This is a genomic window from Pseudomonas sp. DE0010 (assembly GCF_007680745.1).
Taxonomy (GTDB): domain Bacteria; phylum Pseudomonadota; class Gammaproteobacteria; order Pseudomonadales; family Pseudomonadaceae; genus Aquipseudomonas; species Aquipseudomonas parafulva_B.
Genome location: NZ_VEJQ01000008.1, coordinates 1 through 50,237, shown reverse-complemented (window position 1 = coordinate 50,237; position 50,237 = coordinate 1). Strand labels below are relative to the sequence as shown.

Genomic DNA, 50,237 nt, shown 5'->3' with positions numbered 1-50,237 from the left:
ATCTTGCCGCAATGGATATAGAAGAACGCGCCGGCCGGCAGGACATAGGTCTGGCCGGTGGCCGCAGGCAGGCCTTCGTCATCGGCCACATATTGCCCGTGCACGGTGAATTCCGCCGCCGCGCGACTGCCGTCGGCATTCTGCATCACCACGATGTCGGCTAGGCGCTCGCGGTAGCAGCGGTTCATCTTGTCCATGAAGGCGGCGAACCTGGCCTTGCCCATCTGCCGCTCACCCTGATTGATGTCGTGAATCACATCTTCGCTGAGCAGGGCCAGAAACCCTGGCATGTCGCCTGCGTTGAACGCGGCGTAGTAAGCGTTTACCAATTCGGTAGCGGTCATGGAACATTACCTGTCGTGTAGGGAAAAGGCGTGTCGTTGGCCTGGATGATAGGGTTTCCCCTCAAGCCCGGCTTAGCCGAGCGCGTCATCCACATCGACAAAACGACCGCCAAGCATGCAAATACGCCTACTGCACGGCGCCGCCATCGCGCCTTATATCGATGACCTCGCTCGTCTGCGCCTGACCGTGTTCCGCGAGTTCCCCTACCTCTACGATGGCTCGCCCGAGTACGAAGCCGACTACCTGGCCACCTATGCCCGTTCCGGACGCAGCCTGGTGGTGCTGGCCATGGATGAGGACAAGGTAGTGGGCGCCTCGACGGGCCTGCCCCTGGTCGACGTTGCGCCCGAGTTCCAGGAGCCGTTCGTGGCCCAGGGCCGCGACCCGGCCAGCGTCTACTATTTCGGCGAGTCCGTGGTTCTGCCGCCATACCGAGGGCAGGGGCTTGGGGTACGCTTTTTCATCGAACGCGAATCCTATGCCCACAAATTGGCCGAGTTCGATTACTGCGCGTTTTGCGCCGTGGAGCGGCCCGGTGTACATCCGCGCCGCCCGGCCGACTACAAGCCCTTGCATGGGTTCTGGCGCAACCGCGGTTTCCTCCATGACCCGTCCCTGCGTACCCGGTATGCCTGGCGCGACCTGGACGAGCAGGAAAGCTCGGACAAGCTGATGTCGTTCTGGCTCAAGGAACTGCCCCTTTGATCCGTGTCGCGGCCTGCCAATACGCCATTGAGCTGCACGAAACCTGGGAGGCTTATGCCGACCACCTGCAGGGTTTGTGTGCAGAGGCGGTGGAGGCGGGCGCGCGCCTGCTGCTACTGCCCGAGTATGCAGGGCTGGTGCTCAGCGGGCAGCTGACACCCGAGCAGCGAGGGGACCTGACGGCCTCCATTGCAGGCATCCAGCCTTTGATTGAGCCGTGGAAGGCCCTGTGTGCAGGCCTGGCCAAGCGTTGGGGCATCTACCTGCAACCAGGCACGCTGCCGGTACTGGACAGCGACGGCGCCTACCGCAACCGCGCCTGGCTGTTTGGCCCCCAAGGCGCGCTAGGGCATCAGGACAAGCTGATGATGACCCGCTTCGAGCGGGAACAGTGGGGCATTGCCGCAGGCCAAGGGTTGACCGTGTTCGACACCGATCTGGGCCGTCTTGGCATCCTGGTCTGTTACGACAATGAGTTCCCGCTCTTGGCACGCCGGTTGGCAGAGCGTGGGGCCGACCTGATTCTGGCGCCGAGCTGCACCGACACCGAAGGCGGCTATCACCGTGTACGGATCGGGGCTCAGGCACGCGCCTTGGAGAACCAGCTGGCCGTGTTGCAGAGCCCGACCGTAGGGCTGGCACCCTGGTCGCCGGCATTGGACGAGAACCTAGGCCGGGCAGGGCTGTTCGTGCCGCCTGATCGTGGCATGCCGGGGGATGGGGTAATGGCACTGAGCGAATCGCTCGACCCGCAGTGCAGCCGTTGGCTGGTGTGCGATCTGGACCTGGAGGCCGTGCGCCGGGTCAGGCAGCAGGGGCAGGTATTCACCCGCAGGGACTGGCCCGAACAATTCGAACGTCTTTAAACGCAACGGCGGCGGGCCCTGGCATCAAGGTCCGCCGCCGCAGATTGGGCTGCGCATGGCTGCGCACGCGAGCGGCCCGTGAAAGCGCCGCCCGCTGTTGCCATGGGTTACTTCACTTCGACGGCCAGGCTCTGGGCAATCTTGTTCTGCCACAAGGCGGGGCCTGTGATGTGCACCGACTCACCGTTGCTGTCCACGGCCACGGTCACGGGCATGTCCTTGACCTCGAACTCGTAGATGGCTTCCATGCCCAGTTCGGCAAAGGCCAGGACCTTGGACTTGCGGATGGCTTGCGCAACCAGATAGGCGGCGCCACCTACAGCCATCAGGTAGACGGCCTTGTTGTCCTTGATCGCTTCGATGGCGGTCGGGCCGCGCTCGGACTTGCCGATCATGCCCAGCAGACCGGTCTGCTCCAAGATCTGGCGGGTGAACTTGTCCATGCGCGTGGCGGTGGTGGGGCCAGCAGGGCCGACCACTTCGTCGCCTACCGGGTCGACCGGGCCGACGTAGTAGATGAAGCGGCCCTTGAGATCCACCGGCAGTGCTTCGCCGCGGTTGAGCATTTCGACCATGCGCTTGTGGGCTGCGTCCCGGCCGGTCAGCATCTTGCCGTTGAGCAGGATGGTTTCACCCGGTTTCCAGCTGGCCACTTCTTCGGGCGTGATGCTGTCGAGGTTGACACGTCGGGCGCTTGGCCCCGCTTCCCAGACGATCTCGGGGTAGGCGTCCAGCGAAGGCGCTTCGAGCTCCGCCGGGCCCGTGCCGTCGAGCACGAAGTGGGCGTGGCGAGTGGCCGCGCAGTTGGGGATCATGCACACCGGCAGCGAGGCGGCGTGGGTCGGGTAGTCCATGATCTTGACGTCGAGCACGGTGGTCAGGCCACCGAGGCCCTGGGCGCCGATGCCCAGTTGATTGACCTTCTCGAACAGCTCCAGGCGGATTTCTTCCAGGCGGTTCTGCGGGCCGCGTGCCTTGAGCTCATGGATGTCGATGGACTCCATGAGCACTTCCTTGGCCATGACCGCGGCTTTTTCGGCAGTGCCGCCGATACCGATGCCCAGCATGCCAGGCGGGCACCAGCCAGCGCCCATGGTCGGAACGGTCTTGAGTACCCAGTCGACGATGGAGTCGGACGGGTTGAGCATGGCCATCTTGGACTTGTTTTCCGAACCGCCGCCCTTGGCTGCAACATCCACCTCGACCTTGTCGCCGGGGACGATGGAGTAGTGGATAACGGCCGGGGTGTTGTCCTTGGTGTTCTTGCGGGCACCGGCCGGGTCGGCCAGGATCGATGCGCGCAGCACGTTTTCAGGCAGGTTGTAGGCGCGGCGCACACCTTCGTTGATCATGTCGTCGACGCTCAGGGTGGCGCCGTCCCAGCGCACATCCATACCCACGCGCACGAATACGGTAACGATGCCGGTGTCCTGGCAGATAGGCCGGTGACCGGTGGCACACATGCGCGAGTTGATCAGGATCTGGGCGATGGAGTCGCGCGCAGCCGGCGACTCTTCGCGCAGGTAGGCCTCGTGCATGGCCTGGATGAAATCGACGGGGTGGTAGTACGAGATGAATTGCAGGGCGTCGGCAACGCTCTGAATCAGGTCGTCTTGCTTGATCACGGTCATGCAGCGCGCTCCTCTTAAAGACGGGAACATTCAGTGAGACGTTCGACGGAGCCGACCAGCCTGTCGAAACGCCTTGCAAAGGCGCGCCGACAGCCTGCCGACGCAAAAAAGGCGCGGCAGTATAGCGCGCCTGCCCCTGTGAAACACCTGCGAGTGGTCAGGACCATGGTCTGGCCGGTGGCCGGCATCCTTTTTGCTGCTAGGCACAGGACAGGGCATTAGAATCGACGGGCGCGCGGTCGCGTCCATCGGCACAAGGGGTTTGAACAGGTGAGTGAACATGCCCGAAATTAGGGTGGGCACGCGTTGTTGGACGGTGCCGACCGGTGCCAACTTGCTCGATGCCCTGAACGAGGCAGGGCTCGGGGTGCCCTACAGCTGCCGCGCAGGGAGCTGCCATGCCTGCCTGGTACGGTGTGAGGACGGGTTGCCCCTCGACGCCCTGCCAGAAGCCCTGGCGCTGGACAGGCATGCCGTGGGCTGGCGCCTGGCTTGCCAGTGCCGCGTGGTCGAAGACCTGCGCGTGGAGGTGTTCGATCCGTTGCGCGACGGTGTAGGTGGCACTGTCAGCGAACTGGACTGGTTCGGTGATGTGCTGCGGTTGCGCCTGCGGACCGAGCGCAGCGTCCGCTACCAGCCGGGCCAGCACGCGGTGCTCTGGTTGGGTGGGGTGGCGCGGCCCTATTCGCTGGCCAGCTTGCCGGGTGAAGATGATTACCTGGAGTTTCATATCGATTGCCAGCACCCCGGTGCATTCTGTGACCGGGCGCGGGCGCTGGAAGTGGGCGATGTGTTGCGCGTTGGCGAGGTGAGGGGCGGGGCATTGCATTACGACCTTGACTGGCAGGACAGACCGTTATGGCTACTGGCTGCCGGTACCGGGCTTGCACCGCTGTGGGGCATCGTGCGCGAAGCCTTGCGCCAAGGCCATCAGGGGGAGATCAGGTTGCTGCACGTGGCCCGCGACCGCGCAGGGCACTACTTGGCAGCGCCGTTGCAGCAGTTGCCAGGTGTAAACGTGGAATTGGTGATGGTCGCACAGCTGGAGGAGGCACTGGCTGCGCTGCGGCCTTCATCGAGACAGACTTTGGCCTTGCTGTGCGGCGCGCCCGCCAGCGTCGAACGGTTTGCCCGACGGTTGTTCACCGCTGGGGTGCCGAGGGGGCAGGTGTTTGCAGACAGCTTTGTCGAGCACGCCTGAGCCGACGTATCCGTGGTGCCTGCACAGGGCCGCTTGCGCACGGAGAACGCGCGCGAAGCGACCCTGGCTCGTCAGCCGATCAGCCGACCAGCGGATCACCGACATGCAGGATCTTCATGCCGTTGGTCCCGCCGATGGTGTGGTAGCTGTCGCCCTTGGTGAGGATCACCCAGTCACCTTGCTCGACCAGCCCACGCTTGAGCAGCTCGTCCACGGCGGCCTGGCTGACCTTGTCGGCCGGCAGCGATGCCGGGTCGAAATCGATCGGGTAAACACCGCGGAACATCGAGGCACGGGCCTGGGTGGCGCGGTGCGGAGACAGGGCGAAGATTGGTACATGCGAGCGCAGGCGCGACATGATCAGCGGGGTATAACCGCTCTCGGTCAGGGCGATGATCGCCTTCACACCCGGGAAGTGGTTGGCCGTATACATGGCTGCCAGGGCGATGCTTTCGTCGCAGCGCTCGAACGTAGTGTGCAGGCGGTGGCTGGAGCGCTGGCTGGTCGGGTGCTTCTCGGCACCCAGGCAGATGCGCGCCATGGCCTGGACCGCTTCGATCGGGTATGACCCGGCGGCGCTTTCGGCCGACAGCATCACGGCATCGGTGTTGTCGAGCACGGCGTTGGCCACGTCGGACACTTCGGCACGGGTCGGCATCGGGTTCTGGATCATCGACTCCATCATCTGGGTCGCGACGATCACTGCCTTGTTGTTGCGGCGGGCGTGCTGGATGATCTTCTTCTGGATGGCGATCAGCTCGGCGTCGCCGATTTCCACGCCCAGGTCACCACGGGCAACCATGACGGCGTCGGAGGCTGCGATGAGCTTGTCGAGGGTTTCGTCGTCGGCAACCGCTTCGGCGCGTTCGATCTTGGCCACCAGCCAGGCGCTGCCACCGGACTCGTCACGCAGTTTGCGGGCGTATTCCATGTCGCTGGCGTCACGCGGGAAGGACACGGCCAGGTAGTCCAGGTCCATCTCGGCAGCCAGCTTGATGTCGGCCTTGTCCTTCTCGGTCAGGGCCGGTGCAGTCAGACCGCCACCTTTGCGGTTGATGCCCTTGTGGTCCGACAGCGGGCCACCGATGATCACCACGCAGTGCAGGGCGTCGGCGGTGGCGGTTTCGACGCGCATGACCACGCGGCCATCGTCGAGCAGCAGTTCGTCGCCAACGCCACAGTCCTTGACCAGGTCGGGGTAGTCGATACCGACGATGTCCTGGTTGCCTTCTGTCAGCGGATGAGCGGTCGAGAAGGTGAAGGTGTCACCGACTTTCAGTTCGATGCGCTTGTTGGCGAACTTGGCGATGCGGATCTTCGGACCCTGCAGGTCGCCGAGCAAGGCCACGTGACGGCCATTCTTGGCAGCGATTTCACGGATCAGGCGGGCGCGTGCCTTGTGCTCGTCCGGAGTGCCATGAGAGAAGTTCAGGCGAGCCACGTCCAGGCCGGCGAGGATCAACTGTTCGATCACTTCCGGCGAATTGCTGGCGGGGCCAAGGGTGGCGACGATTTTGGTACGGCGGATGGTCATGCACAGACTCCTATAGTGAAGCGCAGCGAGAGGCTACTCCTGAATCGGGCTGTAGTCATCGTTAGGTTGCACTACCTGGCTTTGGAAAACTGTGCAGGTGACAGGGGCACGGGTTTGTTGGCTGGTATGTGTCGGTCGACAAACGCGGTAAGTGCCGATCGTTGAAGAATCCGATGGGTCGGCCGATATGCTGTTCAGCAAAGGAGAGTCCCATGCGCATGCTGATCGTTTTAGCCCTCGCGGCCAGTGCCGTCGGGTGTACCCGCTGGTCCATGGACCACCATCTCAACAATGCCTACCGCGCTTATGATCGGGGTGATTGCCAGCGGGTAATGCTGGAGCTGTCCCTGGTCGACCGTACCAGCCGCGCCCGGCCGTTCATCCACCCGGAAGTCGCGTTGCTGCGTGGGCAGTGCCTGGAGCGGCAAGCGTTGTATGTGGATGCCGCACAGACCTACCAGTACCTGATCCAGCGCTATCCGGGCAATGAATATGCCTACCGTGCCCAGGCGCGCCTGCAAACGCTGGAGAAACTCGGCCACTACCGCGGCGGTGAACCGGCGGTGACCAGGCCAGCGACGAGCGTACCTTGGCGCTAATGCCAAGGTGTGTTGTATTGACAGGGAGATTTGTCGCAGCGTGCGCTAACCTGTAACTCAACTGATACAACAACCGCCAGTACCAGGCATTCCTGGCATCGCGGACGGACTGACCTTGACGCTATTCAATAAACGACTTATCGACCGCCACCAGCTGCCCTTTGTCCTGAAAGTGTTCAATCGCTTCAACGGCCAGGAGATGGGCCAGCTCGGCAACGCCTCCGAAAACGGCATGATGCTGATCAGCGAACTGCCGGTCATGGTGGGCCCCGATTACGAATTGCAGTTGCGCCTGCCGTTGACGGGGGGTGGGCATCAGTTCGTCAACCTTACGGCCAGTTGCCTGTGGTGCCGCGAGGACCAGACCCCTGGGTATTACGATTCGGGTTTCATGTTGTTGCAGGCCCCTCGCGAATACGATGACTTTGTACGCTCCCTGCAGGAGTACTTCAGTTTTCGCGCCTCCTCTACCTCGGTTTGACAGGTCGGTATTGCCGAGCGCTGATGCCCGCCCATGGGACTGGCGCGGGCCAATAGGGGCTGCATAGCACCGCCTACTGGCCCCAGGTAGCTTCATCGGCTCGACGTCAGGCCCGGCTCAACGCGTTAGAATCAGGGCGACCCTGCAACAGGACGGCCCTGTGACCTCAAGCATTTTCTGGCATGACTACGAAACCACTGGCATCAACCCGCGCTGCGACCGGCCCGTGCAGATGGCAGGGGTACGTACTGACCTTGACCTCAATGAAATCGACGATCCGGTCAACCTCTACTGCCGCCTATCGGACGATATACTGCCGCACCCTGCTGCCTGCCTGGTGACGGGCGTCACGCCGCAACAGTTAGCCGAAAAGGGCCTCGGCGAGGCCGAGTTCATGGCGCGGGTGCACGCCGAGCTGGCACAACCCGGCACCTGTGGCGCCGGCTACAACACGCTGCGTTTCGACGACGAGGTCACCCGCTACAGCCTCTACCGCAACTTCTTCGACCCTTACGCCCGCGAATGGCAGGGCGGCAACAGCCGCTGGGACTTGATCGATGTCGTTAGAGCCGCGTGCGCCTTGCGGCCCGATGGCATCCAATGGCCCCAGCAGGACGGGCGCACCAGTCTGCGCCTTGAGTTGTTGAGCAAGGCCAATGGCATCGAGCATGGCCATGCACACGAAGCGCTGTCCGATGTTCGGGCGACCATTGCCCTTGCTCGGCTGATACGCGAGAAGCAGCCCAAGTTGTACGACTGGTTGTTTCAGCTTCGCAGCAAGCATAAGGTCATGGAGCAAATACGGTTGCTACAGCCGATGGTGCATATTTCCGGGCGCTTCAGTGCCGCGCGTCATTACCTGGGCGTCGTGTTGCCATTGGCCTGGCACCCTAAGAACCGCAATGCATTGATTGTTTGCGATCTGCATCAGCAAACCCTGCCGCTGATTGAGGAAAATGCTGAAACTTTACGCCAGCGGCTCTATACCCGTCGGGAAACACTTGGCGAAGGCGAGCTGCCCGTACCGCTCAAACTCATTCAGATCAACCGCTGTCCGGTGGTCGCGCCCCTTTCTGTAATACGACCGGCCGATCAAGCGCGTCTTGGGATCGACCTGGATACGTTACAACGGCGCGCAGAGACATTGGCCCGTCAACAGGATCAATGGCAGGAAAAACTGGCGCTTATTTATACACAAGACGGTTTTGCGGCCAGTGAAGATCCTGAACAGCAATTGTATGAGCGGTTTCTCGGCCAGCGTGACCGGCGGCTATGCGATCAAGTGCGTTTGCTGGCGCCCGCACAGTTGGGCGCCGGGCAGTGGATGTTCGATGATCCACGCCTGCCCGAACTACTCTTTCGCTACCGTGCGCGTAACTTTCCGGACACCTTGAACGATGAAGAGCGGGCGCGATGGCAGGATTTTTGTAGGCAGCGTCTGGCTGACCCCCGCTGGGGTGCGCCCAATACCTTGGGTGATTTCGCCCAGGCCCTGGCCGTAGCCTGGCCTGACGCGGATGAAGCAGGGCGGCAAGTGCTGACTGCCTGGCAACTGCATGCCAACGCGTTGCAAACGCGGTTCGCCGTCAATTGAAAACCCATAAAAAAACGCCGGTTATTGACCGGCGTTTTCTTTACGAATAACAAATAGCGGGCAACGGACAATCAGTCCAGCAGGGTTGCCCAGCTTTCTACCACGTCACCGCCCCATTGAGCTTTCCACTCTTTCAGGGTTTTGTGGTTGCCACCTTTGGTTTCGATGACTTCACCGTTGTGCGGGTTCTTGTATTGCTTGACCTTGCGCGCGCGTTTAGTGCCAGTGGTTTTCACGGCGCCACGCGGCAGTTTGCTCATCTTGGCATCAGGGTCGAGCAGGGCAATGATGTCACGCAGCGATTTGGAATATTCGCCCATCAGGGTGCGCAGTTTGCCTTCGAACTCCAGTTCTTTTTTCAGCTTGTCATCCTGAGACAGGTTGGCCAGGCGGGCCTGAAGTTCCTTGATGGCTTCTTCGGTGGCGCGGTACTCGTTGATCAGGGACATGGAGTGTTCCTTAATGCGTGTTCGGGAATGTGTGGAGCAATAGTAAACAGGCAACTCTCGCAAGTAAACATATGATTGATGTATCAACAGTTGGTTAAGCTGTGACAGTATTTCTCCAAGTGAACAAAAATTTACATAGGTTGCCGTTTCATCCATAAATCTTGTCAGAAGATTCCCCACGGGTAGGCCCAGCGGCCCTATGCAGCACGTCGCAATCATTACTGCGTTTTTCTCAGCGTGCCGCTAGAATGAGCGCCTTTGCGAGTTCTGGAGTCTTATTCATGCGCACCTACCGTCTGGTGATCGCTTGCCCCGACCGTGTCGGCATCGTGGCGAAAGTCAGTAATTTCCTGGCCTTGTACAACGGCTGGATCACCGAAGCCAGCCATCACTCCGACGAGCAGACTGGCTGGTTCTTCATGCGTCATGAAATTCGCGCCGAGTCGCTGCCCTTCGGCATCGAGGCTTTTCGTGAAGCGTTCGCGCCCATCGCCGAAGAGTTCTCCATGACCTGGCGCGTGACCGATTCTGCCCAGAAGAAGCGGGTCGTGTTGATGGCAAGCCGTGAATCCCATTGCCTGGCCGATCTGCTGCACCGCTGGCACAGCGATGAGCTCGATTGCGATATTCCCTGCGTCATTTCCAACCACAATGACCTGCGCAGCATGGTCGAGTGGCACGGTATTCCGTTTTTCCATGTTCCAGTAGACCCCAAGGACAAGGCCCCGGCGTTTGCCGAAGTGTCACGCCTGGTGCAGGAACATGCAGCCGATGTGGTCGTGCTGGCGCGGTACATGCAAATTCTGCCGCCGCAACTCTGCCAGGACTATGCTGAAAAGGTGATCAACATCCACCATAGCTTCCTGCCATCGTTCGTCGGCGCCAAGCCGTACCACCAGGCGGCGCTGCGTGGCGTGAAACTGATCGGCGCGACTTGCCACTATGTGACCGAAGAGCTGGACGCCGGACCTATCATCGAGCAGGACGTGGTGCGGGTTACCCACGCCGACAGCATCGAGGACATGGTCCGCTTCGGGCGCGACGTGGAAAAAATGGTGCTGGCCCGCGGCCTGCGCTATCACCTGGAAGACCGGGTTCTGGTGCACGGCAACAAGACAGTGGTGTTCGACTGATCGCAGGGCTACTCCCAGACCTGTTGAGCAACGTGAGGATCGACCCATGGGACGGCGCGGTACTCCTACAGCCTCACCTCCCCCTGTAGTGGGTCAGGGTTGCCTGGCCCGCTACGATCCCGACGCCTTGCAGGACACCGACGGTACCGACTTCCCCGGTGCCGCGGCGCTTTGGCAAGCGCTCAACCCACCTGACGGCGCCAGCGCTCCAGCAGCGGACGCGCCAGCAGGCACACGAACACCGGCCCTCCGGCGAGCAGATACAGGTAGTAAGTGATGGCGCGCCAGATCAGGATCGCTGCCGCCGCCGTCGAGCTGCCCACCATGGGTGTCAGCAGGCTGGCCGAGGTCAGCTCGGCAGCGCCTGCGCCCCCGGGCATCATGCTGAACTGACCGGCGCTGAGCGATAGCATCTGGACCAGGAAGCTGGGGATCCAGGCCAGCTCCACGCCCAAGCCCCTGACCACTAGATACAACACGCTAAAGCGCAGCCCCCAGTGGACGCATGTCAGGCTGAACACCAGAAACAAAGTGCGCTTGGGCAGCTGCCAGGTTTGCGCCAAGGCCTGCACGAAACGAAGCAGCTTGCGCGCCCAGCGTCGTTTACGCGGTGCGCTGGTGCCCAGGCGCTGCAACAGTCGGCCGTTCAGACGCATCACCTTGCGCCGGTAGCGCAGCAACATCACCACGCCTGCCAGCGCCGCGCACAGCGGTGCTGCACTGCCCAGCAACATGCTTTCCTGGCTGCGCCCAAGGCTATGAAACAACGCATAGCCTGCTATCGCCAGCATGGCGCAGAAGAAAAACACCAGGTCATTGAGCTGATCCATCGCGAACACCGCGCCGCTGCGGGCTGCACTGATGCCCTCGCGGGCCAGCAAGGCCATCAGGGTCAAGGGGCCGCCGCCACCACCTGGAGTGGTGCAGATGGCGAACTCGGTGGCCATGACCACACCCAATGTGCGCACCCGCGATACACGCGCTGCCTGATCGCCCAGCAGCAGGCGCATCCGGCAGGCGTTGATCACCCAGCACAGCAGGATCATCCCCACCAACGTCATGAGCAGCTGCGGATCGAAACGGCTTAGCTTGGGCAGCAGTTCGCTGCCGCCCAACAGTGCAGGCACCAGGGCTGCGCCCAACAGCGCCAAGCCCAGCAGCAGCCAGCGGTTCACGCTGCCACCTGCCGCTCCAGCCAGGCTGACTTGGTCAAGGGTTCACGGCCGTCTTCGATCAGTTTTTCAAGGGTGCGCAACCAGTAGTCCCGTGAGTAGCGATGGCGCATGTCCACCGGATGCAGCCCGAGGCGCAGGGTGTTGGCGCCTTGCCAACGTCGACATTGCCAGTCACTGAGCACCCGCGACACTCCCCGGCGCCAGGCGCTGCGCGCGCTCCAGACCAGGCCGGGTGCATCGATGGCGGTAAAGTCCGGCAGGCGATAGAGGTGCTGCGGGGTGCTGGTGTACTTCAGCGGCAGTTGGCGCAGTGCTTGTCGCGTGCCCTGGCTCATCAACCAGGCGGGGGCCACGAAGCCTGCCACGGGCCAGCCTTGACGGTCGAACAGCGCCAGGCCGTCTTGTAGTCGGGTGATGGCCTGGTGTTCGTCCAGCGCGTAGAACTCGCCTTCATGGGTATAAATCCGCCGCATGAAGTAGTCCAGGGGCGTGCGCGGCGTGGGACCTTCATCGGCATGGGCGTAACCGTGCAGGGCCAGCTCGTCACCCGCGGCCAGACGGCGATCGAGCAACTGGCAGAAGCCGGGAGACTGAGTCAGCAGGTTACGTCGATGAAAATCGGGTACCACCAGCCAAGTCATGGGCACGTTACCCAATGCATCGACCGCCTGCACGAACGGCTCGTAGTCTGGCCAGGTCTCTGGGGCCACGTCATGCAGCACCAGCATCACGCTGCGGGAACGGGGATAGGCCTCAAGCATGTGCCCGCACCTGCTGTTGGTGGCCCAGTACGGCCTGGTAATGCTCAAGCAGGCCGTTGACTACGTTGTGCCATGAGTAGTGCTGCTCTACATGCCGCCTGGCCTGTGCACCGAGCTTGCGCGCACCCGCTTCGAACGCCTCGCGCACGGCCAGGGCCATTGCCCTGGCGTCATTGGGTTGGCACAAGCGACCGCACTGGTCGTTGACGATTTCGCCGAAGGCGCCGGCACGCACTGCAACCACGGGCGTACCACTGGCCATGGCTTCGAGGATGACCAGGCCGAACGTTTCCTGGTCGCCGGCATGCACCAACAGGTCGGCGCTGGCCATCAGGCGAGCCACCTGCTCAGGTGGGCAGAACTGGCCGATCACGCTGACGTTGTCGGGCACATTGGCGGGCATGTTGGACCCTACCAGCAGCAGGTGATAACCGCGCCCCAACTGCCGCATGCACTCAAGCAGAACGGGCAGGTTCTTCTCCCGTGAGCCACGGCCTGCATAAATCAGCAGCCGGCAGGTGTCGGCGATGCCCAGTTCGGCCCGCACCTGTGGATCGCGGCGTGCAGGATTGAAGGTTTCCAGGTCCACGCCCAGTGGCTGCACGTGGACATCACGTACTCCCAGGCGACGGAGCTTGTCTGCCATGACCTTGCTCGGTGCGAGCACCCGGTCGAAATTGCCATACAACTTGCTGACATAAGCCTCGACGTTGGGCGTGAACCAATTGCCCATGCGGTTGCTCACCAACAGCGGCAGGTCGGAGTGATAGAAGCCAATGACCGGCACGTCCAGCTGACGGCGAGCTTCCAGCGCCGCCCAGGCGGTCAGATACGGGTCGCCGACTTCGATCAGGTCTGGCTTTAGCGTGCGCAGCGTGTTGCACCATGGCGCCAGGCGTACCGGAAAGCGGTAGCCTTTGCCAAAGGGCAGGGGTAGTGCAGGCACATGATAGACACCGCCTTCATGCCGAGCGCTGGCGCCGGGGATCAACAGGCTGTGACGGACACCTTGCACGGCATCCAGGCGGTGGTGTTTGGCATCAAGGTAAGTGCGTACGCCGCCGCTGGCCGGGGCGTAGAACATGGTGATGTCGGCAATGTGCACGATCTGCATCCCTCCGGGATCGTCTTTCGGGTCTGTCATCGCGCGGTAACGAAACCGGCGTTGACATGCCATGAAGTTGACCTTTCAGAAGGGTAGTTTGTTCGATCAGCTTGTGCGGTTGGCCGCCCGGCAGCCGAGCGCTAGGCAATAGCGCTCGGCGGGTCGGTGCCGGGGCTGGGCCGGCTTCAGATACGGAAAGTGCCGACCAGGTGTTTCAAGCGGCTGGCCTGCTGCTCCAGGTCAGAACAGGCACGCAGCGTCGCCTGCAGGTTTTCCACGCCTTCCTGGTTGAGCATGTTGATTTCGTTGATATCCATGTTGATGGCTTCGACCACGGCCGTCTGCTCTTCGGTGGCCGTGGCCACGGACTGGTTCATGCCATCGATTTCGCCAATGCGCACGGTGACACTGTCCAGCCGCTCACCTGCCTGGTTGGCGATCTGCACGCTGTCCAGGCTGTGGCGCTGGCTCTGGTCCATGGTTTCGACCGACTCGCGGGCACCCACTTGCAGCTCCTCGATCATGCCCTGGACCTGCTGCGCGGATTCCTGGGTGCGATGGGCCAGGTTGCGCACTTCATCGGCCACCACTGCGAAACCACGACCTGCTTCACCGGCGCGCGCGGCCTCGATGGCGGCGTTGAGCGCCAGCAGGTTGGTCTGCTGGGAGATGCTGGTGATCACTTCGAGAATCTGGCCGATGTTGACGGTCTTGCTGTTGAGCGTCTCGATGTGGGCGCTGGACGTTACGATCAAGTCGGAAAGACGGTTCATGGCGGCGATGTTGCGATCGACTACCTGCTGGCCTTCTTCTGCCAGGCGCCGTGCAGAACTTGCATGCTGGGACGCCTGCGCCGCATTGCCGGCGATCTCCTGGGCGGCAGCGCCCAGCTCGTTGATGGCGGCCGCCACGCTGTTGGTGCGGTTGGACTGTTCGTCGGAATTGGTCATCGACGAGTTGGACGCACTGATGACACGCAACGCAACTTCGTTCACCTGCTCGGTGGCCGAGGACACTTCACGGATCGAGCCGTGGATACGCTCGACGAAGCGGTTGAAGGCGTTGCCCAGGATGCCGAACTCGTCGTGGTGGTGGATGCGCAGGCGCTTGGTAAGGTCGCCTTCACCCTCGGCGATGTCCTCCATGGCCCGTGTCATGGTGTGCAGCGGCTGCATCAGCACACGGATCAGCAGCCCCAGCAGGGCGATGATGATCACCACGGCCACCACGGTGGCAATCACGGCGGAGGTGCGGAATGTGCTGAGCATCGCGAAGGCCTTGTCCTTGTCCACCGACAGGCCGATGTACCAATTGGCCGAAGGCAAGCCGGTCACCGGTGTGAACGTCAGCAGGCGGGCCTGGCCGTCACTTTGCACTTCGGTGAGCTCGGGCGTGAGCTTTGGTGTGCGCTCAGGGAACAGGTCTGACAATGATTTCATCACCAGGCCTTGATCCGGGTGCACCAGGATCTTGCCTTGGTCATTTACCAGGAACGCATAGCCCATGCCGCCGAAATTCAGCGAGTTGATGATTTGCGCCAGGCCGTCCAGCGCCAGGTCACCCCCGACCACGCCCACCGAATCGGCCACCTTGTCGAGTATGCCGATGACCATCTTGTTGGTGGTCATGTCGATGTAGGGTTCGGTCAGCAGGGTGCCGCTGGCACTCATGCCATCCTTGTACCAAGGGCGTGTGCGGGGGTCGTAGCCGTCAGGCATCTTTGCATCCGGGCGTACGCTGAAGCTGCCATCGACCCTGCCCAGGTAAACGGTTAGGAAACTCGATATCAGCGCCTGCTGGCCCATCAGGGTTTCAGCGTTGGCCGGTTGCTGGGCGATATTCTGCGCCAGGTTTTCGACCAGTTTGATACGCCCCTCGAACAAACTGCGGATGTTGGTCGAAGTGGAGGCGCCCATCTCAGTCAGGTAGTCCTGAAGGTCCTCGCGAATCGCATTACGCTGCAGATAATCGTTGTAGAGGGTGAACAGGCTGAATGCGAGGATCACGATCAGTGATGCTGCCAGCAGAATCTTGTGGCTGAAACGAAGGCTTTTGTTCATGAAATCATCGGGTCCGCTAAGGTTTTGTATCAGGCGTTCGCAGCTGTAGGGCCCAGCCAGTGCAACATCCCGAAAAGTCCTTTTTCGGTTGTTCTCTCTGAGTAAGGCGAATATCACCCAGAGGTATCGGCCGGAGTAAGACAAAGCTTGAGCAGAGGATTAAAGAGATGTCGGAATCTTCATTTATCGTTGTAGGATCAAGCCCTGATGGCCAGCCCGTAGGGCAGGCGATGCGGCTTGCCAACCGGCACGGGCTGGTGGCAGGGGCCACCGGTACCGGCAAGACCGTGACCCTGCAACACTTGGCCGAAGCGTTCAGCGATGCCGGGGTGGCGGTGTTCGCGGCCGACGTCAAGGGCGATTTGTGTGGGCTGGGCGCCAAAGGCGCGCCTGAGGGCAAGGTGGCCGAGCGCATCGCCGGGATGCCTTGGTTGCGCCACCAGCCACAGGCCTATCCGGTGAGCGTGTGGGACATCGCGGGCCAGTCGGGTCATCCGTTGCGTACCACGATCAGCGAAATGGGGCCTTTGCTGCTGGGCAACCTGCTTGAGCTCACCGATAGCCAACAGGCAGCGCTGTATGCCAGTTTCAAGGTGGCTGATCGCGAAGGCCTGCTGTTGCTGGACCTCAAGGACCTCAAAGCGCTGCTTGGCCACTTGAAGGACAACCCGCAGGTGTTGGGCGAAGACAGTGCGCTGGTGACCGGAGCGTCCGTTCAGGCGTTGCTGCGCAGGCTGGCCACCCTGGAGCAACAGGGGGCAGAGGCGTTGTTCGGTGAGCCGGCATTGCAGCTCGAAGATATTCTACGGCCCGACCCGGATGGGCGAGGGCGCATCCATTTGCTCGACGCCAGCCGCCTGGTGCATGAGGCGCCCAAGGTCTATGCCACGTTTCTGCTGTGGCTGCTGGCCGAACTGTTCGAGCAACTGCCCGAGCGTGGCGATGCCGAAAAACCGGTGCTGGCGTTGTTCTTCGATGAAGCGCACCTGCTGTTCAAGGACACGCCCAAGGCCTTGCAGGACCGCCTGGAGCAGGTGGTGCGGCTGATTCGCTCAAAGGGGGTAGGGGTGTATTTCGTCACCCAGTCCCCAGCGGATCTACCCGATGCAGTCCTGGCCCAACTGGGTTTGCGAATCCAGCATGGCCTGCGGGCTTATACGGCCAAGGAGCAGAAGGCGCTGCGTGCCGTAGCTGAGGGCTTTCGCCCCAACCCTTCATTCGATGCGTTGTCTTCGCTGACCGAACTGGGCATCGGGGAGGCCTTGGTCGGCACGCTTGAGGACAAGGGAACACCTGCCAGGGTGCAGCGGGTGCTGATCGCGCCCCCGCAATCGCGTATCGGCCCGTTGAGTGAGTCTGAACGCAGTGCGCTGATTGCGCGTTCACCTTTGGTTGGCCGTTATGACAAACCCATAGACCGGGACTCGGCTTACGAAAGGCTCAACAAGCGCAAAGGCGAAGCGGTGGAGCCCGCGCCGCAACCCAAGGCCGATGGCAGCAGTTTTGCCGAAAAGGCGGGCGAATTCCTGCAAGGCGCGGCCGGGCAGGCGATCAAGTCGGCGGTGCGTCAGGCTGCCAATCAACTGGGGCGGCAGCTGGTGCGCGGGCTGATGGGCTCGTTGCTGGGCGGGAAGAAGAAGTAGCTGCGCGGTGTGAAGCCATCGCCCATAAAAAAAGGCGCCCGACGGCGCCTTCTCATACGGGCTGAGGTCAGCCGATTGCCTTGGACGCCAACCAGAACAGGCCGGCCGCAAGACCCATCGAGGCAGGCAGGGTCAGCACCCAAGCCATCAGGATGGTCTTCACCGTACCGCCCTGCAGGCCGCTTTTGTTGGCGACCATGGTGCCGGCAACGCCGGAAGACAGTACATGCGTGGTGGAAACCGGCAGCGCAAACACGTTGGCCATGCCAATGGCGCAGGCCGCGGTGATCTGCGCCGACATGCCCTGGGCATAGGTCATACCCTGCTTGCCGATCTTCTCGCCGACGGTCAACACCACGCGGCGCCAGCCAACCATGGTGCCCAGGCCCAGGGCCAGGGCAACGGCCACGATCACCCAGAACGGGGCGTACTCAGTGGTGGCGGTCAGGTCCTTGCGCAGCTTTTCCAGGTCCGACTTTTCACGCGCGTCCAGGCCTGGCAGCTTGCCAACCTTCTTCGCGGTGTCGTCCAGGCACAGCAGGTAACGGCGTACTTCGACACGCTTGTCCGCGTCCAGGGCCCGGTAGTCGGTCACGCCCTGCAGCGAGGATTGCAGCGCGGCGATGGTCGGCTCGGTCTGCTGCGGATTGCAGCTGAACTGCTCAGGCAGGTCACTGGCCTTGGCCTTGCCCAGCGCCAGGAACTCGCCCAGCGTGGCAGCGTTGCGCTCGTAGAACTGGCTCATGTGCAACGTGGCGTCACGGGTGCGTTCGATCTGGTAGGTGGTGCTGTTCAGGTCGAGCACGAACTTGGCCGGTACGATGCCGATCAATACCAGCATGATCAGGCCAATGCCTTTCTGGCCGTCATTGGAGCCGTGCACGAAGCTCACACCCATGGCCGAAATCACCAGCACCAGGCGATTCCAGAAAGGCGGGTGCTTCTTGTCGTCCAGTTTGCGGCGTTGTTCAGGCGTCTTGTGCATCTTCGACAGCGGGCGCCACCATTTCAGGCCAAGCAGTACTAGCGCAGCCACGGCAAACCCGGCAATCGGCGAAACCACCAGGGACATGGCGATATCGATGGCTTTCTGCCAATTGACGCCGTCACCCAGCGGAATGCCGTTGATGAGCGCATTGGCCAGGCCCACGCCCAGGATCGAGCCGATCAAGGTATGCGAGCTGGACGCAGGAATACCGAAGTACCAGGTGCCCAGGTTCCAGGTAATGGCTGCGGCCAACAGCGAGAAGACCATGGCCAGGCCATGCCCGGTGTTCACATTGATCAGCAACTCTACCGGTAGCAGGTGCACGATGGCGTAAGCCACCCCGACCCCACCCAGCAGAACGCCAAGGAAGTTGAACACGCCGGAGAAGAACACGGCCAGGTGTGGCGGCATGGCTTTGGTGTAGATGACGGTGGCTACCGCGTTGGCGGTGTCATGAAAGCCATTGATGAACTCGAAGGCGAGCACGAAGGTCAAGGCGAGCAGCAGGCTCACCAATACCCAGGCATCCAGTCCGCTGAATAAATCGATCATGAAGGTTGTCTGGCGGTCGTAGGGGGGCCGGATTATGCCAGAAAACGTTGGCAATCGATGCACCCACCGCAGCCGCTGATCATGTCGCGAAGGTCAGAAAACGCCACCTACAGCCGCAGGTTGATCGGCATCATCTAATGCAAATGCATTCAACGTCAGCGAAAAATCAACAAAATTCGCGAAAAGGTAACGCCTTTACCGTTTTAAACGGTTGTATGAAATTTGTGAAATTCCGTTACAACCATTGCGCCAGAGCAGTGAGGCGCTCTGGGCACTCCTTGCGCAACTTGACGACTGGGCAAAGGACTCAGGGCGTGGCGCTGCGCAATTCCTTCTCCATGCGTTCCAGCTCCTGACTGAATGCCTGGTCGCGCATGTTGGCGCGTTTACGCCATGGTTTGCGTTCCGGTTCCGGCTGCGCCGCATAGGTGGTCACTTCGCCGCCATACACATCCTTGAAACGCTCGGCCTGGCGCTCGAGTTCTGCGCGCAGTTCTTCTTTTGTCACATGCAGTACCTGAATTGAATTGAAAGGAGGACCGCCCTGTCGGCTTAACCGTTATGCGGTATCGACACGTTAACTTGCCGGCGGGATCTACATCGGCGAGTCGTCCAGCAAGACGACCGGAGTATATCAACACGCGAACAAGGCCAGCGTGATGGGATTGGCGCGATGGACAATCAAACACATGTCGAAATTAAGAAAACCTCAACGTATGAAAGTTCGATACCCAACGATGCGAGTCGCATAAACAAAACGGCCCCACCAATTGGCAGGGCCGTTGCCTGGGACTTCTACGGTGGGTACCTGACCAGTCTCTCCAAAGAAGCCACAAGTGGCACTGGAAAGGTATAAGCAAACGTGTCGCCGGTCAATTGCGATTATCGGCCGGTTGTTCGATAATCGCACAAGTCGGCGATTTTGTTGAGGTGTGTGATGAAGGACGTTAAAACAGCCCGTGACGGTGGCCTGCCCGAAACAGCGCGCAGCCTGGCGCCAGCCCTGGCCCCGCCGATCGTGGCATCACCGGCCAAGCGCATTCAGGCGTTCACCGGCGATCCTGACTTCATGACCTCCTTGGCGCGCGGGCTTGCCGTCATCCAGGCATTTCAGGAACGCAAGCGGCACCTGACCATCGCGCAAATCAGTCACCGCACTGAAATCCCCCGGGCAGCCGTGCGCCGGTGCCTGCATACCCTGATGAAGCTGGGGTACGCGACCACCGACGGGCGTACCTACTCCCTACTGCCCAAAGTGCTTACGCTGGGCCATGCGTACCTGTCATCGACACCCCTGGCCATTTCCGCGCAGCCTTACCTGGACCGTATCAGCGACCAGTTGCACGAAGCGGCCAACATGGCGACCCTCGAAGGGGACGATATTCTGTACATCGCCCGCTCGGCGACAGTAGAGCGCCTGATCTCGGTGGACTTGTCGGTCGGTGGGCGCCTCCCGGCGTATTGCACGTCCATGGGCCGCATCCTCCTGGCGGCCATGGACGACACCAGCCTGCGCGAATACTTCGACCGCGCCGACCTCAAGGCGCGCACCAGCCGTACCTTGCACGACGCCCCGTCGCTGTTTGCCTGCATCGAGCAAGTGCGTAGCCAGGGATGGTGCGTGGTCGACCAGGAACTCGAACAGGGGCTGCGCTCGGTTGCCGTGCCCGTCTACGACGCCTCAGGCCAGGTGCTGGCGGCGTTGAACGTCAGTACCCACGTCGGGCGTGTACCGCGCAGTGAACTGGAACAGCGGTTTCTTCCGGTTCTGCTGGAGGCTAGCCAGGAGTTGAGCCATCAGCTGTTTGGTTGAGAACGCATGCTTGCCTGCGGATCATCAGCCCAGCCTGCCTGACAAAAGCGTTCGATAATCGCCCATTTCAGCCTTGAGCCAATTGTGGTGGATCCGCCTTTGTCCCTAACCTGATGCCCATCCGGGGGACAGGTTGCAGTGACCGATTGTGCCCCTATCCCCGGCGCCCATGGTCATTGCAGGAGAGGCAAGATGCGCGAGGTGTATATCTGTGATGCCGTTCGTACGCCCATTGGCCGATTCGGCGGTGCCTTGGCCGGCATACGGGCTGACGATCTGGCGGCGGTACCACTCAAGGCGCTGATCGAGCGCAACCCCGGTGTGCACTGGACGCAACTGGACGAGGTGTTTTTCGGCTGTGCCAACCAGGCCGGCGAAGACAACCGTAACGTGGCGCGCATGGCGCTGCTGCTGGCCGGGCTGCCGGAATGCGTGCCGGGCGTTACCCTCAACCGCTTGTGCGCTTCAGGCATGGAGGCCGTTGGCGCGGCGTTCCGCGCCATCGCCTGCGGCGAGATGGAGCTGGCCATCGCGGGCGGGGTGGAGTCGATGTCGCGTGCGCCATTTGTCATGGGCAAGGCACAAAGCGCTTATTCACGCAGCATGCAACTTGAAGACACCACCATTGGCTGGCGTTTCGTCAACCCGCTCCTGAAAGCGCAATACGGTGTGGATGCCATGCCGCAAACGGCCGACAACGTGGCTGACGACCACGGCATCTCCCGCGCCGACCAGGATGCGTTTGCCTTGCGCAGCCAGCACAAGGCCGCAGCGGCGCAGGCTGCCGGGTTCTTCGCCGAGGAAATCGTGCCGGTGTGCATCGCGCATAAGAAGGGTGAGACCTGGGTAGAGCACGATGAGCACTTGCGGCCCAATACCACCCTTGAGGCCTTGGCCAAGCTCAACCCCGTCAATGGCGTGGGCAAAACGGTCACGGCGGGCAATGCATCGGGGGTCAACGATGGCGCGGCAGCGATGATCCTGGCGTCTGCCCAGGCCGTGCACACCCATGGCCTGACCGCTCGCGCCAAGGTGCTGGGCATGGCCAGTGCGGGGGTAGCCCCGCGGGTCATGGGCATCGGGCCGGTGCCTGCCGTGCGCAAGCTGATCGAGCGACTGGGCATTTCCATCAGCGCCTTCGATGTCATCGAACTCAACGAAGCCTTCGCCAGCCAAGGGCTGGCCGTTCTTCGCGGGCTGGGGGTGGCGGACGATGCGCCCCAGGTCAACCCCAACGGCGGGGCCATCGCCCTGGGCCACCCATTGGGCATGAGCGGTACGCGCCTGGTGCTGACGGCGCTGCACCACCTTGAGCGCACAGGCGGGCGCAAAGGCTTGGCCACGATGTGCGTGGGTGTCGGTCAAGGGCTGGCGCTGGCCATTGAACGGCTTTGACAGAACCAGCGCTCGGGTGGCTCACGTATAAGGGCAGCCGCCAACGCTTCGCTGCACCTGATTGCACACCACGCGGAACGACTGTGTAACCAGGTATGTCTAGACTTACCTTGTATCCTCCAGGAGCACGACTGACATGACCACCCCTCACTACACGGGCGAGGAGCGGAGCAAACGCATCTTCGCCATCGTCGGCGCCTCTTCCGGCAACCTGGTGGAATGGTTCGACTTCTATGTCTACGCCTTCTGCGCCATTTATTTTGCCCCGGCGTTCTTCCCCTCCGATGACCCGACTGTGCAGCTGCTCAACACCGCCGGCGTGTTTGCCGCAGGTTTTCTGATGCGGCCTATCGGCGGCTGGATCTTTGGACGCCTGGCCGACCGCCACGGTCGCAAGAACTCGCTGATGATCTCGGTACTGATGATGTGCTTCGGGTCCTTGGCCATCGCTTGCCTGCCCACCTACGCCAGCATCGGTACCTGGGCGCCGGCATTGCTGCTGCTGGCGCGCTTGGTTCAAGGCCTGTCGGTAGGTGGTGAATACGGCACCACGGCGACCTACATGAGCGAAGTCGCCCTGCGTGGCCAGCGGGGCTTCTTTGCATCGTTCCAGTACGTGACCTTGATTGGCGGCCAGTTGCTGGCGGTATTGGTGGTGGTGATCCTGCAGCAGCTGCTGACCGAAGACGAACTGCGCGCCTGGGGCTGGCGAATTCCTTTCGTGGTCGGTGCGATCGCTGCCGTCATCTCCTTGATGCTGCGCCGCTCGCTGCACGAAACCAGCAGCGCAGAGACGCGCCAGGACAAGGACGCCGGGAGTATTCGCGGTCTGTTCGGCAATCACCTGGCGGCCTTCATCACGGTGCTGGGCTATACCGCCGGCGGCTCGCTGATCTTCTACACCTTTACCACCTACATGCAGAAGTACCTGGTCAACACGGCCGGCATGACCGCCAAGCACGCCAGCTACGCAATGACTGGGGCGCTGTTCCTGTTCATGGTGATGCAGCCGTTCTTCGGCATGTTGTCCGACCGCATTGGCCGGCGTAACTCCATGCTGCTGTTCGGCGCGCTGGGTACGGTGTTCACGGTGCCATTGCTCATGGCGCTCAAGACGGTAAGCAGCCCATTCATGGCGTTTGTGCTGGTGAGCCTGGCGCTGTGCATCGTCAGCTTCTACACCTCCATCAGCGGCCTGGTGAAGGCCGAGATGTTCCCACCCCAGGTACGGGCGTTGGGCGTGGGGCTGGCGTATGCGGTGGCCAACGCCGTGTTTGGCGGGTCGGCGGAGTACGTGGCCCTGGGCCTCAAAACCCTTGGCATGGAGAACACGTTCTACTGGTACGTGACCGCAATGATGGCTATTGCCTTCCTGTTCAGCCTGCGCTTGCCAAAACAAGCCAAGTACCTGCACCACGATCATTGAGGGGCCCGACACCGGGCGTGAGGCGCGGTGGGTCGTCTGCTGTAACGGGACGGCCTGCCGGGGATGTCAGTGTTGCACGGCCTTACGCACCGCCACGGGGCCGGCGGCGCTCTCGACCTGGCGCTTGAGGGCAGGGCACAGGCCCATCAGGAACGCCGCCTCGGCCACCACGAACAGCGGCCCGATGATCAGTCCGCTGATGTCATCGACGAACGCTGGCTTGCGCCCCTCGTAGTGGTGACCGACGAACTGAATGATCCAGCCCACCACGAACGCCCCCACGCCTACCGACAGCCACAGCGCCGTGGTCTGCACCGCCAGCAAGTGACCCAGCCACAGACACAGGCCGAGCAGGACGCCCATCACCAGGCCGAAGCGAAGCTCAAGACGCAGGTAGAACCAGGTAGCCGCGGCCGAGACAAGCAGGGCAGGGGATAACCAGATGCCGCCCAAGGACACGCCTGGCCGCGACAACAGAATGGCCACGGACAGGACGATCAAGGGTATGCCGACGAAATGGGTGGCGATGTTGCGTGGGTCGCGGTGATAGCCCGCGTAGCGGATCAGGTGCTCGGCGAGGGTGCTCATGGTGCTGCCTCCTGGTGGGCTTGCCGGGGTGTGCCCGATATAGCTCAGGATAGCTGTGGTCACCATCATCATCAGCCTGGCGAATGCCAGGGCCGCGCCTTGCTCACCACCCACCGCGTCTGTCGAGGCCTGGCCGGTGGTGAGCAAGCGGGCGGGTATCAGCCGCGGGGCGTCTGTACCGAGGCCTGTTGACTGGCCTGCCCGGTGCGCTCGTACCAGCCACCACCGAGTGCCTTGTACAGGTTGACCTCGCTGGTCAGCTGCGAAAGGCGGTCACCGATCAGCGCCTGCTGCGCACTGAACAGATTGCGCTGGGCGTCGAGGAAGGTCAGGTTGCTGTCGATGCCGATACGGTAACGGCGCTCTGCCAGGCGGTAGTAGTCCTGGTTGGCTTGCACCAGGTCTTGCTGGGCCTGCAGTTGCTCCTCGAAGGTCTTGCGCGCGGCCAGCCCGTCGGACACTTCCTGGAACGCAGTCTGAATGGACTTCTCGTAGCGGGCGACGTTGATGTCCTTCTGGATCTTGGCGTAGTCCAGGCTCGCTTTCAGGCTTCCGGCGGTGAAGATCGGCAGGTTGATCTGCGGCTGGAACAGCCAGGTGCCCGACCCCCCCTTGAACAGCCCGCCCATGTCGGTGCTCAAGGTGCCTGCATTGGCCGTGAGGCTGATGCTGGGGAAGAAGGCCGCGCGGGCAGCGCCGATGTTGGCGTTGGCCGCCTTGAGCAGGTGCTCGGCCTCCTGAATGTCAGGGCGGCGCTGCAACAGGTCCGACGGCAGGCCCGCCGGTACCTCGGCCAGCTGATCGGCATCCAGGCGCAGTGGCTCAGGCAGGTTGGTGGGGATGCCGGTACCCAGCAGGACGGTCAGGCTGTTCACGTCCTGGGCGACCAGGCGCTGGTACTGCGAGTACTTGACCCGGGCACCTTCGACAGCCGTGCGGGCCTGGCTCAGGTCCAGCGCCGACGCCACACCCACCTCGTTGCTGCGGCGGGTGAGGTTGTAACTTTCCTGATAGTTCTTCAGGGTTTCCTCGGTCAGCTTGAACAGCGCCTGGTCGGCCTGCCAGGTGTAGTAGGCGTTTGCCACGCTCGCGACCAGGCTGATCTGGGTGGAGCGACGCGCCTGCTCGCTGGACAGGTAGGTCTCCAGCGCCTGCTCCGACAGGCTGCGCACGCGGCCGAACAGGTCGAGTTCATAGGCACTGACGCCAAGGGTTGCCGAATACTGGCTGGTGATGCCCGACTGGCCCGTCTGCGACATGTTCGCCGGGATGCGCTGGCGGCTGCCACTGCCGTTGGCCGACACCGCCGGGAACAGGTCCGCACGCTGGATGCGGTACTGGGCGCGGTAGGCGTCGATGTTCAGCGCCGCGACGCGCAGGTCCCGGTTGTTGACCAGCGCGGTCTGGATCAGTTGCTGCAGCGCCGGGTCGTTGAAGAACTGCCGCCAGCCCTGTTCGGCGGCAGCGACGTCCGCCGATTGGGTAGGCGAGTAGGCCGGGCCTTGCGGCCACTGGGCAGCCACCGGTGCTTCCGGGGTCTGGTAGTCGGGGATCAGCGAGCAGCCGCCGAGAATGAAAGCGGTGACTGCCAGGGACAACAAAGACTTGGTCATTGCCCAGCCTCATAACGTGGAGTTTCAGGGGTGTCATCTTTTTTCGGCTCTTTGCTGCCGAACAGCGACGACACTGCGACGAAGAACAACGGTACCCAGAAGATGGCCAGTACGGTCGCACTGATCATGCCGCCGATCACGCCGGTACCAATGGCGTGCTGGCTGCCGGCGCCGGCGCCGCTGGCGATGGTCAACGGTACCACGCCAAGGATGAAGGCCAGCGAGGTCATGATGATCGGGCGCAAACGCATGCGGCACGCCTCGATTGCCGCGTCGTACAGGCTGCGGCCCTGCTCGTGCAATTCCTTGGCGAACTCGACGATCAGAATGGCGTTCTTGGCCGCCAGGCCGATGGTGGTCAAGAGGCCGACCAGGAAGTACACGTCATTGGACAGCCCGCGCAGGCTGGTAGCGATCAACGCACCAATGATGCCCAGTGGCACCACCAGCACCACGGCGATCGGGATCGACCAGCTTTCGTACAGCGCTGCCAGGCACAGGAACACGAACAGCAGCGACAGGGCGAACAGGGCCGGCATTTGCGAACCGGAGAGCTTCTCCTCGTAGGACATGCCCGTCCAGGAGAACCCTACACCGCTTGGCAGTTCACCGGCGATGCGCTCGACCTCGGCCATGGCCTCACCGGTACTGTAGCCAGGTGCAGGCGCACCGAGGATTTCCATGGCTTCCACGCCGTTGTAGCGCGAAAGCTTGGGCGAGCCGTAGGTCCATTCACCTTTGGCGAAGGAAGAGAACGGCACCATTTCGCCATCGGCGTTGCGCACATACCACTTCTGCAGGTCTTCCGGGCTCATCCGGGCATTGGCTTCGCCCTGGATGTAGACCTTCTTGACCCGGCCGCGGTCGATGAAGTCGTTGACGTAGCTGGCACCGAAGGCAATCGACAGGGTGTTGTTGATGTCCGAGATGGTCACGCCCAGGGCGCTGGCACGCTCGTCATCGATGGTCAGCTGGTACTGCGGCTCGTCGTTCAGGCCGTTGGGGCGTACACCGCTGAGCACCTTGCTCTGCGAAGCCTTGGCCAGGAACTGGTTGCGAGCCTCCATCAGCTTGGCATGGCCGACACCGCCGCGGTCTTGCAGGAATACGTCGAAGCCGGTGGCGTTACCCAGCTCGAGCACCGCTGGCGGGGCGAACGCGAAGACCATGGCGTCGCGGAAGCTGAAGAAGTGCTGCTGCGCCCGCTGGGCGAGGCCGAATACGCTGTTTTCCGCCGTACGCTCACCCCAGGGCTTGAGCATGATGAACGCCATACCTGAGCTCTGGCCGCGGCCGGCGAAGTTGAAGCCGTTGACGGTGAACACCGAGGACACCGTGTCGGCTTCGTCCTTGAGCAGGTATTCGCGCATCTGGTCGACCACTGCCTGGGTACGTTCGGCACTGGAACCGGCCGGCGTCTGGACCTGGGCAAACAGTACACCCTGGTCTTCCTCGGGCAGGAACGCAGTCGGAATGCGGGTGAACAGGAAAATCATGCCAGCCACGATCAGGGCATAGGCCAAGAGGAACGGGATCTTGTTGCGCAGGATGGCCCCCACGCTGCGCTCGTAACCGTTGACGCTGCGATCGAAGTTGCGGTTGAACCAGCCGAAGAACCCGCCCTTGGCCTCATGATGCTGGCCCTTTTTCAAAGGCTTGAGCATGGTGGCGCACAGCGCCGGTGTGAAGACCAGCGCCACCAGCACCGACAGGCCCATGGCCGAGACGATGGTGATGGAGAACTGACGGTAGATCACACCGGTGGAGCCGCCGAAGAACGCCATGGGCAGCAATACGGCCGACAACACCAGGGCGATACCCACCAGCGCGCCCTGGATCTGCTCCATGGAGCGCTTGGTGGCTTCCTTGGGCGGCAGCCCTTCTTCGGACATCACCCGCTCGACGTTTTCCACCACCACGATGGCATCGTCCACCAGCAGGCCGATGGCCAGCACCATGGCGAACATGGTCAGGGTGTTGATGCTGAAACCAGCGGCGGCAAGGATGCCGAATGTGCCCAGCAATACCACCGGTACGGTCATGGTGGTGATGACGGTGGCGCGGAAGTTCTGCAGGAACAGGTACATCACCAGGAACACCAGCACGACGGCTTCGATCAGGGTATGGATAACCCCGCTGATCGATTCGGTGACCACCGGCGTGGTGTCATACGGGAATACCGCCTTGACCCCTGGCGGGAAGAACGGCTCCAGGTCGGCAATGGTCTGGCGCAAGGCCTTGGCCGTGTCCAGTGCGTTGGCGCCCGTGGCCAGCTTGACGGCCAGGCCCGAGGCGGGCTTGCCGTTGAACTGGGCGCTGACGGCGTAGTTCTCGCCGCCCAGGCTGACCTGGGCGACATCACCCAGGCGGACCTGGGAGCCATCGTTGTTGACCTTGAGCAGGATCTTCTCGAACTGCTCGGCAGTCTGCAGGCGGGTCTTGCCGATGATGGTGGCGTTGAGCTGCGTCCCAGGCATGGCAGGCAGGCCGCCGAGCTGGCCGGAGGACACCTGCACGTTCTGGGCGGCCACGGCGGTCTTGACGTCCACCGGGGTGAGCTGGAACTTGTTCAACTTGGCCGGATCGAGCCAGATGCGCATGGCGTACTGGGCGCCGAACACCTGGAAGTCACCCACACCGGCCGTCCGCGAGATCGGGTCCTGCATGTTGGAGACGATGTAGTTGGCCAGGTCGTCCTTGGTCATGCTGCCGTCTTCGGACACCAGGCCGATCACCATCAGGAAGTTCTTCACAGCCTTGGTGACGCGGATACCCTGTTGCTGCACTTCCTGCGGCAGCAAGGGGGTGGCCAGGTTGAGCTTGTTCTGCACCTGAACCTGGGCGGTGTCGGGGTTGGTACCCTGCTCGAAGGTGGCGGTAATGGTCATGCTGCCATCGGAGTTACTTTCCGACGACACATAGCGCAGGTTGTCGATACCGTTGAGCTGCTGCTCGATCACCTGCACCACGGTGTCCTGCACGGTTTGCGCCGAAGCGCCCGGGTAGGTCACGGCAATGGCGATGGCCGGTGGGGCAATGCTGGGGTACTGGTTGATCGGCAACTTCAGGATCGACAAGGCGCCGACCAGCATGATCACCAAGGCGATCACCCAGGCGAAGATCGGGCGATCAATAAAGAACTTCGACATGGTTTACTCCGCTTTGGCGTCTGCTTTCGCTGCGTTGCCCTGGTTCGGGCTGTCCGGCTTCTTGACGTTGGTGGCTTCGCTGACCTTGACCTCGGCGCCTGGGCGCACGTACTGCAAGCCTTCGGTGATCAGGCGGTCGCCTGGGTTGAGGCCTTCCTCGATCAGCCAGTCGCTGCCCACGGTCCGGCTGGCCTTGAGCTGGCGCAGTTCGACCTTGTTGTCCTTGTTCACCACCAGCGCGGTAGGGGCGCCCTTGAGGTCGCGCGTCACGCCCTGCTGCGGTGCCAGGATGGCGTTGGCGTTCACGCCGGCCTTGAGCCGCGCATGCACGAACATGCCAGGCAGCAACGTGTGGTCAGGGTTGGGGAAGATGGCACGCAGGGTGACCGAGCCGGTGGTTTCGTCCACGGCCACTTCGGAGAACTCCAGGCGGCCTTCCTGCTTGTACAGGGTGCCGTCTTCGAGCACCAGTTGCACGGACGCTGCGTTGTCGCCGGCGCGCTGCAGTTGGCCGCTTTCCAGCTCGCGCCGCAGCTTGAGCAGCTCGGCGGTGGATTGGGTCACGTCCACGTAGATCGGGTCCAGTTGCTGGATGGTGGCCATGGCATTGGTCTGGCCGCTGTTGACAAGCGCACCTTCGGTTACCGCCGAACGACCGATGCGGCCACTGATGGGGGCCAGGACCTTGGTGTAGCGCAGGTCGATCTGCGCACTCTTGAGCGAGGCCTCGGCTTGCAGGCGCTTGGCATTGGCGTCGTCGTATTCCTGCCGGGAAACCGCCTGCTCCTCGATCAGCTGCTTGTAGCGATCAGCCAGAGAGCGGGTAGCCTGCAGGTCTGCCTGGGCCTTGCTCAGGTTGGCTTCATACACGGCCGGGTCGATCTGATACAGCTGCTGGCCCTGCTTGACCTCGCTGCCTTCCTTGAACAGGCGCTTGAGGATGATCCCGTTGACCTGTGGACGAACTTCGGCGATCCGGTAGGCATTGGTGCGGCCCGGCAGCTCGGTGGTCAAGGTGAAGGCTTGCGGCTGCAGGGTCACTACACCGACTTGAGGCGCCTGCTGCTGTTGCTGCTGCTGCGCGGCTTGGTCTTCTTTATTGCAGCCACTGAGCAGGGTTGCGAGGGCTACGGCTGAAACCAGGGCGGTAACGGCTGGCTTGAATTGCATGAGAATCCTCGGATCGCAGGAGCAGGGAGACGCTCAAGAGTAATGGAATGTCTTGATCTGGATAAATGGCTATCCGGTGGATAAATAGCTTGCTAAGGAATATACTTACATTCATGGTTGTTTGTAAATACCGCCGGGTTGTCCATGGCTACCGCCACAGCCCTTGATTAGCTTGATCCGCCAGGTGCCCCAAGAGGCGCCCCGGAGCCTTCCCGCACGCGTCGCCGCGTTCGGGCCAGATGAGGTTGTACTGCCATGGTCCGTCGAACCAAAGAGGAAGCCCAGGAAACCCGCGCCCAGATCATCCAGGCGGCGGAAAGGGCTTTCTACAAGCGCGGGGTTGCGCGAACCACCCTCGCGGACATCGCCGAACAGGCGGGCGTCACGCGAGGTGCAATCTACTGGCACTTCAATAACAAGGCCGAACTGGTGCAGGCACTGCTCGACAGCCTGCATGAAACCCATGACCATCTTGCACGCGCCAGCGAAAGCGAAGACGAACTCGACCCGCTCGACTGCATGCGCAAATTGCTGCTGCAAGTGTTCAACGACCTGGTGCTCGACGCCAGGACACGCCGTATCAATGAGATTCTGCATCACAAGTGCGAGTTCACCGATGACATGTGCGAAATCCGCCAGCAGCGCCAGGTGGCGGTAGTGGACTGCCATACAGGCATTACCCTGGCCTTGGCCAATGCCGTGCGCCGCGGCCAACTGCCGGTGGAGCTGGATGTGGAGCGGGCCGCGGTGGCCATGTTTTCCTACGTCGACGGGTTGATCAGGCGTTGGCTGTTGCTGCCCGACAGCGTGGACCTGCTGGGCAACGCCGAGAAATGGGTCGACGCCGGGCTGGATATGCTGCGCTTGAGCCCGGCGATGCGCAAATGAGACTTTGTGAAGGTTTGTGAGGGCTTGATTCCCAGGGTACGGGCCAGTGAGCCGCACCTGAGCCTACCTGCGTGCCACCTCAGTGCCCGCGCAGTGGCCGATCAGGCAGCAACACCGCCACCACCAGTGCAATGACGCCAACCCCTGCGCTGGCCATCAACAGATGCCGGAACGTGACCGCCAGGTGTGCCTGCAGTTCGGGGCTCACCGGGTTGGCCTTGAAAGTCCCTAGCAGCGGATTGTCCAGCAACGCCAGCCCGCCTTGGTGCAGCAAGGCCAGCAACAGGCTCGACATGCACGCCACGCCCATGGCGCCACCGAGGGACCGAAACAGGTTGGTGGTGCTGGTGGCGACCCCCATGTCCTGGATCTGCACGGCATTCTGTGTGCCTACCAGTGACGTCGGGAACTGCATTCCGCACGCTATTCCTGTCAGCAGCATGAACAGTGCACTGGCCAGTCCGGCCTGTGGCGGGGTGATCGCCAAGGCCAAGACAGACACGGGCATCAGCAGGGCGCCAACCAGGATCTGCGGCTTGTAGCGGCCAAGCCGCGTTGTCAGTCGTCCTGCGGTAAAAGCACCGATGGGTAGCCCCATGGCCAACGGCAGCAGATGCAAGGCGGCGCTGTCGGCACCGGCACCGGTGAGGCTTTGGTAGCGCAAGGGCATCAGCATGGTCAGGGAAATGGCCTGGAAACTGGCGAAGAAAATCACCCCCCAGCACAGTACTGCGGCGCGATTGTTGAATAGCTTCAACGGCAGCAGTGGCTCGACGCAGCGGCGCTCCTGAATGATGAACACAGCCATGGCGATCACGGCGCAGGTAAACAGGCCCAGCACGCTGGGGGCCGTCCAGGCCTGCCCCTGGCCGACCAGGGTGATGCCGAGCAGCAGGCTGCCCAGCCCCACGATCAGCAGCAGCGCGCCCGGGTAATCCACTTGTGCGGGCCGATGCTGCACGGGCAGACCGGCCAAAGCGCGCTGGATAGCCCACAGCGCGGCGATGCCCAGCGGCAGGTTGATCCAGAACACCCAGCGCCAGGACAGGTACTCGGTCAGCCAGCCGCCCAGTACCGGCCCCGCCACGCTGGCCAGGGCATACATGCTGCTGAAATAGCCCTGATAACGCCCACGTTCGCGCGGGGGCACGAAGTCGCCGATGATCGCCTGGCTCACCGATACCATGCCGCCGGCACCGATGCCTTGCAGCACTCTGGCCAAGACCAGTTGCGGCATGTCCTGAGCCAGCGCACAGCCGATCGAGGCGATGGTGAACACGCCAATCCCGGTCAGGATCATGCGACGCCTTCCATAGAGGTCGCCCAGCTTGCCGTAGATCGGCACGGCCACGGTCATGGCCACCATATAGCCGGAAATGACCCAGGCCAGCAGACCGACATCGTTGAACTGCGCGGAAATCGCAGGCAATGACACTGCCACGATGGTTTGATCCAGCGCGCCGAGAAAGATGGCCAGCATCAAGGCGGTCAGGATCTGGCGCAGGGCAATCGCGGGCAGGGCAGGGGGCACGGCAGTTCCTTGTTTTTCAGCAGTCAAAGCATGGCAGTGTAACCTGAGTTACGTAGCTTCCTATGTACTCTGGGCATCGCCTATGCACGATCGGCATCAGAGCATTCATCCAGCAAAGGCTGGCCCCGTGATATCTTTGGTATGCCAATCCCGCTCTAAGCCCCTGTTTGCACCAGCTTGGTGCGACCTCTCGGGGGTTAATCGGATTCCCCTGGCTCCTACACCTTTATTCCTCTGCCTGCACGTGGAGCATGACCCCGAATTGAGTGGTCCATGAATTGTGCAGGTACGCCTGATACAGAGGCCGGTAGTTACCGTTCAGAAATTTCTACAATTGCGGAGTGATCATGCCCAAGGCTTCCCACCAAGATCTGCGTATTGCCTTCCGCGAGCTGCTCGCTTCAGGTTCTTGCTACCACACCGCCTCGGTGTTCGACCCCATGTCTGCGCGCATTGCCGCAGACCTGGGATTTGAGGTCGGCATCCTTGGAGGGTCGGTGGCATCGTTGCAGGTACTGGCGGCTCCGGATTTTGCCCTGATCACACTCAGCGAATTCGTCGAGCAGGCCACGCGAATTGGTCGCGTAGCCCAATTGCCGGTACTGGCAGACGCTGACCACGGATACGGCAATGCGCTTAACGTGATGCGCACGGTCACGGAGCTGGAGCGCGCCGGTGTGGCGGCGTTGACGATCGAAGATACCCTGTTGCCGGCCCAGTTCGGCCGCAAGTCCACCGACCTGATATCGGTCGAGGAAGGCGTGGGCAAGATCCGTGCGGCGCTCGAAGCGCGCGTCGATTCGTCCCTGTCGATCATCGCCCGTACCAACGCCGGCGTGCTGAGCACCGAGGAAGTGATCGTGCGGACCCAGAGCTACCAGAAAGCGGGTGCCGACGGCATCTGCATGGTAGGGGTGAAGGACTTCGACCAGCTCGAACAGATTGCCAGCCACCTGACCGTACCCTTGATGCTGGTGACCTACGGTAACCCCAACCTGCACGACGACGAGCGCCTGGCAAGCCTTGGCGTGCGCATCGCCGTCGACGGTCACGCGGCTTACTTCGCCGCCATCAAGGCGACGTACGACTGCCTGCGCCAGCAGCGTGGCCAGCAGCACAAGTCCGATAACTTGAGCGCCACCGAGCTTTCGCATACCTACACCCAGCCCGAGGACTACATCCGCTGGGCCAAGGAATACATGAGCGTCGAAGAGTAAGCGGGCGCTTACAGGTCCCGGTCCCAGGCCGGTTCCTCCTCAAAGCGCTGGACGAGAAAGTCCAGCAGGGTGCGCAAGGTCGCCGGCATGTACTTGCGCGAGGTATAGACCGCCGTCAGGTCCAGGGTCTGCGGCCTGGCCTCGGGAAGCAGGCGCACCAGTTCTGCGCTGCGCAGGGCGGCGGCCGCCTGGTAGGACGGGAGCAAGGCGATGCCGGCGCCTGCTGCTACGGCCCTTTGCAAAGTCAGGGATTCGTTGGCACTGATGTTGCCCTTGACCGGCACCGCAACCGGTTGGCCGTCGACCTCGAATTGCCACACGCCATTGCCGTAGTAGCTGTGTGTCAGGCAATTGTGGTGCGCCAGGTCCTCGACCCGCTCGGGCGTGCCGTGTTCGGCCAGGTAGGCGGGCGCGGCGCAGATCACCGAGCGGCATACGCTCAGGCGGCGGGCAACCAGGCTGGGGTCCAGGTCGTTGCTGTTGCGGATGGCCAGGTCGATGCGTTCGTCCACCAGGTTCACGGTGCGATCAAGCATCTGCAGATCGACTTTTACCGAGGGGTACTGACGCACGTAGGCGGCCACGGCATCGGCCAGCTGCGCCTGTCCAAATGACGTACTGACGCTGATACGCAATGTCCCCCGCGGTGTCTGGTCTTGCTGTTGTACGGCCCCTTGCAGTTCGCTGGCCAGCTCCAGCAATTGCCTGCAGCGCGGCAGGATGTCCTGGCCCGCGGCAGTGAGGCTGAGCCGGCGCGTGGTGCGCTGCATCAACCGCGCCCCCACCCACGCTTCGAGCTGTGCCAGGTACCGAGAGACCACGGGCCGCGAGAGCAGCAGGTGCTCGGCCGCCGCCGACTGACTACCAAGGTCCACGACCGTGACGAAAACGCGCATAGCGGTTAGACGATCCATCATTTGCCCGATTTTAGAAACAAACCATGTGCAAGCATGGCATTTTTCTGCAGGGTGTCGCCCCTTAAGCTGCCAGGCATTCCCATTCTGATGGATGCCTGCGATGACACTGCTTTCTCCCTTGCGTGGCCTGGTGCTCGGATGCCTGGCCTGTGCCGCCCCGCTGCTGGCAGCCGCCCCCCTGCAACTGGACGTTTACAACCCTGGCGCCGATGCGCCGTTCGCGGTCAGCTCGGTGATCGTAAGCGGTCAGCGTGACGCCGTGTTGATCGATGCACAATTCGGCAATGAGCAAGCCCGGCAACTGGTGCAGCGACTGCGCGCCAGTGGCAAGCGCCTGACGACGATCTACATCAGCCAGGGCGACCCCGATTACTACTTCGGCCTGGCAACCCTGACCCAGGCGTTCCCGGACGCCGAGGTAGTGGCCTCGGCCGCCACTGTCGAACACATCCGCAACACCATGGAGGCCAAACTGGCGTACTGGGGGCCTGAAATGGGGGCGGACAAACCTGAACGGCTGGTGCTACCCAAGGCGCTGGCAGGCAACCGTCTGCTGCTCGAGGACCACGTGCTGGAGGTACGCGGCCTCGAAGGACCGCAGCCAGACCGCACCTTTGTCTGGATACCTTCGATCAAGGCAGTGGTTGGCGGCGTCGTGGTTTCGCAGAACATTCATGTGTGGATGGCCGACACACAATCGGCATCCTCGCGTGCCCATTGGCTGCAAACCCTGGCGGACATCCAGGCGCTTGCGCCGCAAACCGTGGTGCCCGGCCACTTCATCGGTGCCAGTGATTACTCACCGCAGTCCGTTGGCTTTACCGCCGATTACATCCGCACCTTCGAGGCGCAGGCGCGTGTGGCAAGGGATGCGGCGGCGCTGGTCGAGGCCATGAAACGACACTATCCGGGGCTGGGCGATCAGAGTGCGCTTGAGCTCAGCGCCAAGGTGGCCAAGGGCGAGATGCAATGGCCCCTCCAGTGACTGTGTAGGCGTACGCAATGCGCCGCTACACCGCGCTTGACCGCAGCCGGGCCATGTCACGAATAGGCGGGGCGCCGTAGAGGCGGCTGTACTCACGGCTGAATTGCGAAGGGCTTTCGTAACCCACCCGATAGGCCGCCACAGCGGCCTCCAGGCCATCGTTGAGCATCAGGCGCCGGGCTTCCTGCAAGCGCAGTTGCTTCTGATACTGCAGCGGGCTCATCGAAGTTACCGCCTTGAAGCGATGGTGCAGGGTGGAAACGCTGAGGTTGACCTCGCGGGCCAGGTCCTCGATGCGCAGTGGCCGCTGATAGTTGTCGTTGAGCCAGCTGATGGCCTGGCACACGCGGTGGGTCTGGCTATTGGCCAAGGCAATTTCGTACAGCCGATAGCCCTGCGGGCCGCGCAGCAGGCGGTAGAGAATCTCTCTGCGCACCAGCGGGGCCAGCATGGCGATGTCGCGTGGCGTGTCGAGCAGGCGGAGCAGACGCAGCAAGGCATCGAGCAGCGCGCCGTCGGTTTTTTCCACATACAGGCCGCGCCCATACGGGCGATTGGGTACCAGCATCGGACCGCTGTCGGCGATCAGCTGGCTGATCTCGGCAGGGTCCAGGTCCATGCGCAAACCCAGGCTAGGGCTCTGCGGGCTGGCGTCGAGCCTGACCGCGCTCAGGGGCAAGGTGACCGACACCACCATGTAGTGCAGCGGGTCGTAGGCGTACTGTTCGTCCCCGAGGAACAGGCTCTTGCTGCCCTGGGCCAGAATGCACAGCGCGGGTTGCGCCAGGGTGGGTACGGAGCGAATGTTCTCGGTGTAGCGCACCAGGAAAAGGTTGTCGATGGCTGAGGCCGGCCCATAGGGGTCGCCTGCATGGCGAGCGATCAAGTCGGCCAGCTCCTGGCGCTGGACCTCCAGGTGCGGATCAAGGGACGGGTCGATGGACATGGGGCTTTCCTCTGCTGACCGACGCAGCATAGGTTTGGGCAATCGTCGAAGCTAGTCGAATACTGCAGATCGATTGCCTGATCCTGTCGCGTTGCAGAATCAGGCAATCGGTGTGCAGTAATCGCCTAACGCGCAGACGCGCCCAGGCTCTAGCCTTGCAAGCCAGGTATTGGACTGCTGCTTGAGGGAGATTGTGCAATGAGGCTACAACAACCGGTCACCCACCTTGCCTTGATTCGGGCCAGCAGCGGGCGCTCGGCCGAACTCGGCGCACGCTTGCGCGACCTCTTGGCGCCGTCGCTGGACACACCAGGTTGCCTGAGCTTTTCGGTGCAGCGCTCGCAGGCCGATGACGACTTGTGGTTATTGAGCGGTAGCTGGCAGGACCAGCAGGCGATGAATGGTTACTTCGCTTCGCCAACGCTTAATGTGTTCGGCGAGTTGCTGCAAGCCCAGGTGGTGAGCAGCCTGGATCTGCACACGTTTGGTTGAGCCTGTCCTGCGGGCGCCCAGGCCAGTGATTGGCGCGTCAACGAGCCAGTGGGTACCATCTCGGTTTCACTCACAAGGCGTATGGCAAAGATGGCACGTAGAGAGTTTCCCCAGTACGAAGCCGTGTCGGCAATGGTGCCGGCCGAAGGCGGTGGCTACCACGCAGCCATTGCCGTGAAGGCCATGGGCATGGGCGGCGCACCGCGCTTTCACAAGGTGCTCGGTGGGCAAGTGTTCAAGGGCGCCGTGGCTGCCGACGAGGCGGCCACGGGCCAGTTGCAACGCCTGCAAGGGGTCAGCGAGGCGGGTGAGCTGATCTGGTGATCAGGCTTTGGGCCTGGGCATCTTGAACAGGTTGCCCAGCTCGAAGTAGTCCGCCGGGCCACCGCCACGCAGGATAGGCTCGGCTGCCGCGGTGTCGTAGATGCCGTCCTTGAGCAGGCGCTCGGCGATGTGCACCGCCACCACTTCGCCCAGGATCAACCAGCTGGGTACCAGTGCCTGGTCGGCGCGCTGCAGTTGCACGATCTGCGTCACCTTGCATTCGAACGCCACGGGGGTTTCCCCTACCCGTGGCACCTTCACCACGCTCGAGGGCGTGGCCGTCAGGCCGCTGAGGTCGAACTCGTTCACCTGCGGCGGTACAGCAGAGCAGCTCAGGTTCATCTGCTCGGCCAGAGGGCGGGTGGCCAGGTTCCAGACGAACTCACCGGTTTGCTCGATATTGTTCAGGCTGTCTTTGCGCCCGACGCTGCAGAAACCGATGATCGGTGGAATGTAGTTGAAGGCGTTGAAGAAGCTGTAAGGCGCGAGATTCAGACGGCCTTGCTGGTCCTGCGAGGATATCCAGCCGATCGGGCGAGGGCCGACGATGGCGTTGAACGGATCATGGGGCAGGCCATGGCCTTTGGCGGGTTCGTAGTAATACATCTGCGCTGGGCTTGCCGGCCCACCTCCTGGTTTGAGAGGCGACCAGTGTGCCAAGGCTGAGGCCAACTGGGAATGCTGGAGCCCGGCGAAAGCCGGGCTGGATACGCATGGTTGCTATCAGCTGATGCGATGAGCGTTGGTGCGGTCGAAACCGTCTTCGGCGAAGCGCTGGCCGCCGGTGCGGTCGAAACCGTCTTCGGCGAAACGCTGGCCGCCGGTACGGTCGAAGCCGTCTTCGGCAAAACGTTGGCCACCGGTACGGTCGAAGCCGTCTTCGGCAAAACGTTGGCCACCGGTGCGGTCGAAGCCGTCTTCGGCGAAGCGCTGACCACCGGTGCGGTCAAAGCCATCCTCGGCATAGCCGGTGGCTTGAGCGGGCGCTGCCGCGAAGGTATGCGCATGGGTGCGATCGAATCCATCTTCGGCAGATGCGCCTGCGGCAAATGCGAAAAGGGCGAGGGTCAGGAAGAGTTTGCTTTTCATGTGGATGCTCCAGAGTAGGTGTGTCGTTTCGATAAATTGAATGCTACGCCGATTAATACGATTAAAAAGCGCTAAAAATCGTGATTAATGATCTATTTATTCGATTAATTGGACTGCGCACCTAGGCTGGATCAGGCAATCCAGGGCCTTTCGAAGCGCAGATACCGGCGCTGTTGCTGATGGGGGTAATATGCCGGGGTGTGATTAATGGGCTATTAAGCCAAGCGCGTCGGACGAACGTCGTGCCAGTGCGGGAGGTGCGAAGGTGCAAGCTGGGCCTGCAAAGGAGGGCTGGCGCCTGGATGATCCGACGAGGCCCGGCGTGGCCAAACGAAATCGGGCGCCCTGTAGGCGCCCGAAGCAGTGCTAAGCGTGGGATGGGCTTAGTCAGTAGTGATCCGCGAATGCTGCTTGGTGTCCTTCATGGTGGCATACACCAGCAGCGAGCAGGCGATGCAGCCTGTGACGTACCAGTAGAAGCCGCTTTCCATGCCGGCGCTCTTGAACCACAGGGCCACGTATTCGGCCGTACCGCCGAAGATGGACACGGTCAGGGCGTAGGGCAAGCCAACGCCCAGGGCACGGATTTCGGTCGGGAACAGTTCAGCCTTCACCACTGCGTTGATCGAGGTGTAGCCGCTGACGATGATCAACGCCGCCATGATCAGGAAGAACGCGCCCCACCAGGTCTGGATGGTATGCAAAGTGCTGAGGATCGGCACCGTGAACAGCGTACCGAGCACCCCGAAGGCAATCAGGATAGGGCGCCGGCCGATCTTGTCCGACAGCCCACCCACCAAAGGCTGCAGGCACATGAACAGGAACAGCGTCGCGGCAGAGATAGTGGTCGAATCGCTGATGCTCATCCCGACTGTATTGACCAGGTATTTCTGCATGTAGGTGGTGTAGGTGTAGAAGGCCAGGGTACCGCCCATGGTCAGGCCGACCACGGTCAGCAGTTCCTTGGGGTGGCGCATCAAGGTGCGCATCAGGCTTTCCTTGGCTTTCTCCTTCTTGGTGAACGATGCGGTTTCTTCCATGCCCCGTCGCAGGTAGAGGGCAACCACCGCACACAGGGCACCGATCACGAACGGCACGCGCCAGCCCCAGGCGTACAGTTGCTCGGTGGTCAGGGTCTGTTGCAGAACGATCAGGACCGCCAGGGCGATGAGCTGGCCCGAGATCAGCGTCACGTACTGGAAGCTGGAGAAGAAGCCCCGACGCTCTTTGCTCGCCATTTCGCTCAGGTAGGTGGCCGAGGTGCCGTATTCACCCCCCACCGACAACCCTTGCATCAAGCGAGCGACCACCAGCAGGACCGGCGCTGCTACACCGATGGTTTCATAGCCGGGGGTGAGGGCAATCACCAGCGAGCCTGCGCACATCAGCAACACCGAGGCCATCAGTGCAGCCTTGCGCCCCTTGCGGTCGGCATACATGCCCATCAGCCAGCCACCAATCGGGCGCATCAAAAAGCCCACGGCAAAGATGGCAGCGGTATTGAGCAGTTGAGCCGTGGAATCGCCGGCCGGGAAGAAAGCCTTGGCGAAATACAGCGAGAACGCTGCATAGACGTACCAGTCGTACCATTCGACCATGTTGCCGATCGAACCGCTGAAGATCGATTTGAGGCGACTGGCAGTGGTTCTTGGCGCGGCAGGCGTTGCGGCCGCCCCGTTAGGCAGGGAGGTAGCGTTATCCATCAGGGACACCTTCTCATTGTTGTTGTGAAAGCGCGCAGGGCGCAGCTTGCAGGGGCTTTTGCAGAAGATGTGCCAAAACGAGGCACGGTTGCTTCGTCTGGGTATACGCTGACCTGAAACCCGTATGGACTATGGCATTGAGCGGAAATTGAGATGCACCGGGTAGGGGACGCACGTACGTGCTGTTCCCACGCATAAGCAAGATTCCGCTCATCAGTGCGCAGATGTAGGCGAGTTTCCGCTTATGGCGCGTTGACGAATTCGTCCCGCACCAGCCCATGGCGCTGCATTTTCTCGTTCAAGGTACGGCGGGGCATTTGCAGGTCCTGCATTACCGCCTTGATCTCGCCGGCATGTTGGCGCAGGGAAGCACGCAGGCACTGCGCTTCGAATGCCTCCACGCGCTCAGCCAGCGACTGCCCGACAGACGCCTGTTCTGGCATGGGCGAACCGAGCCCCAGCACGTGACGCTCCGCCGCGTTGGCCAGTTCACGCACGTTGCCTGGCCAATCATGGGTCAGCAGTTGCGCCAACTGCTGACCCGACTGGGGCAGGGCTGTGCGGCCAATTCGGGACGCGGCTGCCTGCGCGAAGTGCTCGAACAACAGGACGATGTCTTCCCGTCGTTCGCGCAAAGGCGGCAGGCGCAACTCTGCAACGTTCAGGCGGTAGGCCAGGTCCTCGCGAAAGCGGCCGGCCCGGGCTTCATCGAACAGGTCGGGCTTGGTGGCAGCGATGATGCGCAGGTCCACGCCGATGCTCTGGTTCGCGCCCAGGCGCTCGATCTTCTGGTCCTGGATCACGCGTAGCAACTTGGCCTGTTGCGCCAGGGGCATGCTTTCGATTTCATCGAGAAAGACCGTGCCGCCATCGGCGTATTCCAGCTTGCCGATGCGTTTGCCCTGGGCGCCGGTGAAGGCGCCGCTTTCATGGCCGAACAGCTCGGCCTCGAACAAGGCTTCGGGAATGGCGGCGCAGTTGAGCGCGACGAAAGGTTTGCTGGCGCGTGGGCCAAAGTCGTGCAGGCAGCGGGCGACCTGCTCCTTGCCGCTGCCGGTTTCGCCGCGAATCAGCACGTTCACCGGCAAGGCGGCCAGGTCCAGTACTTGCCGGCGCAACTGCTGCATGCCCGGTGATACCCCAAGCAGCGTGGCTTCAAGCCGCGTCCTGAGGTCTGCCTGCTGATGCAGGCGTCGATTTTCCAGCACCAGCTGGCGCTTTTCCAGCGCGCGGCGAAGGCTGCCGAGCAGGTGCTGTGGAGTGAAGGGCTTTTCGAGGAAGTCGTAGGCGCCGCTGCGCATGGCCTCGACCGCCATGGGTACATCACCGTGACCGGTAAGCAGGATCACGGGCAGGTCCGGATCGTTGGCCTGCAGCCGTTCGAGCAGTTGCAGGCCGTCCATGCCAGGCATGCGCACGTCGCTGATGATCACGCCTGGATAGTCCTGGCCGATGTGCGCCAGGCCCTCATCGGCACGGGCAAAGACCTGGACTTCGAAGCCCGACAGGCTCAGCCATTGCTCGACGGCCGTACGAATACTGGCTTCATCGTCTATGACCATCACTGAGTTCAACATGCAGGCTCCTGATCGCGAGGCAAGGTGATGCTAAGGCGCGCGCCGCCCGGTACGTTTTCGGCCAGCAGCTGCCCACCGGCGTCGTGCACGATGCCATAGGAGATCGCCAGGCCCAAGCCCAGGCCATCACCTACGGGCTTGGTGGTGAAGAAAGGGTCGAAGATCCTGGGCAGGTCCTCAGCCGCGATACCACCCCCCGAATCGAGCACGCTCAGGCGCCAATGCTGCGCATCGGGCTCGATGCGGATTTCCAGCCGCCGGTAGCGCTTGTCTGCCATCGCGTCCAACGCGTTGCTCAGAAGGTTGATCAGCACCTGTTCCAGGCGGATGGCGTCGCCGCGCACCCACGCCGGACGCGCCAGGTACAGGGCCAACTGCACGTCCAGGGCATGCAGGCGCGCCTGCAACAGGTCCAGCGCCTGGTCGACCACGCCGGCCAAGTCCAGGCGCTCGCGCAAGCCGCCAGGGCTGTTACGGGCAAACGTCTTCAGGTGCCCGGTCAGCGATGCCATGCGCGTCAACATCTGCTCCAGTGGTTCCAGAGCCTGACGAGCCTCGTCGTAGCGCCCGTGGTCCAGCAGCAGTTTCAGGGTTTCCAGCTGCATGCGCTGGGTCGTGAGGGGCTGGTTGATTTCGTGCGCCATGGCGGCGGACATCTGCCCCAGAGCCGCCAGCTTGGCCGTTTGCACCAGCCCTTCCTGGGCCGTGCGCAGCTCGCGGGTGCGTTCCTCGACCTGGCGCTTGAGCTCCTCGCGGCTGCGTTGGCGCAGGCGTGACAGGCGCAGGCGCTGGCTGACCAGCAAGGCGGCGAATACCAGGCTCAGCCATACCGCTGCAGCACCCAGGCCGGCATTGCGCGCGTCGGTTCCCACCTGGGGCCTGCGCAGCAGGTGCAGGGTCCATTGCTCACTTTCCAGCGGCAGGCTTTCCCACAAGAACTCGGTCTCGCCTTGCGGGGCCTGCACCCGGCTGAGGGTGCTGTTTTCAGCGAAACGCGTCAGCACCTGGTGCATCAGCGGTATCAACGGGTGCTTGTCGTACTGACGGGTCTGCGCCAGTTCGGCCCGGTCAGCGCCGTCCAATGGGCGCAGTTCCCGGTAACGCCAGCCGTCCTGGTTGGCGATGAAGGTAATGCCACGGGCATCGCTGACCAGCAGTATGTCGCTGCCCTGGCGCCACTCGCGCTCAAGCTCGGGAAATTCCAGCTTGACCACCATGGCGCCGAGAAAGCGACCCTGTTCGTCGTTCACCGCGCTGGACAGAAAGTAGCCGGGTACCCCGCTGGTCACGCCAACGGCATAGAAGCGGCCATTACCCAGGCTGCGGGTTTGCTTGAAATAAGGGCGAAAGCCGTAGTTGGAACCCACATAGCTGGTGGGTAGCCGCCAGTTGCTGGCTGCCACCGCCAGCCCGTTGCGGTCGAGCAGTTCGAGGGTGGAAGAGTTGGCTGCACCGTTGATGCGCTCGAGCTTGCGGTTCAGGGCATCCTGGGTTCGCGCCTGGACCGGGCCGCGCAAAGCGTCGATCAGTTCCGGGTCCAGGGCCAGTACTGCAGGCAGGGCCCGATAGCGGTCGATGAGGGTGTGCAAGGCATTGGCATACAGCCCCAGCTGCTGGCTGGCCTGGCGGGCGTCCGCTTCCATGGCCTGGCGTTTGGCCTGGTGCATGGCCCAGCTGGCACAGAGGACGGTACCCAGCACGATCACCAGGGTGATCAGCCCCAGACGCAGGGCGCGAAAGGAAAAAGGCATTGGGAGCAGATCCGCGTGGGTGGGGAAGGAGCCTGCTTTGGCGAAACCGGAGCGCTGCACCGCCGCCCCGGTCTGTCCGCGAAAAGGCCGTCAAGGATCGACACTTACAGCAGTTCGAAGCCCTGCTGCTGCACTGCCTCGGAGTCCAGGCCCACCTGGATGTTGAACGCCCCGGGCTCGGCAACGCGCTGCAGCTGGCCATTGTAGAACTTCAGGTCTTCTTCGCCGATGCTGAAGGTCACGGTCCGTGTTTCGCCGGGCTTGAGCATGAGCTTCTGGAAGTTCTTCAGCTCCTTGACCGGGCGGCTCATCGAGGCGGACATATCCTGCACGTACAGTTGCACAACGGTCTCGCCGGCCACCTTGCCGGTATTGCGCACCACGATGCTGGCTTGCAACGTGTCCCCGCGCTTGAGCTTGTTGCCAGAAAGCGCGAGCCCCGACAGTTCGAACGTGCTGTAGCTCAGGCCGTAGCCAAAGGGATACAGCGGGCCGTTGGGTTCTTCGAAGTACTGGGAGGTGTAGTTGCCGGGTTTGCCAGGCGTGAACGGACGGCCGATACGGGTGTGGTTGTAGTACATCGGAATCTGCCCGACCGAGCGTGGGAAGGTGATTGGTAGCTTGCCGGAGGGGTTGTAGTCGCCGAACAGCACGTCGGCAATGGCGTTGCCACCTTCGGTACCGGCGAACCAGGTTTCGAGCAGGGCATCGGCCTGCTCGCGCTCCCAGCCGATGGACAGTGGCCGGCCATTCATCAGCACCAGCACCAGCGGCTTGCCGGTGGCCTTCAAGGCCTCGATCAGTGCACGCTGGCTGGCCGGTACCTGCAGCGTGGTGCGGCTGGAAGACTCATGGGACATGCCGCGCGATTCGCCGACCACCGCCACGACCACGTCCGCCTGCTGCGCGGCCTTGACCGCTTCGTCGATGAGCACCGCAGGTGGGCGAGGGTCGTCGACGATTTCCGGCGCATCGAAGTTGAGGAAGTTCAGGTAGTCGAGAATGGCCTTGTCACCGGTGACGTTGGAGCCCTTGGCGTAGACCAGCTTGCCCTTGCCCTCGATGGCGCGGCGCAGCCCTTCGCGCACCGTGACCGAGTGGGTGGGGCGCCCGTCTGCTGCCCAGCTGCCCATCATGTCGATCGGTGCGTCGGCAAGGGGACCGACCAGGGCGATGGTGGCATCTCTACTGAGCGGCAGCGTCTGCCTGCGGTTTTCCAGCAGCACCAGGCTGCGGCGCGCCACGTCGCGCGCGGCGTCGCGGTGCAGGCGGTCCTCGCCGTAGTAGTCCTTGAGGTCGTTCTGCGCCGCGCCGATGCGCACGTAGGGGTTCTTGAACAGGCCCATGTCGTATTTGGCGCCCAGCACTTCGCGCACGGCCTGATCCAGCTCTGCCTGGCTCACGTCGCCCGCCTTGAGCAGCCCTGGTAGCTCCTCGCCGTACAAGGTGTCGTTCATGCTCATGTCGATGCCTGCCTTGATCGCCAGCTTGGCCGCCTCGCGACCGTCGCGCGCCACGCCATGGCGGATCAGCTCCTGGATGGCGCCATGATCGCTGATGGTCACGCCCTTGAAGCCCCACTCCTTGCGCAGCACGTCGTTCATCAGCCAGGTGTTGGAGGTGGCCGGCACGCCGTTGATCGAGTTCAGCGCAACCATCACGCCACCGGCGCCGGCATCGATCGCGGCGCGGTAGGGCGGCAGGTAATCGTTGTACATCTTCGGCAGGCTCATATCGACCGTGTTGTAGTCACGCCCGCCTTCCACTGCGCCGTAAAGGGCGAAATGCTTGACGATGGCCATGATGCTGTCCGGGTTGGCCGGGCTGCTGCCCTGGAACGCGCGGACCATTACCTGGCCGATTTTCGCGGTCAGGTACGTGTCTTCGCCAAAGCCCTCGCTGGTGCGACCCCAGCGCGGATCCCGGGCGATGTCGACCATCGGCGCAAAGGTCATGTCCAGTGCGTCGGCAGCCGCTTCGATGGCCGCTGTGCGGCCGACCTTGGCGACGGCGTCCATGTCCCAGGTGGCGGCCATGCCCAGGCCGATGGGGAAGATGGTGCGCTCGCCATGTACCGTGTCGTAGGCGAAGAACATCGGGATCTTCAGCCGGCTGCGCATGGCCGCGTCCTGCATCGGCCGGTTTTCCGGTGCCGTGCGCGAGTTGAAGGTGCCGCCGATGCGTCCGGCGGCGATCTCCTCGCGGATCTTCTCCCGGGGCATTTCAGGGCTGATGCTGATCAGGCGCAACTGCCCGATTTTTTCGGCCTCGGTCATCTGGCTGATCAGATGGTCGATGAAGGCCTGTTTGTTCTCGAGCGGCGGCGCGGAGGTGGCGGCGACAGCCGCCTGGCTGACGAGGCCCATGGCCAGGCCCAGCAGAGACAGTTTCATCATGAATTCCGTAAGGGGCCGATGCACGGTCAACGGTGACACATGCATGGGCGAAGTTTTCGGGCGGCTGTTGTTGTACGATTTGCACGCAGATCTTCCTGCGGCGGATTATGCCTGAATCCGCCGCGTGCTGACGAAGCCCCGTACACCGGGAAAACAACTATAAGAACGCTCACGAGAACACGGCATGACCCCGCTTGAACCCTACCAGCAGCGTCAGCTCGCTGAAGCCATGGCCGGTGTTGGCCGGCGCACGGATGTCGCGTTGCTGGCGGTGCTTGCCCGCCGCGCCGATGATTACGCCTATTTCCCACTATTCTGGTCCGCCGTGCTGGCGCTGGCGCTGCCAGGCGTGCTGCACGGGGCGCTGGGCTGGCCCAGCGTGCGCGGCCTGATCGTTGCCAATGTACTGCTGTTCGTAGGCCTCTGCGTGCTGTTGCGCAGCCCGCGCCTGGAACGCTGGACCGTACCGCGGGCTTGGCGCCGCTGGCGAGCGTCGCGCCTTGCCACCCGTCAGTTTCTCGACCTCGGCGCTCATGCCTTTACAGGCGCCGGATGCGTAATGATCTTCGTCAGCGAGGCCGAGCAGTACGCACAGCTGCTGATGGACAAGCAGGCCGCGCTTTGCCTTGACGAGGCGCTGCGCGTCGCGCTCACAGACCGTCTGGCCAGCCAGGTTCGCCAGGGGCAAGCGCTGCAGGGCATGATCGAGTGCGTCGAGGCGTGCGGCCATCGCCTTGGCCAGCAGGCGCCCCGCGCACTTGCGTGCAGGCATCTGCCCCAGCCGCTGGTAATCCTCGACTAACGCAACCCTGGCCGACTGTGCGGAGGTGTAGAATACGGCCCCCGCTATTGGAGGTACCGTTTGCCCATGTCTGCCCTTTCTACTTCACCGGATGCGCGCGTCCAGTTTCTCGACCTGCTTCGCACCGGCCTGCAGGGCAACACCGTGGTCAAGCTGGTACTGGCGCGGCCTGTCGGCACCGACCCGACCCTGCAACGCATCATCGCCAAGCCCTTGCTGGTCAAGGGGCAGGCGAACCTGTCACTGGTCTACCGCCACCAGACGCGCGACATCACCCGCAACCTGCCGCTCGATGATGCTTTGCAGTGCATCGCCGAACTGTTGCCAGAAGGCTTTCGCAATGCTCACCTGTTCGATGCAGAGGGTGAGCTGCAACTGACCTTCAGCAAGAAGGGCAAGCCCATGCTGCAGCGCCATGGCGCCCAGGCGCCCCGGGAAACCATTGGCAGCAACGGCCATGACCGTGAGAAAAAGCGCTACCTGGACATTGCCCGACCGTTTCTGCGTGACCTTGGCGTAACGGACGCCCAGGGCGCACTGATCCCGTCGATGTCGCGCAAGTGGAAGCAGATCAACAAGTTCATCGAGGTCTTCGACCACGCCTTGGCCAGTGCCCCCTTGTCGAGCGAGCAGCGCCTGCGGGTGGCCGACTTCGGCTCGGGCAAGGGTTACCTGACCTTCGCCATGCACGATTACCTGCGCAATACGCTGGGCCGCGATGCCCAGGTAACGGGCGTTGAGCTGCGCCAGGACATGGTCGAGCTGTGCAACGCCGCCGCCGCGCGGCTTGAACACCCAGGGCTGGAGTTTCAGTGCGGCGATGTGCGCAGCGTGGTGCCCGATGCCATCGAGGTGATGATCGCGCTGCACGCCTGCGACGTGGCGACCGACTACGCCATCCATACCGGCATCCGCTGCAACGCGGCGATCATCATGTGCTCACCGTGCTGCCACAAACAGATCCGCCCGCAGCTGCACAGCCCGGGCCTGCTGCAACCGATGCTGCAATATGGCCTGCACCTGGGCCAGCAGGCCGAAATGCTCACCGACAGCCTGCGTGCACTGTACCTGGAGGCCTGCGGCTACGAGACCAAGGTGTTCGAGTTCATATCCCTGGAGCACACCAACAAGAACAAGATGATCCTGGCCGTCAAGCGGCGCCAGCCAGCGGATCAGTCAGCCTTGCTGGAGAAGATAGAACAGCTCAAGGCGTTCTATGGCGTGAAGGCGCATTGTCTTGAAACGTTGCTGCGGGCGGATGGGTTGCTTTGACCCTGATGCGCTCCAGCCTTGGATATGCTCATCCTTGCTTCGCTGCTCATGAGCGCGTTTTGATGCTGCAGGCATGCTTGATCACCCAGCTTGAGCAATCAATTGCACAGTCGTGCTTGCCAGCCCCAGCGGATGCGTCTGGGCGTCGAAGAAGTGCAGGGCCGTGCCCGGCATGTCTTCGAAGCGGCTGGTGAAATGACGCTTCTGGTTGATGACCGATGCCTCTCCCAATGGGCGTATGGCAATGGCCAGGTGGTTGGGCCGGGCTGAGCGAATGGCTTCGAGCAGGTGCCGGTCGTTGCTGTCCAGGTGCTGCCCGAACAAGCACATGCCCTGGTGTTCACTGGCCAACTGGCCCAGGCTCCAGCTGAGGTAGTCCGAGTGGCGGATGGCGCGCAGTTTTTCGTCGCTGCGCTCCTCGTTGACGAACAGCGGCACTTCACCTGGCACATTCACGGCGAACCCTTCGAGCATTTCAGCGCTGCTGGCACTGCGTTGCCGGGTAGTGCCGTCAGGCAGCTTGAGCAGGTGCATGCCACCGTGCAGGTGCAGCACCCGCGTGCCTTGACCCGCCGTTCGGCGCACGTCGAAAAAACCCTGCTCGTCGAACAGTTCGGCAAAACCCTTCGGATCGCGCTGCACGGCCCAGACCAGCAGCAGGTCATAGTTGCTGGTATAGACGTTGCGGTAGCCGCGCAGGGCCTGGTTGAGGATGCTCAGGGCGGCTTCGGGCATTGCCGACCAAGGCATGTGCACGGTGCGCACGGCGTGGATCAGCGCCTCCTTGATGGAGTAATAGCGGTTCAGCGGCGCGGTCGAGTTGATGGCCAGCGCAGCGTTGGTACGCACCGTGGTGTTGAGGGCGGTCAGCACTGGTTCGAACAGCTCGGTGCCCAATGACTTGAACAAGGCCTGATCGCTGATGGCCAAGCCCTTTTTACGCCCGGCCCGTTGCGCCTCCTCGTACAGCGAGAAATACCCGAACGGCTTCCAGAAGGCCCGGCTTGCGCCGTTACCGACCAGCAGGGTTTCACAGGGGTACTGGTCGGCAAGGTCTGACCAGGGGAGAAGAGTGGCGTCTAGTGCGGGCATGCTGGAGTCCGTAAAGCGGGATCCGACAGACTTTACCACGTCAAGCCTAGGCCATGAGTGCGCCGCGCCAGCGCTGGCAGCGCGGTGCAGCTGCTTCGGTGAGCTTGACGGCAACTGCAGGGGATTGAAAGTGAACACGAGCGGACTTGGATCCCTCCAAGGTCTTGAGTGGCCACGGTGCAGCGCCAAGCCAGTACCTGCCACCCCGACACGTAGATCGTCATGTCTTTACCTGAACAGGAGATCTGTCATGGACACCTATCATGTAAGCCCTGCCAACGACGGGTGGGAACTGAAGAAGGCAGGTGCTGCGCGCGCCTCAAAGCACAGCGCGACCAAGCATGAACTGGTGGGGTCGCTGGCCACATTCTTCGAGGGCAAGACAGCCTCGGTGAAGATTCACAAGGCCGATGGCACCATCGAGGAAGAGCGCACCTATCCTCGCTCCGCTGACCCGCGGCGCACCAAGGGTTGATACTGGTCAGCGCCGCGCTGCTTGGCATCGATATACACCAGTGCCATGGGCGCGGCCTCTACAAGTGGTTGCTTGCCAGCTTTCTGATCGGCAAGCGCATTCGTGCCAGTGTCGCGATACGGGCCTACCGGCTGCTGGTCGATACCCATGGCCTGGACACCCCGGGCAAGCTGGCGAGGTGTCCGCATCACACGCTGGTGAAGCTTCTGGGTCAGGCCGGTTACGCCCGCTACGACGAATCCACGGCCCGGCGACTGCATCGCTTGGGCAGTGGGCTTGAAGCGGAAATGGATGAGGTGTTGCTCAATGCGGCGGTGGACATGGCGCACGTCAATACATGGCTGCTGGGATTTGAAGGCGTGGGGCCCAAGACGCTCGAGATTTTTATGCGAGAAGCGGCGGTGGTACTGCAGCATCAACGTGCGCAGTAAGGATGGGCGGTAGAGGAAGCGTAAGCCATGTGAACGCTGGCTTGAAGATGGAGCGGGTAGAGGGAATCGAACCCTCAACTAAAGCTTGGGAAGCTTTCGTTTTGCCACTAAACTATACCCGCATCTGAGCTGCACTTTTTACCAGAACGTTCGGCAAATTAGAAGCCCGCGTTATAAAAAATGTCTTTTCACGCCGCTGTCCTGCGCCTTTTTCCCTACGGCACAAGGCTGGCCTGAACGGCATAATGCTGTTCAATCAAGATCCCTGGGGCCGTTTCACGGCCCATCGCGGCACGAGGCCGCTCCTTGTATCTCGACTTTTGCCTCTTTGCAGGCCAAAGTTCTCGACTGATCATCGAGGGAAAGCCTTGAA

At 62.4% G+C, this 50,237-nt stretch carries 43 protein-coding genes, 1 tRNA gene and 2 pseudogenes; 20 read left to right on the top strand and 26 right to left on the bottom strand.

Annotation, left to right across the window (positions count from 1 at the left end; all coding sequences use genetic code 11):
- Nucleotides 1-344 (bottom strand): ketosteroid isomerase-related protein (locus FS767_RS08380; protein ID WP_256674247.1); only part of this gene is annotated, 344 nt, incomplete at its 3' end.
- A 115-nt stretch (nt 345-459) separates the two neighbouring features.
- Between FS767_RS08380 and FS767_RS08375 the strand changes: the two genes are divergently transcribed.
- Together FS767_RS08375 and FS767_RS08370 are read left to right on the top strand one after the other, a co-directional pair.
- Nucleotides 460-1,050 carry a GNAT family N-acetyltransferase gene (locus FS767_RS08375; protein ID WP_144964839.1) on the top strand — a complete coding sequence of 197 codons (591 nt, stop codon included), beginning with the start codon at nt 460-462 and terminating at the stop codon, nt 1,048-1,050.
- Nucleotides 1,047-1,916, top strand: a complete 870-nt coding sequence (locus tag FS767_RS08370; RefSeq protein ID WP_144964838.1) for a carbon-nitrogen hydrolase family protein — start codon at nt 1,047-1,049, stop codon at nt 1,914-1,916. Before FS767_RS08375 ends, FS767_RS08370 begins: the two co-directional genes overlap by 4 nt.
- A gap of 107 nt (nt 1,917-2,023) precedes the next feature.
- Here the strand turns inward: FS767_RS08370 and FS767_RS08365 are convergent, their stop codons facing one another.
- Nucleotides 2,024-3,547: a fumarate hydratase gene (locus tag FS767_RS08365; RefSeq protein ID WP_023534301.1), complete on the bottom strand. Its 1,524-nt coding sequence runs from the start codon at nt 3,545-3,547 to the stop codon at nt 2,024-2,026.
- Nucleotides 3,548-3,827: 280 nt separating this feature from the next.
- On the opposite strand from FS767_RS08365, the gene FS767_RS08360 reads away from it, so the two are divergent.
- Entirely contained in the window at nt 3,828-4,748 is a 921-nt protein-coding gene (locus FS767_RS08360; RefSeq protein WP_144964837.1) for an iron-sulfur-binding ferredoxin reductase, read from the top strand.
- Between the two features lie 79 nt (nt 4,749-4,827).
- On the opposite strand, the gene pyk is transcribed toward FS767_RS08360, so the two are convergent.
- A complete protein-coding gene (gene pyk, locus FS767_RS08355; protein ID WP_027914526.1) occupies nt 4,828-6,282 on the bottom strand; it encodes a pyruvate kinase in 1,455 nt (484 codons plus the stop codon).
- 212 nt (nt 6,283-6,494) lie between these two features.
- Between pyk and FS767_RS08350 the strand changes: the two genes are divergently transcribed.
- From FS767_RS08350 to sbcB, 3 genes are all read left to right on the top strand, one after another.
- Nucleotides 6,495-6,881, top strand: coding sequence for a tol-pal system YbgF family protein (locus FS767_RS08350; RefSeq protein ID WP_144964836.1), 387 nt, complete (start codon nt 6,495-6,497; stop codon nt 6,879-6,881).
- Nucleotides 6,882-6,996: 115 nt separating this feature from the next.
- Nucleotides 6,997-7,362, top strand: coding sequence for a PilZ domain-containing protein (locus FS767_RS08345; protein ID WP_058603253.1), 366 nt, complete (start codon nt 6,997-6,999; stop codon nt 7,360-7,362).
- Between the two features lie 160 nt (nt 7,363-7,522).
- On the top strand, nt 7,523-8,956 hold the full coding sequence (sbcB, locus tag FS767_RS08340; RefSeq protein WP_144964835.1) for an exodeoxyribonuclease I: 1,434 nt from the start codon (nt 7,523-7,525) through the stop codon (nt 8,954-8,956).
- 71 nt (nt 8,957-9,027) lie between these two features.
- Here the strand turns inward: sbcB and mvaT are convergent, their stop codons facing one another.
- The gene (gene mvaT / locus FS767_RS08335; protein ID WP_144964834.1) at nt 9,028-9,405 is read right to left on the bottom strand and encodes a histone-like nucleoid-structuring protein MvaT; all 378 of its coding nucleotides are present in this window, start codon (nt 9,403-9,405) and stop codon (nt 9,028-9,030) included.
- 281 nt (nt 9,406-9,686) lie between these two features.
- Between mvaT and purU the strand changes: the two genes are divergently transcribed.
- Complete coding sequence (gene purU / locus FS767_RS08330; RefSeq protein WP_023534293.1) at nt 9,687-10,538, top strand: formyltetrahydrofolate deformylase; 852 nt, start codon at nt 9,687-9,689, stop codon at nt 10,536-10,538.
- A 182-nt stretch (nt 10,539-10,720) separates the two neighbouring features.
- On the opposite strand, the gene FS767_RS08320 is transcribed toward purU, so the two are convergent.
- The 5 genes and pseudogenes from FS767_RS08320 to FS767_RS23470 all read right to left on the bottom strand — a co-directional run.
- Nucleotides 10,721-11,713 carry a lysylphosphatidylglycerol synthase transmembrane domain-containing protein gene (locus tag FS767_RS08320; RefSeq protein ID WP_144964833.1) on the bottom strand — a complete coding sequence of 331 codons (993 nt, stop codon included), beginning with the start codon at nt 11,711-11,713 and terminating at the stop codon, nt 10,721-10,723.
- Nucleotides 11,710-12,474 (bottom strand): DUF2334 domain-containing protein, encoded by a 765-nt coding sequence (locus FS767_RS08315; RefSeq protein ID WP_144964832.1) that lies wholly within the window; start codon nt 12,472-12,474, stop codon nt 11,710-11,712. Before FS767_RS08315 ends, FS767_RS08320 begins: the two co-directional genes overlap by 4 nt.
- A complete protein-coding gene (locus tag FS767_RS08310) occupies nt 12,467-13,588 on the bottom strand; it encodes a glycosyltransferase family 1 protein (RefSeq protein ID WP_144964912.1) in 1,122 nt (373 codons plus the stop codon). Before FS767_RS08310 ends, FS767_RS08315 begins: the two co-directional genes overlap by 8 nt.
- Nucleotides 13,589-13,764: 176 nt before the next feature.
- Nucleotides 13,765-14,361 (bottom strand): annotated as a pseudogene (locus FS767_RS23475) (methyl-accepting chemotaxis protein); the annotation flags it as partial.
- Between the two features lie 261 nt (nt 14,362-14,622).
- Nucleotides 14,623-15,495: pseudogene (locus FS767_RS23470) on the bottom strand (cache domain-containing protein); the annotation flags it as partial.
- A 311-nt stretch (nt 15,496-15,806) separates the two neighbouring features.
- Between FS767_RS23470 and FS767_RS08300 the strand changes: the two are divergent.
- Entirely contained in the window at nt 15,807-17,282 is a 1,476-nt protein-coding gene (locus FS767_RS08300; RefSeq protein WP_144964830.1) for a helicase HerA-like domain-containing protein, read from the top strand.
- Nucleotides 17,283-17,349: 67 nt separating this feature from the next.
- Here the strand turns inward: FS767_RS08300 and FS767_RS08295 are convergent, their stop codons facing one another.
- Together FS767_RS08295 and FS767_RS08290 are read right to left on the bottom strand one after the other, a co-directional pair.
- Nucleotides 17,350-18,822 (bottom strand): inorganic phosphate transporter, encoded by a 1,473-nt coding sequence (locus FS767_RS08295; protein WP_058603246.1) that lies wholly within the window; start codon nt 18,820-18,822, stop codon nt 17,350-17,352.
- A 307-nt stretch (nt 18,823-19,129) separates the two neighbouring features.
- Nucleotides 19,130-19,330: a hypothetical protein gene (locus FS767_RS08290; RefSeq protein WP_058603245.1), complete on the bottom strand. Its 201-nt coding sequence runs from the start codon at nt 19,328-19,330 to the stop codon at nt 19,130-19,132.
- A gap of 429 nt (nt 19,331-19,759) precedes the next feature.
- On the opposite strand from FS767_RS08290, the gene pcaR reads away from it, so the two are divergent.
- From pcaR to FS767_RS08275, 3 genes are all read left to right on the top strand, one after another.
- A complete protein-coding gene (gene pcaR / locus FS767_RS08285; RefSeq protein WP_178102723.1) occupies nt 19,760-20,635 on the top strand; it encodes a pca regulon transcriptional regulator PcaR in 876 nt (291 codons plus the stop codon).
- A gap of 192 nt (nt 20,636-20,827) precedes the next feature.
- Nucleotides 20,828-22,030: a 3-oxoadipyl-CoA thiolase gene (gene pcaF, locus FS767_RS08280; RefSeq protein ID WP_144964829.1), complete on the top strand. Its 1,203-nt coding sequence runs from the start codon at nt 20,828-20,830 to the stop codon at nt 22,028-22,030.
- A gap of 136 nt (nt 22,031-22,166) precedes the next feature.
- Nucleotides 22,167-23,456: an MFS family transporter gene (locus tag FS767_RS08275; protein ID WP_144964828.1), complete on the top strand. Its 1,290-nt coding sequence runs from the start codon at nt 22,167-22,169 to the stop codon at nt 23,454-23,456.
- 66 nt (nt 23,457-23,522) lie between these two features.
- Here FS767_RS08275 and FS767_RS08270 read toward each other — a convergent pair whose 3' ends face one another.
- From FS767_RS08270 to FS767_RS08255, 4 genes are all read right to left on the bottom strand, one after another.
- Nucleotides 23,523-24,044 carry a DUF962 domain-containing protein gene (locus tag FS767_RS08270; protein WP_144964827.1) on the bottom strand — a complete coding sequence of 174 codons (522 nt, stop codon included), beginning with the start codon at nt 24,042-24,044 and terminating at the stop codon, nt 23,523-23,525.
- A gap of 158 nt (nt 24,045-24,202) precedes the next feature.
- Nucleotides 24,203-25,657 (bottom strand): AdeC/AdeK/OprM family multidrug efflux complex outer membrane factor, encoded by a 1,455-nt coding sequence (locus FS767_RS08265; protein WP_058603242.1) that lies wholly within the window; start codon nt 25,655-25,657, stop codon nt 24,203-24,205.
- Nucleotides 25,654-28,806: a multidrug efflux RND transporter permease subunit TtgB gene (ttgB, locus tag FS767_RS08260; protein ID WP_144964826.1), complete on the bottom strand. Its 3,153-nt coding sequence runs from the start codon at nt 28,804-28,806 to the stop codon at nt 25,654-25,656. Before ttgB ends, FS767_RS08265 begins: the two co-directional genes overlap by 4 nt.
- 3 nt (nt 28,807-28,809) lie before the next feature.
- Entirely contained in the window at nt 28,810-29,976 is a 1,167-nt protein-coding gene (locus FS767_RS08255; protein ID WP_027914542.1) for an efflux RND transporter periplasmic adaptor subunit, read from the bottom strand.
- Nucleotides 29,977-30,231: 255 nt separating this feature from the next.
- Here FS767_RS08255 and ttgR point away from each other — a divergent pair, with 255 nt between their 5' ends.
- Nucleotides 30,232-30,864, top strand: coding sequence for an efflux transport transcriptional regulator TtgR (ttgR, locus tag FS767_RS08250; protein WP_058603239.1), 633 nt, complete (start codon nt 30,232-30,234; stop codon nt 30,862-30,864).
- 79 nt (nt 30,865-30,943) lie between these two features.
- On the opposite strand, the gene FS767_RS08245 is transcribed toward ttgR, so the two are convergent.
- Nucleotides 30,944-32,395, bottom strand: a complete 1,452-nt coding sequence (locus tag FS767_RS08245) for an MDR family MFS transporter (protein ID WP_144964825.1) — start codon at nt 32,393-32,395, stop codon at nt 30,944-30,946.
- 347 nt (nt 32,396-32,742) lie between these two features.
- Between FS767_RS08245 and FS767_RS08240 the strand changes: the two genes are divergently transcribed.
- Nucleotides 32,743-33,612 carry an oxaloacetate decarboxylase gene (locus FS767_RS08240; protein ID WP_023534462.1) on the top strand — a complete coding sequence of 290 codons (870 nt, stop codon included), beginning with the start codon at nt 32,743-32,745 and terminating at the stop codon, nt 33,610-33,612.
- Nucleotides 33,613-33,620: 8 nt separating this feature from the next.
- Here FS767_RS08240 and FS767_RS08235 read toward each other — a convergent pair whose 3' ends face one another.
- Entirely contained in the window at nt 33,621-34,526 is a 906-nt protein-coding gene (locus FS767_RS08235) for a LysR family transcriptional regulator (protein WP_144964824.1), read from the bottom strand.
- Nucleotides 34,527-34,629: 103 nt separating this feature from the next.
- Here FS767_RS08235 and FS767_RS08230 point away from each other — a divergent pair, with 103 nt between their 5' ends.
- Nucleotides 34,630-35,514: an MBL fold metallo-hydrolase gene (locus tag FS767_RS08230; protein WP_144964823.1), complete on the top strand. Its 885-nt coding sequence runs from the start codon at nt 34,630-34,632 to the stop codon at nt 35,512-35,514.
- Between the two features lie 25 nt (nt 35,515-35,539).
- Here the strand turns inward: FS767_RS08230 and FS767_RS08225 are convergent, their stop codons facing one another.
- Complete coding sequence (locus tag FS767_RS08225; protein ID WP_144964822.1) at nt 35,540-36,460, bottom strand: AraC family transcriptional regulator; 921 nt, start codon at nt 36,458-36,460, stop codon at nt 35,540-35,542.
- Nucleotides 36,461-36,658: 198 nt separating this feature from the next.
- Here FS767_RS08225 and FS767_RS08220 point away from each other — a divergent pair, with 198 nt between their 5' ends.
- Nucleotides 36,659-36,952, top strand: coding sequence for an antibiotic biosynthesis monooxygenase family protein (locus FS767_RS08220; protein WP_144964821.1), 294 nt, complete (start codon nt 36,659-36,661; stop codon nt 36,950-36,952).
- An 81-nt stretch (nt 36,953-37,033) separates the two neighbouring features.
- Nucleotides 37,034-37,276 (top strand): hypothetical protein, encoded by a 243-nt coding sequence (locus FS767_RS08215; RefSeq protein ID WP_144964820.1) that lies wholly within the window; start codon nt 37,034-37,036, stop codon nt 37,274-37,276.
- On the opposite strand, the gene FS767_RS08210 is transcribed toward FS767_RS08215, so the two are convergent.
- The 6 genes from FS767_RS08210 to bglX all read right to left on the bottom strand — a co-directional run bounded on the left by FS767_RS08210 (nt 37,277) and on the right by bglX (nt 45,792).
- Entirely contained in the window at nt 37,277-37,882 is a 606-nt protein-coding gene (locus FS767_RS08210; protein WP_144964819.1) for a flavin reductase family protein, read from the bottom strand. It abuts the gene before it with no gap.
- 117 nt (nt 37,883-37,999) lie between these two features.
- Nucleotides 38,000-38,365, bottom strand: coding sequence for a heme utilization protein (locus FS767_RS08205; RefSeq protein ID WP_144964818.1), 366 nt, complete (start codon nt 38,363-38,365; stop codon nt 38,000-38,002).
- Between the two features lie 383 nt (nt 38,366-38,748).
- A complete protein-coding gene (locus FS767_RS08200; RefSeq protein ID WP_058603230.1) occupies nt 38,749-40,068 on the bottom strand; it encodes an MFS transporter in 1,320 nt (439 codons plus the stop codon).
- A 242-nt stretch (nt 40,069-40,310) separates the two neighbouring features.
- Nucleotides 40,311-41,645: a sigma-54 dependent transcriptional regulator gene (locus FS767_RS08195; protein WP_144964817.1), complete on the bottom strand. Its 1,335-nt coding sequence runs from the start codon at nt 41,643-41,645 to the stop codon at nt 40,311-40,313.
- Nucleotides 41,639-43,396 (bottom strand): ATP-binding protein, encoded by a 1,758-nt coding sequence (locus FS767_RS08190; protein WP_144964816.1) that lies wholly within the window; start codon nt 43,394-43,396, stop codon nt 41,639-41,641. The genes FS767_RS08195 and FS767_RS08190 overlap by 7 nt, the downstream gene beginning before the upstream one ends.
- Nucleotides 43,397-43,500: 104 nt before the next feature.
- Nucleotides 43,501-45,792: a beta-glucosidase BglX gene (bglX, locus tag FS767_RS08185; protein WP_144964815.1), complete on the bottom strand. Its 2,292-nt coding sequence runs from the start codon at nt 45,790-45,792 to the stop codon at nt 43,501-43,503.
- 184 nt (nt 45,793-45,976) lie between these two features.
- Between bglX and FS767_RS08180 the strand changes: the two genes are divergently transcribed.
- Both FS767_RS08180 and FS767_RS08175 read left to right on the top strand, forming a co-directional pair.
- Nucleotides 45,977-46,594, top strand: coding sequence for a hypothetical protein (locus FS767_RS08180; protein WP_144964814.1), 618 nt, complete (start codon nt 45,977-45,979; stop codon nt 46,592-46,594).
- 66 nt (nt 46,595-46,660) lie between these two features.
- Entirely contained in the window at nt 46,661-47,866 is a 1,206-nt protein-coding gene (locus FS767_RS08175) for an SAM-dependent methyltransferase (protein ID WP_144964813.1), read from the top strand.
- Between the two features lie 81 nt (nt 47,867-47,947).
- Here FS767_RS08175 and FS767_RS08170 read toward each other — a convergent pair whose 3' ends face one another.
- The gene (locus FS767_RS08170) at nt 47,948-48,958 is read right to left on the bottom strand and encodes a DUF4917 family protein (RefSeq protein ID WP_144964812.1); all 1,011 of its coding nucleotides are present in this window, start codon (nt 48,956-48,958) and stop codon (nt 47,948-47,950) included.
- Nucleotides 48,959-49,208: 250 nt separating this feature from the next.
- On the opposite strand from FS767_RS08170, the gene FS767_RS08165 reads away from it, so the two are divergent.
- A complete protein-coding gene (locus tag FS767_RS08165) occupies nt 49,209-49,433 on the top strand; it encodes a DUF2188 domain-containing protein (protein WP_144964811.1) in 225 nt (74 codons plus the stop codon).
- Nucleotides 49,430-49,864 carry a DNA methylase gene (locus tag FS767_RS08160; protein ID WP_144964810.1) on the top strand — a complete coding sequence of 145 codons (435 nt, stop codon included), beginning with the start codon at nt 49,430-49,432 and terminating at the stop codon, nt 49,862-49,864. Before FS767_RS08165 ends, FS767_RS08160 begins: the two co-directional genes overlap by 4 nt.
- A 48-nt stretch (nt 49,865-49,912) precedes the next feature.
- Here FS767_RS08160 and FS767_RS08155 read toward each other — a convergent pair.
- Nucleotides 49,913-49,986 (bottom strand) — tRNA-Gly (locus tag FS767_RS08155).
- Nucleotides 49,987-50,237: the final 251 nt, after the last annotated feature.

Bases quoted from the DNA above. Each gene is read 5' to 3' on its own strand.
- FS767_RS08375 (WP_144964839.1), top strand. From the start codon at position 460: ATGCAAATACGCCTACTGCACGGCGCCGCCATCGCGCCTTATATCGAT.
- FS767_RS08365 (WP_023534301.1), bottom strand. From the start codon at position 3,547: ATGACCGTGATCAAGCAAGACGACCTGATTCAGAGCGTTGCCGACGCC.
- FS767_RS08360 (WP_144964837.1), top strand. From the start codon at position 3,828: ATGCCCGAAATTAGGGTGGGCACGCGTTGTTGGACGGTGCCGACCGGT.
- pyk (WP_027914526.1), bottom strand. From the start codon at position 6,282: ATGACCATCCGCCGTACCAAAATCGTCGCCACCCTTGGCCCCGCCAGC.
- FS767_RS08350 (WP_144964836.1), top strand. From the start codon at position 6,495: ATGCGCATGCTGATCGTTTTAGCCCTCGCGGCCAGTGCCGTCGGGTGT.
- mvaT (WP_144964834.1), bottom strand. From the start codon at position 9,405: ATGTCCCTGATCAACGAGTACCGCGCCACCGAAGAAGCCATCAAGGAA.
- purU (WP_023534293.1), top strand. From the start codon at position 9,687: ATGCGCACCTACCGTCTGGTGATCGCTTGCCCCGACCGTGTCGGCATC.
- FS767_RS08315 (WP_144964832.1), bottom strand. From the start codon at position 12,474: ATGCTTGAGGCCTATCCCCGTTCCCGCAGCGTGATGCTGGTGCTGCAT.
- FS767_RS08310 (WP_144964912.1), bottom strand. From the start codon at position 13,588: ATGCAGATCGTGCACATTGCCGACATCACCATGTTCTACGCCCCGGCC.
- FS767_RS08300 (WP_144964830.1), top strand. From the start codon at position 15,807: ATGTCGGAATCTTCATTTATCGTTGTAGGATCAAGCCCTGATGGCCAG.
- FS767_RS08295 (WP_058603246.1), bottom strand. From the start codon at position 18,822: ATGATCGATTTATTCAGCGGACTGGATGCCTGGGTATTGGTGAGCCTG.
- pcaR (WP_178102723.1), top strand. From the start codon at position 19,760: ATGAAGGACGTTAAAACAGCCCGTGACGGTGGCCTGCCCGAAACAGCG.
- pcaF (WP_144964829.1), top strand. From the start codon at position 20,828: ATGCGCGAGGTGTATATCTGTGATGCCGTTCGTACGCCCATTGGCCGA.
- FS767_RS08275 (WP_144964828.1), top strand. From the start codon at position 22,167: ATGACCACCCCTCACTACACGGGCGAGGAGCGGAGCAAACGCATCTTC.
- FS767_RS08270 (WP_144964827.1), bottom strand. From the start codon at position 24,044: ATGAGCACCCTCGCCGAGCACCTGATCCGCTACGCGGGCTATCACCGC.
- FS767_RS08265 (WP_058603242.1), bottom strand. From the start codon at position 25,657: ATGACCAAGTCTTTGTTGTCCCTGGCAGTCACCGCTTTCATTCTCGGC.
- ttgB (WP_144964826.1), bottom strand. From the start codon at position 28,806: ATGTCGAAGTTCTTTATTGATCGCCCGATCTTCGCCTGGGTGATCGCC.
- FS767_RS08255 (WP_027914542.1), bottom strand. From the start codon at position 29,976: ATGCAATTCAAGCCAGCCGTTACCGCCCTGGTTTCAGCCGTAGCCCTC.
- ttgR (WP_058603239.1), top strand. From the start codon at position 30,232: ATGGTCCGTCGAACCAAAGAGGAAGCCCAGGAAACCCGCGCCCAGATC.
- FS767_RS08240 (WP_023534462.1), top strand. From the start codon at position 32,743: ATGCCCAAGGCTTCCCACCAAGATCTGCGTATTGCCTTCCGCGAGCTG.
- FS767_RS08235 (WP_144964824.1), bottom strand. From the start codon at position 34,526: ATGGATCGTCTAACCGCTATGCGCGTTTTCGTCACGGTCGTGGACCTT.
- FS767_RS08230 (WP_144964823.1), top strand. From the start codon at position 34,630: ATGACACTGCTTTCTCCCTTGCGTGGCCTGGTGCTCGGATGCCTGGCC.
- FS767_RS08225 (WP_144964822.1), bottom strand. From the start codon at position 36,460: ATGTCCATCGACCCGTCCCTTGATCCGCACCTGGAGGTCCAGCGCCAG.
- FS767_RS08220 (WP_144964821.1), top strand. From the start codon at position 36,659: ATGAGGCTACAACAACCGGTCACCCACCTTGCCTTGATTCGGGCCAGC.
- FS767_RS08215 (WP_144964820.1), top strand. From the start codon at position 37,034: ATGGCAAAGATGGCACGTAGAGAGTTTCCCCAGTACGAAGCCGTGTCG.
- FS767_RS08210 (WP_144964819.1), bottom strand. From the start codon at position 37,882: ATGTATTACTACGAACCCGCCAAAGGCCATGGCCTGCCCCATGATCCG.
- FS767_RS08205 (WP_144964818.1), bottom strand. From the start codon at position 38,365: ATGAAAAGCAAACTCTTCCTGACCCTCGCCCTTTTCGCATTTGCCGCA.
- FS767_RS08200 (WP_058603230.1), bottom strand. From the start codon at position 40,068: ATGGATAACGCTACCTCCCTGCCTAACGGGGCGGCCGCAACGCCTGCC.
- FS767_RS08195 (WP_144964817.1), bottom strand. From the start codon at position 41,645: ATGTTGAACTCAGTGATGGTCATAGACGATGAAGCCAGTATTCGTACG.
- FS767_RS08190 (WP_144964816.1), bottom strand. From the start codon at position 43,396: ATGCCTTTTTCCTTTCGCGCCCTGCGTCTGGGGCTGATCACCCTGGTG.
- bglX (WP_144964815.1), bottom strand. From the start codon at position 45,792: ATGATGAAACTGTCTCTGCTGGGCCTGGCCATGGGCCTCGTCAGCCAG.
- FS767_RS08180 (WP_144964814.1), top strand. From the start codon at position 45,977: ATGACCCCGCTTGAACCCTACCAGCAGCGTCAGCTCGCTGAAGCCATG.
- FS767_RS08175 (WP_144964813.1), top strand. From the start codon at position 46,661: ATGTCTGCCCTTTCTACTTCACCGGATGCGCGCGTCCAGTTTCTCGAC.
- FS767_RS08170 (WP_144964812.1), bottom strand. From the start codon at position 48,958: ATGCCCGCACTAGACGCCACTCTTCTCCCCTGGTCAGACCTTGCCGAC.
- FS767_RS08165 (WP_144964811.1), top strand. From the start codon at position 49,209: ATGGACACCTATCATGTAAGCCCTGCCAACGACGGGTGGGAACTGAAG.